Source organism: Ruegeria sp. AA6, from assembly GCF_056542865.1.
The window spans coordinates 109458-164616 of record NZ_JBQGAN010000006.1 but is presented as its reverse complement, the minus strand read 5'-3'; the positions used below and the strand labels follow the sequence as shown (position 1 = coordinate 164616).

Sequence of the window (55159 nt, the reverse complement as noted above, 5' to 3'; positions counted from 1 at the left end):
GATCGGCGGCCACGAAACGGTAGAAGATGTCTTGGTCCGAGGGCAGCCCTTCAACCAGACGCTTCACCGCAAAGTCGCTGTTTGGGATTGCATCCATCGGTGTCAGTTGGCGGGCGTCAGTAAAGCTTTCGGTGGTCGACACTTCCATCAGAATGCGTGCCGGTCGGTCTGTGCGGGTCCAGATCATCCCCGAGGTCGTATCCACGTCTCCCGACTGCACGCCGTGTGTAAAGACTGGGCGCGAGGACGCGCGGCTGATGGCGGGCATCGAAAGCGATGCGGCAAAGGCGGTGCTGCCAGCCAGAAAGGCACGGCGGTTGGGGCGAAGGATTCGGGTCATCTGGGCTCTCCTGTCTGGTGGTCCATGACGACCACGCGATTGGTGAGCGGCAGTGAGCCGCCTGTTTGTAAAACAAGCGGCTCAGATTCTTGAAAGTATCACGATGATATTGTGACACCTTGTCGATAAAACTCTCAGACCGTCACGCCCTCTTCTGGCGCGCTGAGCGAGATGACGGCGACCACCGCCGCGCCGTTCAGCCAGTAGTATATCGCATCTAGGCCCGAGAACCCAAACAGGCTGGGCGCGGCCAGAAACACCACGCCGACCAACAGATCAACGGCCAGATGGAACTTATAAGGCAGAACCCGCCACAGTCCTAAATGGTGATCCGTCAGGACGGTCAGCGCGAAAGCAGCTGCTCCGGTCGCTACCGACAGCCACAGGGCTATCGGGTTGGATTGGCCCAGACCCAGAACAAACGGCAGCCCCATCAGTGCGAAGGCGACCGGGTAATCCAGATACGCGTGAACAGAACGGGTAACGAAACGAAGCGACATGGAGATTTCCTTTCCTTGCTTGGTATGAACTCAAGCTAGGTCAGGTGTCTTGAACGCAGAATTCCGCATCGTTCGTGATCTTTTGCAGATCGTTCAGATTTGAGGTGAATCAGTGCATAGATCTATACGCCGCAGGGGAAAGCCCAATCTGTTTTCTGAACGCGCGGGAAAACGCAGCCTCGGAGGCGTAGCCAACCTCGGCTGCGGCGTCCGCGACGTTCCAGCGGTTCTCGGTCAACCCGTGACAGGCGATCTGCATCCGCCAGTCGGTCAGATATTGCATGGGGGTGGTGCTCATTTTCTCAGCAAAAAGCTGTGCGAAGGCGGTGCGCGACATCCCAGCCTCACGCGCCAGCAATTCGACGCTCCAGTCCTGTGCAGGGGCTTGGTGAAAGGCGGTCAGTGCGCGGGAAATGCGGGGATCGGCGAACCCGGCCAATGCGGTATCGCTGTGGCTTTGATGTTCCAGATGGGCGCGGATGGCCTGCGCAAAAAGCACTTCGGACAGTTTCAACGCGATCAAGTCGCCTCCGATCCGAGCGCCGCTGATTTCAGAACCGATCATGCGCAGTGTGGCCTCAATCCAGGCCCCGGCTTCTTCTCCGTAGTTTTCGATCAGGATGTAGGGAGGCAGTCGGTCAATCAGCATATGCCCGCTCCCTTGCCGTCCCGGAGGGCCGGTGAACGAGAAATGACCACAGATCAGCTGCGTGTCGCGGCTTTTGTCCTCGCCGCCATAGATCAGCACCCCATCGCCTTGATACCCAGCTTCGTCCAGCACTTGCTCAAGCGGTAAGGCGTCCAACGGTTTGACCTCATTACACAGCAGCGCATGGGCCGCGCCATGTGGGATCAGGATCAGGTCGCCCTGCTTCAGACGCAGCGTTTCGCCCGTGTTAGAGACACAAACCTTTAGTTCTCCACGCTGAACGAAGTGGAACCGGGCCACGTTCTGATAGGCGGGCACCTGAATTCCAAAAGGTGGCGTGAAGGAGGTGCGGAAATAAAACGTCCCGCGCAGGGACAGGCGGGTGAGGATATCGCTGAGTAGGTCCAACATGGGGTTAACCTAACCCCGGCTGCCCATTCGTCCAGCCACCCGGACGATCTGCACAAAGTCTTGAACGATGAGCAAAGAAAAACCCCCGCTTTTGGCGGGGGCTCGGAATTCGCGGCTTGCGCAGATCAGGCGCGGACCAATGCCTCATACTCGGCGGCGATCTCGCGGGTCAGGTCTCCGACCTCGAAAGTGTAGTCACCGATCTGACCAACCGGAGTGACCTCGGCCGCGGTACCTGTCAGCCAGCATTGTTCGAAATCGGCCATTTCTTCGGGTTTGATGCGGCGTTCGTGGACAGTGATACCCTTGTCTTTCAGCATCTGGATCACGGTCTGACGGGTGATGCCGTTCAGGAAGCAATCGGCCAGCGGGGTATGCACCTCACCATCCTTGACGAAGAAGACATTTGCGCCGGTGGCTTCGGCTACATAACCGCGCCAATCCATGAACAGCGCGTCCGAGCAGCCCTTGGCCTCGGCCTTATGCTTTGAGATGGTGCAGATCATGTACAGACCCGCCGCCTTGGCATGAACCGGGATGGTTTCCGGGCTAGGGCGTTTCCATTCCGCGATGTCCAGCTTGGCACCCTGCATCTTGGCGTCACCGTAATAGGCGCCCCAGGGCCAGACCGCGACGGCCATCCGCACCGGGTTCTTGGCCGACGCCACGCCCATGTCTTCGCCGGAACCGCGCCAGACCAGCGCACGCACATAGGCGTCCTGCAGGCCACTGGCTTTGAGCGCCTCTTCTTTGGCCGCTTCGATTTCATCCACCGAATAGGGCATCGGCATGTCCAGCGCCTCGGCCGAGGCGATCAGACGTTCGGAATGTTCGCGGCTTTTGAAGATCTTGCCGTTATACGCGCGTTCGCCCTCAAAAACCGAGGACGCATAGTGCATCGCATGGGTCAGGATATGCACATTGGCGTCGCGCCACGGGACCAGTTTGCCATCCAACCAGATGGTGCCATCACGATCATCATACCCCGCCATGCGAAACCTCCAGCATTGGGTTGAATTTTCTGATTGTTGCGCCATTTAAGTCCGATGCGGACATAAAGTTGCGCAGAAACTGCGGTTCGATACCTGTCCACTCTTGGAATGTCAATAACGCTGACATAAAGTCGGTCCTGAGTAACGAATGAGGCATACTATGTCGGATACGCGTCCCGCCCAAGTCTTTGGCGGCGAAAGCCTTTTGTTTCTGACCGACGAACAGCTTCGGCAGGGGATCGAAGCGATGTTTTTCGCCTATCGCGGTTTCACAGCTGATCCCGATCGCATTCTGGCGCAGTTGGCTTATGGCCGGGCACACCACCGGGCGGTGCATTTCATCAACCGGGCTCCGGGGACGACGGTGAACAATCTTTTGGCGATCCTCGGGGTAACGAAACAGTCTTTGAACCGGGTGCTACGGACGCTGATCGAGGATGGGTTGGTCGAAAGCCGCGTCGGCACTGTCGATAAACGCGAACGGCATCTGTTTCTAACTGAAAAAGGCAAGGCGCTTGAGGCGAAATTGTCTGAGGCCCAACGCGTAAGGATGCGTGCTGCCTATAAAGATGCAGGTCCCGAAGCGGTGTCGGGATTTCGTAAAGTGCTTGAAGCGATGATGGATGCTGATATGCGTCATGCTTACACGAAACTGCGGGATACAACCTCATGAGCGATATGGACGCACATCTGCTGATCGTTGACGACGATGAGCGTATTCGTGATCTGCTCAAGAAGTTCCTGATGCGGAGCGGGTTTCTGGTCACAGCGGCCCGAGATGCGGCCCACGCACGGCGGGTGTTGTCGGGTCTGGATTTCGACATGATCGTGCTGGACGTTATGATGCCGGGCGAAGATGGTGTGAGCCTGACCAGAACGCTGCGCGAAACCCATACGACTCCGATCTTGCTGCTTACTGCACGTGGTGAGACCGAGCATCGGATTGCAGGGCTTGAGGCTGGGGCGGACGATTACCTCGCCAAGCCGTTCGAGCCGAAAGAGTTGTTGCTGCGGATCAACGCAATCTTGCGACGAATGCCGGAAACCCCAGCGCTGGATACGGCGACCAAAATTTTGAACCTCGGGCCGATCAGGTATGACGTGGAACGCGGTGAGATGTGGCAGGGCGAGGACCCTGTGCGCCTGACCGCAACCGAGAGCCAGTTGATGAAAATCTTCTCGGCCCAACCGGGAGAACCGATCAGCCGGGCCAAGCTGGTTGAAGATCTGGGTCGCGACAAGGGTCAGGCGCAGGAACGTGCGGTGGACGTGCAGATCACGCGTTTGCGTCGTAAGATTGAACAGGATCCGAAGCAGCCCCGGTACCTTCAGACCGTGCGGGGGGCCGGGTATATGCTGGCGCCGGATTGAATTTAGCCGCTGCGCGGCGGTTTTGTGCCTTCGGCGAAGGTATTTTTAGCCAGATGAACAGGGGATCGTAATGAAGACTGCCCTTTTGACTCATGCAGATTGTTTGGGCCATGTGACACCGGATGGGCATCCCGAGCGGGTGGCGCGGCTGGAGCATATTCTGCATGCACTGGAGGGGCTGGATTTAAAACGGGTGACGGCCCCTTTGGCGGCGGATGATGATCTGTTGCGGGTGCATCCCGAAGGCTACATCCGGGACATTCGTCAGACGCGCCCGATGGAGGGTTTCGCGCAGATTGACGGGGATACGTTTATGTCACCTGGCTCGGTTGATGCGGCCTATCGCGCGGCGGGGGCCGTGGTGCGGGCGGTGGATATGGTGCTGGGCGGTGAGGCTGGAAACGCGTTTTGTGCCATTCGACCCCCGGGACATCATGCGGAAACAGAAACTGCGATGGGATTTTGCCTGTTCGGCAATGCGGCGCTGGCAGCGAAGCATGCACTGGATCATCATGGTTTGAACCGCGTTGCGGTGGTTGATTTCGATGTCCACCACGGAAACGGCACGCAGGATTTGCTGTGGGATGAAAAACGCGCGCTGGTAATCACCAGTCAGCAGATGCCTCTGTGGCCCGGATCGGGGCGGCCGGATGAGACCGGGGCCTATGAGACGGTCCTGAATATCCCGCTGTCGCCTGGAACCGGTGGGGCCGAGATGCGCGCGGCTTATGAATCTCAAGCCTTTCCGCGCCTGCGCGCCTTCAAACCGGAGTTGATCATCATATCGGCCGGGTTTGATGCGCATCAGGACGATCCGCTGGCCAATCTGAACTGGTCTACCAGCGATTTCGCGTGGATCACCGCCGAGTTGTGCAAGATTGCCGATGAGCTGTGTGAAGGACGTATCGTCTCGACTCTGGAAGGCGGGTATGATCTGAACGCACTGGCCGAGGCCACCCGCGCCCATGTGGAAGAATTGATGAAGGCAGCCCGATGAGTGATACCCCCGTTGATCAGATGACATTTGAACAGGCGATGAAAGAGCTTGAGGCCGTGGTCGGCCAGTTGGAGCGCGGCGACGTGGCGCTGGATCAATCCATCGCGCTATACGAACGCGGGGCTGCACTTAAAAAACGCTGCGAGGATGAGTTGAAGCGGGCCGAGGAAAAGGTGGCCGCGATCACTCTGGACGCCAATGGTCAGCCGACCGGGACGACACCTGTCGAAGGTCAGTAAATGTTTCGCGAAAAGCTAGCGCAGGATGCGGCGCGGATTCAGGATCAGTTCGATCTGGTTCTGGGCGCGCTGGACGATCTGGATGTGACCCGGGCAATGACCTATGCCACCGAGGGCGGTAAACGGCTGCGTGGGTTTCTGGTGCTGGAGAGCGCTCGCCTGCATGGTGTGGACGCGGGACGCGCGATTTGGCCTGCGGTGGGGATCGAAGCGCTGCACGCCTATTCTCTGGTACATGACGATCTGCCCTGCATGGATGACGATGACCTGCGGCGCGGGCGTCCGACCGTACATGTGAAATGGGATCAGGGCACCGCCGTTCTGGCCGGGGATGCTTTGCAAACGCTGGCTTTTGAGCTTTGCGCCCGGCCTGAGGTCGGCAATGCCGAGGTCCGCGCAGAGCTGGCCCTGACACTGGCCCAAGCGAGCGGCGCGAAAGGCATGGTGCTGGGGCAGGCATTGGATATCGCGGCAGAAACGGCGAAGACGCCTCTGACTTTGGAAGAAATCACCCAGTTGCAGGCGGGCAAAACCGGGGCTCTGATCGAATGGTCCGCCTGTGCGGGGGCTCGGTTGGCGCAGGCCGACCCGGACCCCTTGCGCCAATATGCCCAAGCCCTTGGACTTGCTTTTCAGATCGCAGATGACATCCTTGACGTAGAAGGCGATGCCGAAAAAGCCGGAAAACGTCTGCAAAAAGATGCGGATGCGGGCAAGGCCACCTTTGTGTCGCTGTTGGGTCTTGGTGCGGCCAAAACCCGCGCGGCAGAGCTTGTGGATGAGGCCTGCGCCGCGCTGGATGGGTATGGCGCATCGGCTGAAACCTTGAAGGACGCCGCCCGCTTCGTTATTGCCCGGGACAGCTAAGCCAGGAACGCCAAATGTCTGACCGCCCAAATACGCCTCTGCTGGATCTTGTGAGCCGCCCTGCGGACCTCAAGCAGTTTTCGGACGCGCAGTTGGTCCAAGTGGCGCAGGAATTGCGGGCCGAGACGATCTCGGCTGTGTCTGTCACCGGCGGGCATTTGGGCGCGGGTCTGGGCGTGGTCGAGCTGACCACCGCGTTGCATGCCGTATTCGATACGCCGCGCGACAAGATCATCTGGGATGTCGGCCATCAGTGCTATCCGCATAAAATTCTGACTGAACGGCGCGACCGTATTCGGACCCTTCGGATGAAGGACGGCCTGAGCGGGTTCACCAAACGCAGTGAAAGCCCCTATGACCCGTTCGGCGCGGCGCATTCCAGCACTTCGATCAGCGCTGCGCTGGGCTTTGCCGTGGCCCGCGATCTGGGCGGTGTCACGCCCGAAGGGCTGGGTGATGCAATTGCGGTGATCGGCGATGGCTCTATGTCTGCGGGCATGGCCTTTGAGGCAATGAATAACGCGGGCCATCTGAAGAAACGCCTGATTGTGATCCTCAATGACAATGAGATGAGTATCGCACCACCGGTCGGTGCGCTGTCTAGCTATCTGTCACGGATTTACACCGAAGCTCCGTTCCACGATCTGAAAGCGGCCGCCAAAGGTGCGGTTTCTCTGTTGCCCGAGCCGTTCCGCGAAGGCGCGAAGCGCGCCAAAGAAATGCTGAAAGGCATGGCTATCGGCGGCACGCTGTTCGAAGAGCTGGGCTTTTCCTATATCGGCCCTCTGGACGGCCACGATATGGATCAGTTGCTGCCGGTGCTGCGCACGGTCAAGGCCCGCGCGACCGGTCCGATCCTGATCCATGTGCTGACCAAAAAAGGCAAGGGCTATGCCCCCGCCGAGCAGGCTCGCGACAAGGGCCACGCCACTGCGAAGTTCGATGTAGTGACGGGTGAGCAGAAAAAGGCACCGTCCAACGCGCCGTCCTACACCTCGGTTTTTGGCAGTACGCTGGTGGATGAGGCCGGACGGGATGACAAGATTGTTGCTGTCACCGCCGCCATGCCGGACGGCACCGGGTTGAACCTGTTTGCGGAACGCTACCCGTCGCGCTGTTTCGACGTGGCAATTGCGGAACAGCACGGCGTGACCTTCGCGGCAGCACTGGCAGCTGGAGGAATGAAGCCCTTCTGCGCGATGTATTCCACCTTTTTGCAGCGCGGTTACGATCAGGTGGTGCATGATGTGGCCATTCAGCGCCTGCCGGTGCGCTTTGCCATCGACCGCGCGGGGCTGGTGGGCGCGGATGGCGCGACCCATGCAGGGTCTTTCGACATCGCTTACCTGTCCAACCTGCCCGGCATGACCGTTATGGCCGCCGCAGATGAGGCTGAACTGATGCACATGGTCGCCACTGCCGCCGCCCACAACGAAGGCCCCATCGCCTTCCGTTATCCGCGTGGCGAAGGCGTGGGTGTCGATCTGCCCGAACGCGGCGAAGTCTTGGAAATCGGCAAGGGCCGCATCATCCAAAAAGGCGCACGGGTGGCGTTGCTGTCCTTCGGTACCCGTTTGGCTGAGGTTCAAAAGGCCGCCGAAGCCCTTTCGGCCCGTGGAATTACACCGACAATCGCCGATGCCCGCTTTGCCAAACCGCTGGATCGCGATCTGATCCTTGATCTGGCGGCCAACCACGAGGCCCTGATCACTATCGAAGAAGGTGCTGTTGGCGGCTTCGGCAGTCACGTCGCCCATCTTTTGGCGGATGAGGGCGTGTTCGATCACGGACTGAAATACCGTTCGATGGTGCTGCCGGATATCTTCATTGATCAGGCCAGCCCTGCAGATATGTATGCCATCGCAGGCATGAACGCCGAACATATCGAAGCCAAGGTTCTGTCGGTTCTGGGTGTCACCACCATCGGTGAAAAACGCGCCTAGTGCATTGATTGGAAAAGCGGGCACGCTGCGCATTGTTGACCAGGGTCCATCATGGTTGGACTGTGTCTCCGCTACATGTCGCCGACAGAATTGATCGGGCTGAAAATCGCCTTTTATCACAATGATGTCGGCGACCCTTTCGCGCCCCAACAGTCTTGGATAAGACAGGATAACGCCGCCAGATCCCGGCCTGCGTTGAACAATCGGGAGCGCATTCATGAAGTTTCACCGTTCGGTTCTTGCTGCAATCATCTGCGCGCTGCCTGTATTGGGTCACGCCGAAAGCGAGGCTAAGCCCGGCCTGACGGTCGAGTTGAATGCGGTTCAGGATGTCGAAGGTGCCTGCCGGCTGACCTTTCTGATTGAAAACGAAACCGAAACGTCGATTGACGCCGCCAGCTATCAAGTAGTGATTTTCGATGCGTCGGGCGTTTTTGAGCGTCTGACACTTTTCGGGTTTCGGGAATTGCCCGCCGGGCGACCAAGGGTGCGCCAATTCGATGTCAGGGACATCGCCTGTGAAAACCTCGGGCGTGTTCTCATCAATGGCGTAAGCAGCTGTATTGTCGATGGCGCGGAAAGCAATATATGCGATCAGACGCCGACCCTGCGCAGCCGAACAGAAGTGGAGCTTTTGGGATGAGTTTTCTTGATGCCCTCCGTGAAATCCTTGCCCTTGGCGGGCCGGTTGTGGCCATCCTGATTGCCATGTCCGTGATGACGCTGGCAGTGACACTGTACAAGCTTTGGCAGTTTGCGGCTTCGGGTGTCGGGCGGCACCGGGTGCTGTCTCAGGCGTTGGAGGCCTGGGACGCAGGCAACAAACAAGAGGCTCGCGCCCGGCTGGCAAAAAGCCAAAGCTATCTTGCGCCACTGGTCGGGGTGGCAATGGATGCGCCGGATGCGCCCGGTCTGGATCAGCGTTTGGACGCCGAGGCCGGGTTGGCGCTGGCCGGTCTCGAACGCGGCTTTCGACTTTTGGACACGGTGGCGCAACTGGCGCCCTTGTTGGGTCTGTTCGGCACGGTTTTGGGCATGATCGAAGCGTTCCGCAGCCTGCAATCCGCCGGGTCTTCGGTTGATCCGTCGCTGCTGGCAGGCGGTATTTGGGTCGCGTTGGTGACAACGGCAGTGGGTCTTGCGGTGGCGATGCCGACCTCGATGGTACTCTCGTGGTTCGAAAGCCGCACGGCACGGGAACGGGTTTTCGCGGATAAGGCGCTGCGTACGGTTCTGGTGCCGGGGCAGGCGATCCCGCTGGCTGAAGACGCGCAAACCATGGCGGCCACGCCCGGACATGCGTAACCGGGCACCCTTTGTCAGGCGGCCACTGGCGATGACACCGCTCATCGACGTGATCTTTCTGCTGTTATTGTTTTTCATGCTGACCTCGACCTTTTCGAAATATGGAGAGATCGAGCTGAGCAACGCCACGGCCGGAGGTGCGCCCTCGGGCGCATCGCAGGATCGTGCCTTTGTTCAGTTGGGGGCCGACCGGCTGGTTCTGAACGGCGCGCCGGTTACGTTGGAGGAACTGGCAGAGCAGGTGACAACAGGGCAGGTTCTGGTCACCCTTGATGTTGATACGACAGCGCAGCGGTTGGTGGATCTGCTGGTGCTGCTGCGTGGGCGCGAGAGTCTTAGCGTGCTGGTGCTGGAATGATCCGCGGCTTCCGCCCTCGCCGCAAACGCGACTCGACCATTGCATTGATCAATGTCGTGTTCCTGATGCTGATCTTCTTTCTGATCGCGGGCACGGTGGCCACGCCGCTGGACCCTGATCTGAGTCTGGTCAACACATCCGAACTGGACGGGCGCGAACCGCCCGACGCCTTGGTGCTGCATAAGGACGGAACGCTCAGCTTTCGTGGGGTGCCGGTGGACCCTGATGCCTACATGGCCGGACGTGATCCCGGGCCAGTACGTATCGTACCCGATCGCGAAGTACCGGGCGCGCGGTTGATCGAAGTGACCGGACAGTTGCGCCGTTTGGGCGCGCGGTCTGTGTTTGTTGTGACCGAAAAGGCGCTGGAATGATCCGGGGCTCGGTCGTCATCGCGGCAATGGCAGTGCTGCTTTCGCTGCTGTTGCACCTGATGGGGTTAACCTTGACCGCGCCGCGACTGGCGGAACAGCCCAGCCAGACCGGTACGGCCGACTCGGTCGAGCTGAGCAACAGTTTCGAAGATCTGGTTGAAGCCGTTGCCGAGCCGGTCGAACCCGAACCCGAGGAAGCACCGGAACCGCCGGTCGAGGAGCCACTCGAGCCTGCGCCTGAACCGGCTGAAATTCCCACCAGCGAGGTTCATGTGGCCTCGGACGATCCCAAGCGGACTTTCGCGCCTGATACCGGGACATCCGAGGTCCTGCAGCCGGTTGCGCCCGAGCCAGTGGAAACCGAAGCGCCCGAAACCGAAGATTCTACTGATGGCGAAGCGAATGCCAGCGACGAGGTGGATGAAACCCCGCCCACTGAGGCGGCCGAGGTTGTTGAAGCACCCGAAGGCAATCCTGATGCGTCTGAACCGGCCGAGGAAATCCCTGCCGCACCCGAGCCGACCGAAACCCAAGAGCTTGCCGCGTTACCCGAAGAGACGGTGGAGTCTGTCGTCCCAGTTGTTCCAACCGAAAGCGATTTGGTTGAGGCTGACATCCCCGCCGAAAGTGAACCGGTTCAGGAAAATGAAGACAGCAGTGAGGGGACTGAACTGGCTGTAGCCTCTTCGATCCGACCGCAACTACCGGACCGGAGCTCAACGCCTGAACCTCAAGGTATTCTGAACGGAGCACGGGATTTCAGTGCCCTAGAGTTCCCAACCCGCGAGATCGAGTCGCCCCTCACCACTTATAGACGCAGGGGTGTTGATGCCTTTACCTCGGGCGAGAGTGGCGCGCGTTCGGGCGGGCGAAATCCCGGAAACTCGGACCGGACAAACTATGCCGGGCGGGTGCTTGTCCATCTGAACCGCGCGCCGATCGTCTACACGGCGGCGCGGGGGTTCGCGAAGGTGTTCTTTGAAATCAATCCGGATGGTTCGCTGGCATGGGTTGATGTGGTGGACAGCAATGGCACCCCCGATGTTGAACGTGCCGCAAAGGCGCAGGTCCGGGCAGCCGACCCCTTTCCCAAACCGCCCGGAGGTGTCAGTCGCAAGCTGTCATTTGTCTATTCCAGCAACTGACCGGATCTGACGGGCATCTGTCCCGAAAATGGGGCTTATTTCTTTTCAAAGAATAGAATGACCTCACCCAGACGCACCCCATAGCGTGAGACATAGGCGCGGTTCAGCAGGCGATCATCACTCAGCAACCACATCCAGTCATCGAAATTCACCCGCATGGTGCCGTCCTTCACCGGCAGGTCGATCTTGTATTTCCAGTTGAATGTATCGCCACGCTCGACCCCGCTGGCGGTGCCCAGCACGCCCGGTGCTGTGCCGACCCATGTGTCCTCGCCAGTTTTGATCAGGGTCCAAATACGCTGTTCGGTGGCGCCGTCGTCATAGACGAAATCCTCGACCAGGGTCAGGGTTTTTCCATCCCATGTGCCGTCGATTTCCACCGTAAATCGACGGGGCACATTGCCTAGAACGTCCTGAAACTGACCATAGGCGACAGTCTCGCCTTCAAAGAATTCCTCAAGGTTCAGTTGTCGCTCAGACAGAAAGCTTTTTGGTACACGGGGCTTGGCCGAACAAGCCGCCAAAGCGGCAAGCCCAAGGACGGCAGAGGCCGAGACCAGAAACCGGCGGGTCATCATTGCAACGTCCTCGTTTCCGCCGTTGCATCATAGCCGTTAGAGCCGCTGACATGCGCCGCTTTGGTGTCCGGCGCCGGGCGCATGGTGGCAACCAATTCCGCGACCTTGATGCCGAACTTGCGCATCTCGGACCGGTTCATGATCACGCCGTTTTCGGTCAGATACATCCAGTCGGTGACGTCCAGCGTATGGCCGCCTGCATCTTCGGGCAGGATGATCCGGTAGGTCAGCTTGACGGTCGAGCCTGAGATGGTGCCGTGACCTTCGCCGACAATATCATCTGCCTTGGCGGTGAATGTGTTGCCGGTGCCCAAAGTCAGATACCATTTGCGGGTCATTTTCTTGCCATTGGAATAGGTGAAATATTCGGCCAGCGTGCCGGTATTGCCGTTCCATTCGCCCACCATTCGGGCGACAAAGCTGTTCGACATCTTGCCGTTAGGACCATAGATCAACCCCTCCGACAGGATCTCTCCGCTCAGGGCCTCTTTCATTTTGAATTCCGGCCCCGTGCCCGTGTAGTCGGACGGCGATTGCGACCGAAAGCTTAGAAACCGATTCTTGACGGCGAACAGGGCGAGGATGGCGAGCAGTAAAACAGCAAGTGTTTTCATTTGGCTGTAACCTCCGTGGGTAGCGTCAGGACCAAGCTGAACGCGCCGAGTTTCAGGATGCAGGGCAGTACGGCATAGGCGAAGGTGAGTGTCCGCAGAGCCTCGGTCGAATTTGCTTGCCCGGGTGTGAAGCCGCTGCGTTCCAGCAGGGGCAGAGTGAAAAAAGCCGCAAGCGCAAGGCCCAACTTGCCTGCGAATGACCAAATGCCGAACGCGGCGGATGCGTTCAGCCCCGCACGCGTCAGCACGACCGAAAACATGGCGGGCAGCACAACCATATCCGCGCCCAGCGCCGCGCCCGAGGCCAGGCAGATCAGAGCAAATCCGGTCAGGTCCCCGGCGGACAACATGGCGGCGCCGACAAAGCTTGTGATCGACAAGGGCATTGCGATCATCAGAGTCTGTTTCGGGCCAATCCGATTGCTGAGTTTGGCCCAGAACGGCACGGTCGCCCCAGCACTTAGGAAGAACAGAATAAGCAATGGCCCGGCTTTTCCGGGCAGCTGCAGTCGGTCCTCGACAAAGAACAGGAACAGGGTCGATGTAATCGCTACCGGCAGGCTGTTCACCAGCGCCAACAGCAGCAGGCGCAGAGCTCCGGCCTGACCCAGCCCTGCAAAGGACAGCCCGTCGCCGGTGATCGGTGTGCGCCGCCACATCGGCAAGGTCACAAGCAGGGTGAGAACGGCCAGCAAGCCCAGAAACAGGCCGAACGCCGGATAGCCCTGAGCGCTTGCCCCGAAGGCTACGAACAGCGCCGGAGCGCTGGCGGCAAGAACGACACCAGTCAACTGACCGCCTTCGCGCCATGCGGCCAGCGTCATCAGCTCTTTAGGCTCGGGACGTTTTGCCAGCGTCGCGCTGCGGCCATAGAGCAGGATGGTTCCGAGGCTATAGGCCGAGAACAAGAGTATCAGAACAGACACTAATACGGTGATACTGGCACCTTCGGGCAGGCCAAACAGCAAGGGGAAGCCGACCGCCAGACCTATTGCAGCCGCCGCAGCAAACACCATCTGCGCGCGCGGCCACCTGTCGATTGCCCAGCCAATCAGCGGATCTTGCACCAGATCGACCAGTCGGATCACCAGCAAGATGGTGCCGATCACTCCAAGACCTATGCCCAGATTGACGGCGGCAAAGCGCGGCAGGTGGATATACAGCGGGATACCGGCCGCAGCGAGCATCAGCGCATAAAGACTGACCCGAGGATACAGCATCACTGCCCCTTCAGTCGCCGGGTGAAACTGGCGGACCGGGTGTCATTTCCCAGAAAAATGGACATGAAGGCACGTTTGGCACCGGGATAGGACAGGGTGCAGGTCTTTTGCCCGTTGCGCCAGAACCCAACCTTGTTGGGACCTTCCGAGATCGCGACATAGCTGTCGCCCTTGCTGACGGCTTGAAAACACTGCTCTAGTTGGGCTTGCGTTGGGGCCGGATTGCCTTGTCGGGCCATCTCATCCAGCGTGGACTCGACCAGCGCCTTTTGCTTCAGGGTCTTGCGATAGGTCAGTTGCAGACCGACATCCTCGCTCCAATTGAACGCGGCGCCACGGGGCGTGTAGAGCTGGGCGTCATAGATCGGCACGCCCACGAACCGGAATGTTGCGGTTCCCTTGAGTTGCGCGTCAGTCAGCGTTTGCGAAACTGGTGACGCCGCCAGTCCTCCGGGTGCCAGCATCGCAAGGCAGACCAATACCGCGCGGCCGGTATCAGGCAGGGATGGCCGGGTCTTTTTCAAGCATGCCATTGTCAGCTCCGAGTGTTTGCGGGGTGCCGTTCAGGTGCTCGACAACATGCATCGCGCTGGCAATCCCGTCTTCGTGAAAGCCGTGCCGATTGTAGGCCCCGGCAAACCAGGTTCGGTTCTGTCCCTGCATCTCGCGGATTTGTCCTTGGGCCTTCAGAGCGGCCTTGTCGAACACCGGATGGGCAAACTCGACCTGATCATAAATCTTATCCGCGGGAATTTCTGACGACGCGTTCAGCGTCACGAACAACGGATCGCTGTCCGGTATGTTTTGCAGCCGGTTCATCCAGTAAGTGACGCCGACATTCCCGGCCTGCGAGCGATAGGTCCAACTCGACCAGCAGGCCCGCCTACGTGGCATCTGGCGCGGGTCACTATGCAGGATGGCGGTGTTGGGTTGATACTTAATCGACCCTAACGCGGCCTTTTCCGCATCAGTTGCGAACTCGCCCAATATGGCCAGCGATTGATCGGAATGAGTGGCGAGGATGATTTCATCAAACAGATCGGTCTGCCCCTGACTGTGGACAGTCACGCCGGTCTCATTGCGCTGAATGTGGTCGACGGGCGATGCAAGACGGATTTCGCTGCCTCTTGCGCGAAGGGCGGCGTCGATGCGGCGGACATACTCGATACTGCCGCCTTTGACCGTATACCACTGATGCTGATTGGCGCGGCCACTGGCCAGAAGGGCGTGATTGCGGAAGAATTGCACCAGCGAGCGGGCCGGAAATTGATCCACGAACTCCACCGGGGTCGACCAGATCGCGCCGCACATGGGCATCAAGTAGTTGTGACGGAACCAGTGGCCCAGACGCAGTTGATCGACCAGTTCTCCGATGGTGGTGTCATCGTCTTGGGCGGCTTCAGGGGCTTCTTTTCCGAACCGCAGGATGTCGGCGATCATCTTGTAATATGCAGGGCGGGCGAGGTTGCGTTTCTGCGCTGTCAGCGTGCGCAGGTTGTTCAGCCCGTATTCGATGCGGCCGTTGTCGATGGTAGCGCCAAAGCTCATCTCGGATTTGATGACCGGCACGTTCAGTTCGTCAAACAGCCGCGTCAGGTAGGGATAAGTGGCATAGTTGAACACGATGAAGCCGGTGTCGACGGGCTGATCCCCGTTTTTGCCCGCCAGCACAGTGCGGGCGTGGCCACCCAGCCTCGGCTCGGCCTCAAATACTGTCACGTCGTTGTTTTCGGAAAGATAGTAAGCGGCCGACAGACCAGAGATACCTGCACCTACTACTGCGATTTTCTTGCGTACGCCTCGGGTTTCGTCGAACATGCCATCCTCTTTGTGCGACATTTTACAATAGGATACGCATGGTATGCGCGGGTGGATCAATCAGATTAGATGTTTTTCTTGGGCGCACTATGTTGTGAGGCTTGGTGATGTGATCCAGCACCTTTCCCCGCTCGTAAAACCTGCACCACAACAGAAAAGAACTGAAATGGCCGGGGCATGAGCAGCTTTGACGGAAAAACCTATTGGATTGTCGGCGCCAGCGAAGGGCTGGGCCGGGCGCTGGCCGAGGCACTTAGCCGTGAGGGCGCGCATCTGATCCTGTCTGCACGCAATGCCGACCGTCTGGCCGAGATCTGCGCCGCCCTGCCAAATGCGCAAGCCGTTCCCTGCGATGTGACCGATCTGGATTCGGTGCGCCGTGCCGCGGTTGAGGCCGGAGAGGTCGATGGGCTGGTCTACAACGCCGGAGCCTATGAACCGATGCGCACGGGCGATTGGGATACCGAAGCTGTTCTGACGATGACCGATGTGAATTATACCGGTGCGCTGCGGGTTCTGGGAGAGACGGTGCCCAAATTTGTGCCGGAAGGCCGTGGGGATATAACTCTGATCGGGTCCCTGTCCGGGTATCGTGGTTTGCCAGCGGCGGTGGGCTATTCGGCCAGCAAGGCAGCGCTGATCTCCTTGGCGGAAACGATGCGGTTTGATCTGAAGGGCACCGGGGTGACGGTGCGGATCGTCAATCCGGGCTTCATCAAGACCCGTTTGACCGAGAAGAACGATTTCAAGATGCCGATGTTGATGACGCCCGAGGATGCGGCGGATCGGGTGGTCAAGGCAATGTCATGCCGCCGCTTCCGTACCGATTTTCCGGCACCATTTTCCTGGGTGATCCGGTTGTTGGATTACTTGCCGGATTGGCTGGTTTATCGCAGAAAATAGACTCTAACCAAACTGTCCCTGACAGAACCAGCCCGCCGACATGGTGCCTCCGTGCCCGTAGAACAGCCACAGCCGTTCCCCCTGTTCCGTCACCACCACCCAGTAATCGCGCACGCCGCTGCGCCAGTTGGGATCGTCCAGCCACCATTCCGGAGCGATGCGTTCCGGGCCGGTGGCCTGCGCCAGCTGCCAGTCGCGCCCGCGCCAGCGAAAGGCGCTGGGCACATCCGGGGTTTCCGGGGCCATGACCGGTTCGGGCTGCCACATCTGCAAGGGGCGGGGGCGCGGAGGTGCAGGCCAGTCGCGCGCCGGTTCCGACCAAGCCGCCGCCAGCACCTGCGCGGTTTTCTCGGGGATATGCGAAGCTGCCGGGTGCCGCCGGGTGATCACCTCAAGCCCGACGCGGGCACCCAGTTTGCCGATCAGGTCGTCGATGGCGGTGTTGCCTTCGATCCGGTTGCGCACGGCACGGCTGGCCTCGGCATGGCCGGTCATGGTGCGGGCGTGGATGGGCTCGGTCTGGATCGCCTCAAGCCGCAGCATGTCGATGCCATAGCCTGCGTCGATCTTGTCAACTTTCATCTCTAACAAAGGGCGAATGCGGTGTTTGTCATGAGTTGGCCGGGCCAGACCAACCTCAATGACCTCAGCCGCCTGATCCGCACGGTGGGCTTCCAGCCGTAATGTGCGAACACCTCGGCCTTTCTCTTCCAGTTTGGTGCAGAGCGTCGGCAGCACCCGGTCGATGGCGGCCATCACGTCCTCAACCAACCCGATCGGGTTGGGCAGGGTCATGCGCACCGCAAAGTGATGCGGCGGACGGGCGGGCGAGACCGGCTCGGGCGCGCTGCCCATCGCCTGATCCAGCCGCAGCACCAGCCCACGTCCGAACCGCCGCGCCAACGACGCACGCGGTTGCCCCAACAGGTCGCCGATCCGGCGCAGGCCCAGACGGTTCAGCTGCGCGACCACCTGATCCTCGAGCCGCAGTGCTGCGATGGGCAGGGGGCTGAGCGCGCCATAGGATTGCCCCGGCGCGGCAATCCGCGCGCCACCGCCCAGCGCCATCACCTGCGGCGCGGCCCCGCCCTTGGTCCAGTGCCGCCGTTTGGTGGCACGGGCGCGGGTGGCGCGCGCCTCTTGGCTGATGGCGTCACCGTTGCGGTCGGATGTGGCCTCTTGCCCCGCATAACGGGCCAACGCCCAGGCCGCGCCCAGCGTGTCGGCAATGCCCATCTGCACGCTGAGGCCCATATCGGCGCAGTCAGTCTCAAGCACGCTCAGCAACGCCTCTTCCCCACCGAACAGATGCGCGCAGCCCGACAAGTCGACGATCAGTCCGTCGGGGGCTTCTTCGGCCACCCACGGGCTGAACTTGCCGGCCCAGCGGCGCAAAGCGGTCAGGAATGCAGCTTCGGCCGGGGTGTTGCGCGGGCGAGTCACAAGGCTGGCGCACATGGCATGGGCATCACGCACCGGTTGACCGACGTGCAGACCAGCGGCCTGCGCCTGATCATTCAGCGAGGTAACAACCTGCATGTTCGACTGTTCAGCCACCACGGCCAAAGGCCCATCCTGCAGGCCCCGCGCAGCGCGGACCAGCCGTTCAGCCCCCAGACGGGGGAACCAGAGTGAAAGTATTCGGCTTTTGGGCATCGGCAGACATCAAAATGTTCCCATTTTGTTCTTATTATAGAATCATGCCCTGAGTCCACGCTTACCCGCAGGACAGACGTTGAATAATTCCTCTGCCATTCACAAAGACATTCAGCCGGTCGATGCGGTAATCCTGCGTGGCAATGTCATCCGGGCCAAGAACACGTGACCGTTCGGGCAGGCTAGCCTGAATGGTCGAGACTGGCTGACCGATGGATTCGGCGAAAGGCTCGCCCAGACAAAAGGCCAATTCGACCGGTGCGTCGTCGGATGCATTTCGGACGTTTTCAGGCGCTGGTGCGGTCTCGGCACAGGCGGCCAGCAGGATCAAAAATGGAATAAAACGGCGCATTGGCGCTCCTCTTTCCGGCAATGTCGTTTCTGCAATATCAAATCATTAGCCAATCTGTCATCAAAGCACAGTTGAAAACGTCCTGCGATTGCCGCAGGGTCGGGTCAAAGAAGACAGGGAGACAACGATATGCGTACCCGTGCCGCCGTCGCCATTCAGGCGGGCAAACCTTTGGAAGTGATGGATGTGAACCTCGAAGGCCCCAAAGCGGGTGAGGTTCTGGTGGAAATCAAAGCCACCGGTATTTGCCACACCGATGAATTTACCCTGTCGGGTGCGGACCCTGAAGGCTTGTTTCCGGCCATTTTGGGCCATGAAGGCGCAGGCGTCGTGGTCGAGGTCGGGCCGGGCGTGACCAGCCTGAAGCCGGGTGATCACGTGATCCCGCTCTACACCCCGGAATGTCGTGAGTGTGAATACTGTCTGCACCCAAAAACCAACCTGTGTCAGGCAATCCGCACCACGCAGGGCCAGGGCCTGATGCCCGACGGAACCTCGCGCTTTTCGACGCTGGATGGTGATCCGATCCTGCACTACATGGGCTGCTCGACCTTCTCGAACCACACGGTTCTGCCCGAGATCGCGCTCGCCAAGGTGCGGGAAGACGCGCCGTTCGACAAGATCTGCTACATCGGTTGTGGTGTGACCACCGGCATCGGCGCGGTTATCAATACTGCAAAGGTCGAGATCGGCAGTCGCGCCATCGTTTTCGGACTGGGCGGCATTGGTCTTAACGTGATCCAGGGCCTGCGTCTGGCCGGGGCCGACCAGATTGTTGGCGTTGACTTGAACCCGTCCAAGGTGGAAATGGCCACGAAATTCGGCATGACCGAATTCGTGAACCCCAAAGAGGTCGAGGGCGATCTGGTTCCTTATCTGGTCAATCTGACCAAGGGCGGCGCGGATTACACATTCGACGCCACCGGCAATGTCGGCGTGATGCGCGATGCACTGGAATCGGCGCATAAGGGCTGGGGTGAGTCGATCATCATCGGCGTGGCGCCCGCAGGGGCCGAAATCTCGACCCGTCCGTTCCAACTGGTCACCGGCCGTTCGTGGCGCGGGACAGCCTTCGGCGGTGCGCGTGGCCGGACCGACGTGCCGAAGATTGTCGACTGGTACATGGAAGGGAAGATCGAGATTGACCCGATGATCACCCACACCATGGGTCTGGACGACATCAACCACGGCTTCGACTTGATGCATAAGGGCGAAAGCATCCGCTCGGTTGTGGTCTACTAATGCAGGTTGCATTCGTCGCTCAAGACAGCGGCGAATTGCTTCAAAACCTAGAAACGTGGGGGGCTTGTGCGCCCCCGCGTTTAGATCGGCGAGGTCGACAGAAAGAACTCGAAAGATTCTGTCTTCGCCTCTTGCTTCTGCATCAATGCCGGAATGGTTTGCTCGATTTTCCTATTAAAGTGCTGGAAAGCGAGAACCCGGATTTTGTTCTGAATTGCGACGGCTCCTCGACTGGAATCGAGGTCGTCGAGGCGAGCGATCCTCGTGAGCAAGCAGAATGGACAGCGCATGAAAAAATGAATTTAGGCACCGATGGGCCAATCTTTCGACAAATATACTTGATGGATCCGGACAGAATGGCAAAGTTCCGAGCACTAGTTGAAAAGACGATCCTTTTAAAAGCAAAGAAATGTAGTTCTGGCGTAGACGAGTTATTGATTTACGCGAACACAGATTGGGACGACTTTGAAGACCTGGAGTGGAAGATATCCGCTCTTGCTGACTGTAAACAAGTCGGACGCAGGTTTTCCAAAATTTGGATGCTAAGTGGCGGAGATGTATTTACCATTTCTTCATGAACCCGGTCGTGACGCCCCGGTATCCGATCGTGGCGACCGCACGCGCAGAACCGGTGTATTGACCGACGACGTGTTCGCCCGGCTCTCGCGCCAGACCACGAAGACACCGGATGCAATGATGATGCTAGCTCCGACGGCGACCCAGACGTCGGGCGTTTCGCCAAAGAAGATCATGCCGAACAGGGTCGCCCAGATAATCTGGCTGTATTGGCTGGGGGCCACGACTCCGGCGGGCGCGGCGCGGTAGGCGAGGATGATCAGGTGTTGTGCGATCACCGAGAATACGCCGACCAGCGCCATCATTGCCAGATGCAGCAGCGATGGTGGTTGATAGACGGCAGGTTGCAGCAGACTCATCACGACGATGGCCAACAGCATCGGGTAGAGGATCAGCACGGCCGAACGTTCCTCATTCCCGATTTTACGGACCAAAACAGACCCTAACGCACTGCAAAACGCCGCTGTCAGCGCGGCCAGGTGGCCAAGGGTGATGTCCGTTGCGCCTGGGCGCAGGACGATCAGAACGCCGATCAGGCCGACGCCGACGGCAGCCCAGCGCTGGGCGCGCACGACCTCTCCCAATAACGGGATCGACAGGACCGTGACGAACAATGGGAAAGCAAACAAAAGAGAATAGACTTCGGCCAAGGGCAGTGCCGAGAAGGCGTAGAAGGCACAGACCATCGACGTGACCAACAAGGCCGATCGCAACAGCACCAGCCAGGGGTGGTGCGGCAGAAAGTTTCCGGTCGTCCGGTCGGTCAGGATGGTCACCGCCATCGGGACAAAGGAAAACAGCGTGGCAAAAAAGATGATCTGCATCACCGAATAGGTCCCGCCCAGCACCTTGATCAGCGCGTCATGGCTGGCAAAGACGGCAAAGCCCGCAAACGCAAAGCCAAGGCCCCTAAGGGTGGTGTTCTGAGTGCTCATCTCTGTGGCCTCGGGTTATGTCGGTGTGGTGGCACTGTGCCGTCGCAGCGCAAAGGGGCTGTCTTGCCTCTGAGTAAACCCATTTATGCGATCCGCATAGCCCTTATTTTACCGCTAACATTGCAAAGCCGCCATGTCGTAGGATCAACGCAGGATCGGTGGTGCGTCCTTAGGTTGGCGGGCCGATTGCACACCGGCCTTCATCCCTACGCCGATCCGCCGAGCCAGCGCGACCCAAGGGGTGGCGGTCTCTGGGGGCAAGGTTTGGGTGGCGACCTCTTCAAACAGGTCCAGCCAGTGGCTGAACATCTCGGGCTTCACATCGGGTCGTTCGATATGAACCCGCTGAGGATTGCCGTCATAGCTGCGCTCGTACAGGATGGCGTTGCGCCAGAAGGCGGCGATCTTTTCCTCATGCGCGGGCCAGTCGTTGACATGATTGGCAAAGACCGGGCCTAACACTGTGTCCTCGCGGACTCGGGCATAGAAGGCGCGGACCTGAGCGTTGATCTGGTCAGGTGTCGCCGGAAAGCGCGGAGGCAGGATAGGTCTGGTCATGAAGGCACCGAATTCGACTCTGTTCCGGGCCAATATCCGGTTGCGCGGTCAAGCGACAGGCGTGGTTTTGTCGCGCGGCTCGGGCGTAAGTAGATGCCGCAGCAGAGCGACCGGGTGCGCCCGCAGGCTGAGGCGAGTGGCGACGTAATCCTCGACCACCTGCTCGCCCAAGGTCATCTGAGGCAGGTACGCTTCGGGTTCATCCAGCGCCTCGCCCTCCAGATCCTGCGAAAACAGCGGTAAGGGTTTCGCAGTGGCAATCGCCTTGGCCTGCCACAGCGCCTCGCGCCTTGTCAGGTCGCAGGCGGCAAAGGCATCGGCCTCGGCCAGTCGTTCGATCACCGAGGGGCCAAGCCCCGCGCGGCGCCAGACATCGTCGACCTGATGGTAGCCATTGCCACGCGCGGCGGTCAGCCAGCTGGCGTCTTCCTCGCTGAGCCCCTTGATCTGGCGGAAGCCCAGCCGCAGCGCCAGCCCGCCCTGGCCGTCAGGCTCCATCACGTTGTCCCAGAAACTGGCATTGATGCAGACCGGGCGCACCTGAACCCCGTGTTCACGTGCATCGCGCACGATCTGGGCGGGCGCATAGAACCCCATCGGCTGCGAGTTCAGCAGGGCGCAGGCGAAAATCCCCGGATGGTGGCATTTGATCCAGGCCGAAGCATAGACCAGCAGCGCAAAGCTGGCTGCGTGGCTTTCGGGGAAGCCGTAGGACCCAAACCCTTCGATCTGCGAAAAACATCGCTCGGCAAAGTCGTCCTCATACCCGTTACGCTTCATGCCGCGCAGGAACAGAGCGCGGAATTCGCTTACATTGCCATGTTTCTTGAAGGTCGCCAGTGAGCGGCGCAACCGGTCGGCCTGTTCCGGGGTGAACCCCGCGCCGACAATAGCGATTTGCATCGCCTGTTCCTGAAACAGCGGCACGCCCAGCGTTTTGCCCAGCACCTCGCCCAATTCGTCCGAGGGAAAGCTGACCTCCTCCTCTCCGTTCCGGCGGCGGATATAGGGGTGGACCATATCGCCCTGAATCGGGCCGGGGCGGATGATGGCGACCTCGATCACCAGATCATAGAAATTGCGCGGCCGCATCCGGGGCAGGAAGTTCATCTGGGCGCGTGATTCCACCTGAAACACGCCGATACTGTCGGCCTTGCACAGCATGTCATAGACTGCGGGGTCCTCGGGCGGCAGGGTGGCGAGCGTATAGCCGGTCTGGTGATGCTGGGTGATCAGATCGAACGCCTTGCGGATACAGGTGAGCATCCCAAGGCTGAGGACGTCGACCTTAAGGATACCCAGCGAGTCGATGTCGTCCTTGTCCCAACAGATGACCGTGCGGTCCTCCATCGTGGCGTTTTCGATGGGGACCAGTTCGTCCAAGCGCCCCTCGGTGATGATGAAACCGCCGACATGCTGTGAGAGGTGGCGGGGGAAGCCGTTGATCTCATAAACCAGCATTAGGGTCTGTTTCAGGCGACGATCATTGGGGTCGAGGCCAATCTCGCGCATTCGCTCGGCCTCAAGTCCCGCAGCCGAGAAAAAGCCCCAGAGCTGCGAGGACAGGGCTGAAATGGTGTCCTCGGTAAGGCCCATGGCGCGGCCAACTTCGCGGATGGCGCGCTTGCCGCGATAGTGGATGACGGTGGCGCACAGCCCTGCGCGGTGGCGGCCATATCGGTCATAGATATGCTGGATCACCTCTTCGCGGCGTTCATGTTCGAAATCGACGTCTATGTCCGGCGGCTCGTCGCGCGCCTCGGAGACGAAGCGTTCGAAGACCATCGTGCCCATCTCGGGGCTGACCTCGGTGATGCCGAGGCAGAAGCAGACCACCGAATTGGCCGCTGATCCGCGTCCCTGACAGAGAATGTCACGGGAGCGGGCGAAATGAACGATGTCGCGGACGGTCAGGAAATAGGGCTCATACTTCAGCTTGCCTATCAGGGTGAGCTCATGCGCCAGCATTTTCTTGGCCTTCTCGGATGCGCCCGCTGGATAGCGCCATGTTAGCCCCTCATGGGCAAGACGGTGCAGGCGTTCGGTCGGGGTTTCCTGTTCGCTGCCCTCGCTTGGGTATTCATAGCGCAGCTCGTCAAGCGAGAAGGTGAGTTCTTCGCTGAGCGCGTGAGCGCGGGTAACAGCGCCCTCATGGTCTTTGAATATCCGCAACATCTCAACCTTGGACCGTAGACGTTGTTCGCCATTGGCCAGCGCCTCTCGGCCCAGATCATCCACCTTGCGGCGCAGGCGGATGGCGGTCAGTACATCCGCCAGCTTGCGACGGGCGCCGTGATGCATCATCGGTGTGGCGCTGGCGAGGGTGGGGATACCGAGTTGCTGAGATTCAGTCTCTAATAAGACAAAATATGCACTATCTGCGCCATCGTACCGAGGGTGCATCAACAGATGCATCCGCCCGGCAAAGCGGCGCGTCAGTTGTTGCGCCTGTGTCCGCCATGCGCCCGCGCCGCCCGGGATCCGGTCCGCCTGTGGCCAGAGCAGCAGGTGGAGACCGTCGGAGAATTCAAGCAGGTCGGACAGGTGCAGGATGCAGTCGCCTTTTTCGGCCCGCAGGCGACCTGCAGAGAGGATGCGGCACAGGTTGGCCCAGCCCTGCCGGTTCAGGGGCAGGGCGGTGACGGTGGGCGCGTCGGTAAAGATCAGCCGCGCTGCCGGGATCAGGCGGGGTACCGCGTGGATCGGGTACGAGGGCGGTTTCGGAATGTGATCGGGGCAGGGCGGGCCGATGGTGGTGTGCCGCGCCTCCCACTCCAACCGTTCGCGGACCTTGCGGGCGATCTCGCGCGACTGGGTATGGGCGCGGACAATCCCGGCGACCGAGTTGTCATCGGCAATGGCGATGGCGGGCAGGCCCAGGGTGACGGCACGCTCCATATACTCCTCGGGGTGGGATGCCCCGGTGAGAAAGGTGAAATTCGACGTGATCGACAGCTCGGCATACATGACGATTCCCTATTATATTCACGTTTTGTTCTTTTTCGAGTCCTTTGCGCAGGAACCGGGTCGCTTGCGGCTTCTCGGGTGGGCAAGGTCAGCAAAAAAGGAGGCAAGATATGTTCAAGGTAACCGCACTACCCACCGACGACGTACGCGCGCTTCAGGCCGGAGGGCCGGACGCCTATGGTGCCGCGCCCGAGCTCGCCATTTCAACCGGTGCAGGCAATCCCTGCCGTCATTGCTTGCAAAACATTCCCGAGGGCGAAGAGATGCTGATTTTGGCACATCGGCCTTTTTTAGAGACACATTCTTACGCCGAAACCGGTCCGATCTTTCTATGTGCCGCGCCCTGCGAACGGCATGAGGGCACACAGATGCCGGAGATTTTGACCACGTCCCCTGATTATCTGATCAAGGGCTACGGGCAGGATGACCGTATCGTCTATGGCACAGGGGTCGTCACACCCACGGATCGGATGCGCACAGCAATAGCAGAAATCTTCGCTCGCCCGGACGTGGCCTATATCCACGTCCGCTCGGCCCGGAACAATTGTTATCAGGCGCGGATCGACCGAGCCTAGAGCTTGACGCGGTGCATCCCCCGGCGCGGCTGGTCCTGATCCTCGGCGGGTTCCTCGGTGCGGGACGACGTCAGGGCAAGGAAGACATCCTCAAGATCCGCTTCCTCGGTGCGGACGTCGCGGATGCGAATACCTGCGGAACGCACAGATTCCAGCACCTGCTCGGCGCTGGTCTGGGTGCTGCGGTAATGCAGCACGAGGTTGCCATCGTCACGCAGGGTGGCCTCGACGCCGTCAGTCGCGGGCAATTCCGAAACCGGGTTATCCGGCACGATCACCATCGTCCGGCTGTCCATGCGGCCCAGCAGATTGGCGGTGCTGTCTTGCGCGATCTTTTCGCCGTGGTTGATGATGGCGATCTCATCACACATCTCTTGCGCTTCTTCCAGATAGTGTGTGGTCAGGATGATGGTCATGCCCTGTTCGTTCAGCTTGCGCACATTGGTCCAGAGCATCTGGCGCAGCTCGATATCCACGCCAGCGGTGGGTTCGTCCAGCACCAGAATTTTCGGATGATGCACCAGCGCTTTGGCCAGCAGCAACCGCCGCCGCATCCCGCCCGACAGCGTGCGGGCATAAGCTTCGGCCTTGTCGCGGAGCCCGACCAGTTCCAGAATCTCATCGCTGCGGCGTTGTGCCTTGGGGACGCCGTAGAGGCCAGCCTGTACTTCCAGGGCGCCACGTGGGGAAAAGAACGGATCCAGGTTCAGTTCTTGTGGCATCACACCGATGGCGGCGCGGGATCGGCGTGGGTTTTGATCCTGATCGAAGCCCCAGATCGACACACTTCCCGCAGATTTCACCACCAGCCCCGCCAGGATGTTGATCAGCGTCGATTTCCCGGCGCCGTTCGGCCCCAACAAACCAAAGACCGAGCCACGCGGGACAGTCAGATCAATGCCTTTCAGTGCTTGCTTTTCCGGCTGGCCTTTGCCGCCGCGATAGGTCTTGCGCAGCCCTTCGATCTTGATTGCCGCATCGATCATGTGGCTCTTGCCCTCGGTTTACTCATCGCTCATAAACGCACCTAATACATGCCCGCGAGGCCGACAACCGAAGAAGGATCGCCAGCCGTGACCATCGAAGCGCCGGAAACCAAGATCGTCGAGACCACCCGTGTCGCCTGTGATGGCGGCGAAGGTGCATTGGGCCATCCGCGTGTCTGGTTGCAGATCCCCGAGGATACCGGCTGGGTCGAGTGCCCCTATTGTGACTGCAAATATGTTCTGAAGGGCACAGAACAGGGTTGATTGCCCGTCCGACCGAGTTTCGCCCAAATCTCGCCGCGGTTTCTATGGTAAAGCGTTAGTGCAACCATCGTAGGTGAGTGTGATGACGGATGTAACTGCAACGGATACAACTCAACCGGTCTTCGGTTGGATTGGGTTCTGCTCGGCAGCCGCCGCGTTATTCGCTGCGCTGTTTGTGTTTTGGGCAGGGCCGTTTGCACCGCAGCAAACCACCGGGGTATCACTGGGTGAACTGGCGGCTGAAATTGGTAAATCCACCCTCCGTGCCGCCGCAGGGCTGGAACAGCCTGAACCCGTCGTTCAAACCCGCGATCTCGATGATTTTCTGCGGATCGGCGTTGCCATGCTGGGCGGGCTGGCGATTGTGATCTCGGTGATTGGTATTCTGCGCCATGAACGGATGCGCCCTGCTATCGCAGGTATCGCCATGGGCACCGGCGCAATCCTGTTCCAGTTCTTCGCGTTCGCCTTTTTTGCATTCCTTGGCGTGCTGGTGATCATGGCGCTTCTGAACAGTTTTTCGGATTTCTTTTCTGATCTTTTTGGTGGTCTCTTTGGCGGCTAACTCTCGTTCTTGACTGGCCACCCGCGCGGCCCTGTGGCAGAACCAAACCTGACCGACAGGGAGAGCGCGCATGAGCAATTTCGGAAAAGGATGTCACCTGCATCTGATCGATGGATCGGCCTTTATTTTCAGGGCCTATCACGCGCTGCCCCCGCTGACGCGAAAGTCTGACGGGTTGCCGATTGGCGCTGTGTCGGGCTTTTGCAACATGCTGCAGAAATATGTCGAAGGAAACGCCGGGCCTGACGCGCCGACCCATGTGGCGGTGATCTTCGACAAGGGATCGCACACGTTCCGCAACGACCTTTATGATCTTTACAAGGCCAACCGCGAGGCGATGCCCGAGGACCTGCGCCCGCAGATGCCGCTAACGCGTGAGGCGACGAAAGCCTTCAACATCGCGTGCAAAGAGCTTGAGGGCTATGAGGCCGACGACATCATTGCCACTCTGGCGGTTCAGGCGCGTGAGGCGGGGGGTCGCGTGACCATCGTCAGTTCCGACAAAGACTTGATGCAGTTGGTCGGCGGTGGCGTGGAAATGCTGGACGCGATGAAGAACAAGCGCATCGACCGAGATGGCGTAATCGAGAAATTCGGTGTTGGCCCTGAGCGTGTTGTCGATGTGCAGGCTCTCGCCGGGGATTCAGTGGATAATGTGCCGGGGGCTCCGGGTATTGGCGTCAAGACGGCCGCCCTGCTGATCAACGAATATGGCGATCTGGAAACGCTGTTGGACCGCGCGGAAGAGATCAAACAGCCCAAGCGCCGCCAGACCCTGATCGACAAGCGCGATCAGATCGAGCTGTCGAAAAAACTGGTGCAATTGGACGAAAACACTCCACTGGATTTTACGCTGGACGATCTGGAGGTCAAAGACCCGGACGCCGAGACCCTGCTGGGATTTCTGGCCGAGATGGAGTTCCGTACCCTCACCAAGCGCATCGCCGACAAGCTGGGGGCCGAGGCCCCGGTGATCGCTGATGCGCCTGCGCCGGTTGCGGAGGCGGAAGAGGCTGAGGCCCTGCCCTTCGATGCGTCGAAATATGAATGTGTGCGGGATGCGGGCGCGCTGCAGAAATGGATTGATCAAGCCTATGAACGTGGTTGGGTCGCGGTTGATACTGAAACCACCGGCCTGAACGAAATGATCGCTGATCTGGTCGGTATCTCGCTGTGTGTTGAGGCTGGTGAGGCCTGTTACATCCCGCTGACTCACCGCGATGGGGCGGCGGACGATCTGTTCGGCTCAGACGCGCTGGCCGAAGGGCAGATGCCGTTGGATCAGGCTCTAACCCTGCTGAAACCGATGCTTGAGGACCCGACGATCCTGAAGATCGGGCAGAACATGAAATACGACGCCAAGATTTTCGCGCGGTATGGCGTGGACGTGGCCCCGATCGACGACACGATGCTGATGTCCTACGCGATGCACGGTGGTGAGCATGGGCACGGGATGGACACCCTGTCAGAGCGCTATCTGAGCCACACGCCGATCCCGATCAAACCGCTGCTGGGTTCGGGCAAGTCGGCGATCACCTTCGACAAGGTGCCGATTGACGAGGCCACCGCTTACGCTGCCGAGGATGCGGATATTACCCTGCGCCTGTGGAAGCTGTTCAAGCCGCAACTGCATCAAGTGCAGGTGACCACCGTTTATGAAACACTTGAACGCCCGCTGGTGCCGGTTCTGGCCGAGATGGAAATGCACGGCATCAAAGTCGACCGCGATGTCCTAAGCCGGATGTCGAACGCATTTGCGCAGAAAATGGCCGGGTTAGAGGCTGAAATCCACGAACTGGCCGGTGAGAATTTTAATGTCGGCTCGCCTGCGCAATTGGGCGAAATCCTGTTCGACAAGATGGGGCTTGAGGGCGGCAAGAAGGGCAAGACCGGTAAATACTCGACCGGGGCCGATATTCTGGAAGACCTCGCCACCGAGCACGAATTGCCGCGCCGGGTGCTGGACTGGCGGCAACTCAGCAAGTTGAAATCGACCTACACGGACGCGCTGCAGACCCATATCAATCCGGATACAGGCCGGGTGCATACATCCTATTCGATCACCGGGGCCAATACAGGCCGTCTGGCCTCGACCGATCCGAACCTGCAGAATATCCCGGTGCGGACCGAAGAAGGACGGCGCATCCGCGAGGCGTTCATTGCTGAGCCGGGCAATGTGATGGTCAGCCTCGACTACAGCCAGATCGAACTGAGAATTCTGGCGCATATTGCCGATATTCCCGCTCTGAAACAGGCGTTTGCGGACGGGCTGGACATTCACGCCATGACCGCGTCCGAGATGTTCGACGTGCCGTTGGATGAGATGACGCCGGACATTCGGCGTCAGGCAAAGGCGATCAACTTTGGTGTGATCTACGGCATTTCGGGTTTTGGTCTGGCGCGCAACCTGCGCATTCCAAGGGCTGAGGCGCAGGGGTTCATTGACCGCTATTTCGAACGGTTCCCTGGTATTAGAGCCTATATGGACGACACAGTCGCTTTCGCAAAAGAGCATGGCTATGTGCAGACCCTGTTCGGGCGCAAAATTCACACGCCTGAGATCAATGCCAAAGGGCCGCATGCCGGGTTCTCGCGCCGGGCTGCGATCAACGCGCCAATTCAGGGCACGGCAGCGGATGTGATCCGACGCGCGATGGTGCGGATGCCGGATGCGATCAACGGGCTTCCCGCCAAGATGCTGTTGCAGGTGCATGACGAATTGCTGTTCGAAGTGGCCGAAGACTCGGTGGAACAGGTGATCGGTGTGGCGCGCGACGTGATGGAGGGGGCTTCGGACCCGGCGGTGAAGCTGGACGTGAAGCTGAGCGTGGATGCTGGGCAGGGCGCGAACTGGGCTGAAGCGCACTAGATAGGCGCGCTGCTCATCAGGCCCGGCGGGCCCTCTTCGCAGCGGGTCAGTCCTGCGGCCTGACCAGTCGGTTCACGAACCGTTGCACGGAAGGGCCAAGCAGCAGGATCACGGTAAAGGCGATGGGCCAGCAAAAGGCCCAAGAGGCCATCCAGTCGCCAAGTGTACTGGGCACGAATCCGATGGCTTTCACGGTCGCAATGCCTGTCACGATACAGGACATGAGCCCTGACATGATCAGGCTGAATATGGCGCGTGCATAGCGTGCTGGGATCATCGTGGGCATCCTATTGGTCGCGATTCCCCAGATGTGCTTTATTTTAAGGAATAATGCCAGAGTCAGACCTGCATCCACCCCAGGCTGTCAGCTGTTCTGGTCGTCGAGGGCGTGTATTCGGCGCTAACCCAGCCAGTGTAGTTTGTGGCGTCGATGGCCGTAAACAGGCGATCGAAATCCGTCGGCCCGCGCCCGGGTTCGGACCTGTCGGGTGCGGCTCCGATCTGGGCGTGAACGATCCGGGGGTGGAAGCAGTCCCAGACCTTCTGCGCGTCACCGTGAATCATATGAGAGTGAAAGCTGTCATATTGCAGGCCGACATTGGGGCGGTTCACGCGGTCCAGTACTTCAGCCGCCAATTCGTAGTTGTTCAGAAAATACCCGGGCTGCGACACGGGATTGAGGGGTTCAATCGTGAACTGTTGCTGTGGCGCGAAATCAGCAGCCCATTTCAGGTTGCGCACGAAACAGTTCTGCGCATCCGGCCCCGAGGCATAGCCTGACATGATGTGGATGAGTCTCGGCCGTAGAATGTCAGCATAGCGCAGGACGCGACGGATATCCGATTGGAACCGTGCTTCGCCCCCTGGAACCGCGGCGTAGCCGGGCTCACCCCCGGTGTAATTCGGCGGCGGTGCGTTGATCAGCACCAGATCCAGCCCGTTTGCCAGCAGAGCGCGGCGGGTTTCCTTGGCGGCCAGCTCATAGGGGAACAGTATTTCGACCGCCTTGAACCCAGCCTCGGCTGCGGCCTGAAACCGCTCAAGATAAGGCAGCTCAGCAAACAGCAGAGAGATATTGGCGGCGAATTTCGGCATGGCAGTCTCGGGCAGTAGTTGGCCGAACCTTACCCGTGTGGCGATTTTGGGGGAAGAGGATCAAAAACGACAGATTGTCGAAAATCGACCAGATCGCGCCGGATGAATCAGAGACCCTGTGACCTATTGCGGCGAATCATTTTTATACCGCCGAGCCAACAGAAGGTTTGATCACGATGGCGATGAGCCCAGACCCCGTGCGCGGGAATGCTCTTTCGATGTCTGCAGGCCGGAATTCCGCCTTGTCCGGTAACGGGCTGGCGGTGGCGTCGATGCTGACATGGGCGGCCGGGTTTCCGGCGGCTGAAGTGCTGTTGCAAACATGGCCACCCGTTGCCCTGTTTGCTGCACGATTGGCGCTGGCTGTGGCAGTCATGATGCCGATCTGGCTGTTGATCGACGGACCGCGCCGGGTGGTCAATGCCCGCTGGATGCGCGCGATGGTGGTTGGCGGGTTCGGGATCGGGCTGGGCATGGTGCTTTTGATCGTGGCGCAGAAAGTGACCGATCCGGTCACGGTGGCGATCATTGCTTCTTGTGCGCCGCTAATGGCGACCCTGTTGGAACTGGCTTCGGGTACGCGGCGGTTGCGCTGGAATTTCGCGCTGGGGGTTCTGGTGTCGATTGTCGGCGGACTGATTGCGACCAGCGCGGTGGCGCCCGCACAATTGGGTTTGGGCGCCGCACTGGCCATTGTTTCGACCAGCCTGTTTTGCTGGGCCAGTATGGCAACCGCACGGGACTTTCCCGAGCTGAGCCAGACAGGCCGGGCCACGATCACCTTTGTCGGAGGTTTGGTCATGGCCACGGTCCTGTTGTCGGGGTCTGCGATGTTGGGCATGGATGTCATGCCTGCGACGGCCTTTGACATGCAGCAGGCCGGGATGCTGGTGATTTACGCGCTGATTTCGATGGGGCTGAGCCAGGTGTTTTTCATCGCCTCGGTTGGAAGGCTGGGTGTCGCCTTGTCCTCGTTCCACATCAACATCGCACCGTTCTACGTCATGGTGATCATGATGATCTTGGGTGAAGAGTGGAACAGCACCCGTGCGCTGGGCGCCGGGATCGTGGCGTTGGCCGTGGTGCTGGCGCAGGATCGCCGGGCCTAATCAGGCAGATCGTCCGACCGGATCAGCGGAAAGAATTGCCCGCCGGACCAGACGCCAAACCAGCCATCCTTGTGTACGGCGATGTCCACAAGCCGGTAAAAACTCTTACGATCGATCAGCGCCTCAAGGTTTGCGCGAACATATATATAGGGTGAGGGCTCTTCTGTTTCCGAGTCGATGACAATGCGGATCGGGTGGTCCGGCCCAGCCACTGCGATATCCCCGACATGAGTGGTAAATGTCAGGTTTTGCACAGCGCCTTCGCCCATAGCGTCGAAGTCGACAGCAACAAAAGGGGCATCCTCGACGGTGATTCCAACCTTTTCGACCGGGGTCACCAGAAAATACTTGCCGTCTTCTTTCTTAAGAATTGAGGAAAAAAGCTTCACAAGCTCGAACCGGTTGATGGGCGAGCCTAAATAACTCCATGTGCCATCTTTTGCGATCTTGATGTCCAGATCGCCGCAAAACGGAGGATTCCACAGGTGAACGGGCGGCACCCCTTTGGTTTTGGTGGCTTTGACTGATGCAGCAATGCCATCAGGTGAAGGTGTCACAGGTTTTTGTCCGCTCATTGCTTTTGCCATTTCCTCTCAGCGCGATACACTTCAATCATAATAGTCCACGGAAGGGAAAGTCATGACCGAACCTGCCGACCTCGTGTCCGAGATCGAAGCGCTGGAAACCAAGCTGCAAGAGGCCAAGTCCTCGATCACCCGCCGCTTCATCGGGCAGGAGAGGGTGGTGGACCTGACCCTGACGGCGCTGCTGTGCGGGGGGCATGCCCTGCTGATCGGTTTGCCAGGTCTGGGAAAAACCCGACTGGTCGAGACGCTGTCGACGGTGATGGGCCTGCATGGCAACCGCATTCAGTTCACGCCTGACCTGATGCCCGCCGATATTTTGGGGTCCGAAGTTTTGGACACCGCCGATGACGGTTCGCGGCATTTTCGCTTCATTTCCGGCCCGATCTTCTGTCAACTGCTCATGGCGGATGAGATCAACCGCGCCAGCCCGCGGACGCAATCCGCGTTGCTGCAGGCGATGCAGGAGCGCACAGTGACGGTGGCCGGTGAGGATCGGTCCTTGGGAGAGCCGTTCCACGTTCTTGCGACGCAGAACCCGATTGAGCAAGAGGGCACCTATCCGCTGCCCGAAGCGCAGTTGGACCGGTTCCTGGTGCAGATCGACGTTGAATACCCGGACCGCGAGACCGAGCGCGATATTCTGCTGGCGACCACCGGTATTGAAGAGGACGATTCGCATCAGATTTTCACCAAAGAAGAACTGCTGGCTGCGCAGGTGCTGCTGCGCCGGATGCCGGTGGGGGATTCGGTGGTCGAACTGATCCTCGATCTGGTCCGCGCGTTCCGACCCGAAGAAGCGGGCGCGTCTGAACGTGTTGCCGAAACCGTGGCATGGGGCCCCGGCCCCCGCGCGGCGCAGGCGCTGATGATGACGGTGCGGGCGCGGGCGATGCTGCAAGGACGGTTGGCGCCCAATGCCGAGGATGTGCTGGACATGGCGCGCCCGGTGCTGAGCCACCGGATGGCGCTGAACTTCGCGGCGCGGGCGCGGGGTGACAGTCTGGCTGATCTGATCGAAACCACCGCCGCCGGCCTGATCCGCACCGAGGCTGCGGCGTGAATGCCGCGCTGACCCTTCGCGAAAGATCCGAGGTCGAGGCGTCCCGGCTGCCGCCCCTGTTGGCGCGGGCTGAACATCTGGCCGGAACCGTTTTGCTTGGGGATCACGGGCGCAGGCGCTCGGGGCTGGGGGATGATTTCTGGCAATACCGCCCGGCACAGATCGGCGACAGCCGCCGGATGATCGACCACCGGCGCTCGGCGCGCGGGGATCAGCAATTCGTGCGTGAGCGCGAGTGGCAGATCGCGCAATCGGTGATGCTGTGGGTGGATCAGGGCGCGTCGATGCGGTTTGCCTCGGACAAGAACCATCCGACCAAAGCCGACCGTGCGCGCTTGCTTGGGTTGGCGACGGCCATTCTGCTGGTGCGCGGGGGCGAGCGCGTCGGTCTGACCGGCACCACTCTGCCGCCCCGGCGTGGCAATGCACAGATCGTTCGGCTGGCACAGGCATGGTCCGAGGATGCTGAACCTGACTACGCGCCGCCAGAACACCGGGCGATGATCCCGCATGCCCGCGCCGTGTTCATTTCCGATTTCCTTGGACCGATGGATGAGGTCGAACTGGCCCTGACCAAAGCCGCCGATCGTGGCGTTCGGGGCGTGATATTGCAGGTGCTTGATCCAAGCGAAGAAACCTTCCCCTATCGCGGTCGCACCATATTCGAGAGTGTCGGCGGCACGGCTCGGCATGAGACACTCAAGGCCGGAGACCTGCGTGATCGATATCTGGAACGGTTGGCACAGCGTAAGGACGCCCTGACGCAGCTATGCCGCGCCACCGGCTGGCAACTGGGCCTGCACCACACCGGTGACAGCGCGCAAGCGGCTCTATTATGGCTCTATCGGGCCTTGGACGGGGGCACACGATGACGGTTCTGGCAGGCATCGGCTTTACCGCCCCATGGGTGCTGCTGGGTCTGCTGACCCTGCCGATCCTGTGGCTGATCCTGCGCGCGGTGCCACCTGCGCCGATACGCAGGCTGTTTCCGGCGGTAACGCTGCTGCTGGGGCTGAAGGATGACGAAAGCGTCTCGGATCGCACTCCTTGGTGGCTGCTGTTGCTTCGGATGCTGGCAGCGGCAGCGATTATCATTGGTCTGGCCGGGCCGGTTCTGAACCCATCGCGGGATGAGACCGGATCGGGGCCGTTGCTACTGGTTCTGGATGCCACATGGGCGGGGGCGACGCAGTGGTCCTCGACTCTGGATCAGATTGATGTGCAATTGACCGAAGCCGGACGTGCGGGACGCACTGTAGCCATCCTTAGTCTCACAGAGCCCGAAGCGCCTGTGTTCCAAGCCGCCGAGGCATGGCGTGGACGCCTGCCGGGTCTGATGCCAACACCGTGGCAGCCAACAGAGACGCAGATTGATCAGGCATTGACCGCCTTGAACCAGTTGGACGGAGGCTTTGATACCCATTGGTTCAGTGATCGTTTGGCCTATGACGGGCAGGACGAGGTTCTTTCAGCGCTTCAGAATCGTGGCACGGTGACTGTGTATCAGTCCGCGGCGCCGGTGCTTGCTATTCTGCCCGCTGCCTACCAGGACGGGGTGATCCAGCTGACTGTTCAGCGGGCTGAGCCGGGTCCGGCTGAAAGTCTGACCGTTCTGGCACAGGGTCGCGACCCAGCCGGTGCGATGCGGATTCTGCAATCGGCCGAGATGGAAATCCCCAGTGGCGAAACGCAGGCGCAGCTGGATCTGGCGCTGCCATCCGAACTGCGTGCCCGGATCACACGGTTCGAGATTCAGGGCCAGCGATCCGCCGGGGCGGTGACGTTGACGGATGACAGTCTGCGACGTCGCGAGGTCGCGCTGATAGCTGGCACGCTGAACCGCGAAGGATTGGAGCTTTTGTCTCCGCTCCACTACCTGACCCAAGTGTTGAGCCCCACGGCAGATTTCGTCGAAGGCGGGTTGTTGGAGGTGTTGCCCGCAAACCCGGATGTGATTGTTCTGGCCGACGTGGCGAAACTGTCCGAGGGCGAACAGGCCGCGCTGGTTGAATGGGTGGAACAGGGTGGGTTGCTGCTGCGCTTTGCAGGCCCGCGCATGGCCGCCAGCGATCTGGGTCGCGATGCCGAGGATACGCTGCTGCCCGTACGACTGCGCAGCGGGGGCCGCTCGGTTGGTGGCGCGATGAGCTGGGGTGAAGCCAAGGGGTTGGCGCCTTTTACTGAAAACTCACCCTTCTATGGATTGCGGGTGCCCAGCGATGTCACGGTGACCACGCAGGTTATGGCGCAACCAGACCCTAATCTTGCGGATCGGGTGATCGCGTCGTTGTCGGATGGAACACCGCTGGTCACGCGCAAGGCATTGGGGCTAGGACAAGTCGTGCTGTTCCACGTCACGGCGGATGCCGAATGGTCGTCCCTGCCGCTTTCGGGTCTGTTTGTTGAGATGCTGGATCGTCTGGCCGTGGCCTCGGCTGCGAAATCCCGCGATGATGCGCAATTACAGGGCACCACGTGGGAACCGATCCAGGTAATGGACGGCTTTGGCGTCTTGTCGGATGCAGGCAATCTGGCTGGCGTGGACGGGGTCGATCTGATCTCGGGTGCGATTGGTCCTGATCTGCAGCCAGGCCTCTATGAAAGCGGCAAGCAGAAGCTGGCCTTGAATGTTTTGACCGAAGAGGCAGTGCTGAACCCCGTCACTTGGCCCTCGGACGTGCCGATCAAGGGGCAGGAAATCACCAATGAAACGCCCATTGGGGGCCTCCTGCTGAGCCTTGCCTTGTTACTGCTTACAATCGACGTGATTGCCTCACTGGCATTGTCCGGCCGTCTTGGGCTGGCCAAGGCCGCCGCCGTCGCGCTGGGGGCTGTGTTGCTGGTCCCCGATGCTCAGGCGCAGACGACGCCCGAGGACACTGAGTTTGCCCTGAACGCAACGCAGGAACTGGTGCTTGCCCATGTGTTGACCGGAAACGCGCAGGTCGACGATGTGGCCGGCGCGGGCATGCGCGGGCTGGCGCAAACGCTGTTTTATCGCACCTCGGTCGAGCCTGCCGACCCCTTCGGGGTGGATCTGGAGCGCGATGAACTGGCGTTCTTCCCTCTGCTCTACTGGCCGATTACGCCTGACCAGCCGCAACCGTCGGCCGAGGCTTATGCCAAGCTGAATGCTTACTTGCGGTCCGGTGGCATGATCCTGTTCGATACGCGCGATGCGGATATTGCGCGTTTCGGCTCTTCCAGCCCCAACGGACGCAAGCTTCAGCAATTGGCGGCCCCCCTGAATATCCCTGCGTTAGAGCCGGTGCCGCGCGACCACGTGCTGACGCGCGCTTTTTACCTGCTGCAGGATTTTCCGGGTCGTTATTCAGGCACTGAAGTCTGGGTCGAAGCTGCCCCGCTGGACGCTGAACAGATCGAGGGCATGCCGTTTCGCAACCTCAACGACAATGTGACACCGGTCGTCATTGGCGGCAATGACTGGGCTTCGGCCTGGGCAGTGGATCGCAGTGGGCAGGCGTTATTGCCGGTGGGGCGTGGCTACGCGGGTGAACGACAGCGTGAGTTGGCCAATCGCTTTGGCGTCAATCTGGTGATGCATGTGCTGACCGGGAACTACAAATCTGATCAGGTCCATGTGCCTGCGCTTTTGGACAGGTTGGGACAATGACCGGAACCGTCATCTTTGATCCACTGATCCCGTGGCCGGTTCTGGTCATCGTTGCCGCAATTGCTTTGGCCGGGGTCATCCTTGCCTTATGGCGCGGCCTGTCAGGCTGGGCCTTGCGCGGGCTTGCGGCCTTGGTCGTGCTCGCAGCTTTGGCGGGGCCGGTCTATCAGGTCGAAGACCGCGCGCCTCTAACCGATATCGTTCTGATGATTGAGGATGAAAGCGCCAGTCAAAGGCTCTCAGACCGCGCCGATCAATCCGCGCAGGCGGCCGAGGAACTGGCCGCCGAGATTGAATCTCGTGACAACACCGAACTGCGCCGCATCAAGGTGGGCGACGGAGACGGCGATGAGGGTACGCAGGTCATGGCCGCCCTGAACGCCGCGCTGGCCGAAGAACCGCGCGCCCGGATCGCCGGTATTCTGGTGGTGTCGGACGGCATCGTGCATGACGTCGATCAGGCCCCTGATCTGCCCGCGCCCATGCACCTGCTGCAAACCGGGCGTGAGAGCGATTGGGATCGCCGCCTGATTGTCCGCAACGCCCCTGCCTTTGCCATCATCGGCGAACCCGTGACCCTGACATTACGGGTTGAAGACAGCGGTGCCGCGCCCGTTGGAGCCGCGACTGCGCCGCTTGAGATTTCTGTGGACGGGGCCGCGCCCGAGCAATTCAGCATCCCCATCGGCGTCGATGTCGAATTGCCCATCACGCTGCCGCATGGCGGGCGCAATGTCATTCAGTTCACCGTGCCACAGGCCGAAGGCGAACTGACTGACCGGAACAACACCGCACTGATTCAGATGAACGGGGTACGCGACCGGCTGCGCGTTCTGCTGGTCTCGGGCGAACCGCATCCGGGCGGGCGGACGTGGCGCAACCTGCTGAAATCCGACAGCTCGGTCGATTTGGTGCATTTCACCATCCTGCGGCCGCCTGAAAAACAAGATGGCGTGCCGGTGGATGAGCTTTCTCTGATCGCCTTCCCAACACGTGAGCTGTTTCTGGAGAAGATCAACGATTTCGACCTGATCATCTTTGATCGCTACAAGCGCCGCGGGATCCTACCGGCGATCTATCTGGACAATGTGACCAACTACATAAATGACGGCGGCGCGGTGCTAATCGCGGCGGGGCCGGATTTTGCCAGTGCGGATAGTATCTTTCGCTCGCCACTGGCTCCGATCCTGCCCGCGCAGCCAACCGCGCGCGTGATCGAGGAACGTTTTGTGCCAATGGTTACTGATTTGGGACACCGCCACCCGGTCACAACCAATCTGGGTGATTCCGAGGATTGGGGCGCATGGCTGCGCCAGATTGATGTGAACCATCGGACGGGTGAGTTGTTGATGACCGGCGTGGATGAGCGCCCCCTGCTGGTGCTGGATCGGGTTGGTGAGGGGCGCGTGGCGCTGCTGGCCTCGGACCATGCATGGTTGTGGAGCCGCGGGTTCGAAGGCGGTGGGCCGCAATTGGAACTGCTGCGCCGCCTGGCCCACTGGATGATGAAAGAGCCTGAACTGGAAGAAGAAGCCCTGTGGGCCGAGGCCAACGGTCAGATCATGCGCATCATTCGCCAGACGCTCGAGGATGAGGTCGGACCGGTGACCATCACCCGCCCCAACGGAGAAACGCTTGAGATCACGCTGGAGGAGGTGTCTCCGGGTCGGTTCGAAGCGATGTATTTTGGGCCAGAAATCGGCCTCTATCGCTTGCAGGAAGGCGAGCAGATGGCCGTGATCGGCCTTGGTCCCGCCGCACCAAAGGAATTTGAGCGTACGATCGCCACGTCCGAGGTTCTGGACCCCGTGTTGGCGCAACTGCGCGGCGGTGCAATCCGGTTGGAAGAGGGGTTGCCCTCGATCCGCAATGTCCGCGCCGGGCGCCCGGCCGCCGGACGAGGCTGGATTGGTCTGACCCCGCGCGAAGCCTATGAAACGCGCGATGTCACGCAGGCCGGGTTACTGCCGCCCTGGCTGGTGCTGGTGTTGGCGGGCGGCTTCCTGCTGGGTGGCTGGCTGCGTGAGGGGCGGCGCTGATTACTCGAACTCAACGCTGACCGACGGATGGCCGGGCAGGCCGCTATACGTGGCGGTTGCCCCGCCTTTGCCCTTTGCCGGCGGCACGAGCGGGCCGAAAGACCCGACCGAAATCAGGTCTCCGGGCTGAAACTCGATCCCTTTCGACATGAGCCACAGGGCAGCATTGGCCGGATGTCCCAGAACCGCCGTGCCCGGGGCTTGCGCCAGTACTTCACCGTCCGCGGCGCTGAGCGTGACAGTCATCTCAGCCAGTGCCTTTGTGATCGCCTCGGTGTCTGAGACAGGAATTTCAGAGCCTAAAACGCCTAGTTTCGGGGCGACTCCGATGGCGGTCAGCGTCACGGGTGTGATCGGTTCCCCTTCGGCCAAGGTCAGGTCCGGCAGTTCAATAAAGGGGCGAATGACCGCTATATTTGCGATGACCTCCGAAGGTGTAGTTGCCTGATTGATCCCTACGTCACCGACAACAAGCACCAGATCTGCCTCAAAGACGGGTCGGGCACCCCATGTGGAGGGGACCGTCGCCCCGTTTTCCAACATCATATCTCGGAAGAGAACGCCCTGGACCGGTTCGGATGCTCCGAACCGTTCTTGCGCGGGGGCGCTTGTCAGACCTGCCTTGTAGCCAATCACAGGGCCCATATGCGGCTCTAACGCTGCAATTATCTTAGCCTGAGTGCAGAGAGCGTCCTCCATGCTGCCGTCGGCTGACAAAGCGGGTGTGGGGGTATTACTCAGGTAGTCCTGCACGTATTGGTCAATCTGTGCATCCGAAGCGCATTCTGCCGCTGTCTGAGTACCAAGCGCGACAGCGCAGAGAATTGAAACGCATTTAAAAATTCGCATATCTAACCTCCGGTTTTGAAAACTGTGACACGTACGCCAGAGGTACGGCAACGGCTTAAACACTTCTTCACGCTCTGTCCGGATGCTGAATGCAAATCGTCCGGGGTCACCAAGAATGAGTCTAGCAACCAAACTGGCACAGGAACGGCGCGCACGGCTGGCGGCCGAGCGTCTGTTGGAGATGAAGCAGACCGAGTTGTCGGCGGCCAATCGCAAACTGGGCCTGCACGCGATGGCGCTGACCAAACGCATCGGCGAAACCCAGGCCGAGGTTGAGACGGTTCGGGATGAGAATGAAAAAGTCAAATCCGACCTGACGCTGGCCAATGCCAAGATCGAAGTCGCCGAACGTCGCCTCTGGCATTCGATGCAGACCATCCAGGATGGTTTTGCGTTTTTCGATGACCAAAGTCGCCTGATCGGTGCCAATGCGGCTTATCTCAGCCTGTTTGAAGGGCTTGATGAGGTCGAACCCGGCATCAGCTATGCGCGTATACTTGAGATTCTGATTGATGAGGGGTTGATCGACATAGGCGCCGAGACAGCGAAGGACTGGCAGGCCAGAATGCTGGAGCGCTGGGTGCAGCCGCAACCAGACGCGGTGGTGATCAAGCTGTGGAACGGAGAATATTTCAAGATGATTGACCAGCGTGGCAATGGCGGCGACGTGGTCAGTCTGGGCCTGAACATCACCGCGTCGGTCCGGCATGAGACCGAACTGAATGCCGCCCGGGAGCGGGCTGAGGCCGCGAACCGCGCCAAATCTGCTTTTTTTGGCCAATATGAGCCATGAGATCAGGACCCCGATGAACGGCATTGTCGGAATGACCGAGTTGATGTCGGAAACTCCGTTGGATGAGGAGCAGCGGTTGTATCTAAACACCATCCGCAACTCGGGCGAGGCGCTGTTGGTGATTATCAATGACGTGCTGGACTATTCGAAGATTGAGGCCGACAAGCTGATCCTGCACCCCGAACAGTTCGATTTCGAACGCTGCATTCTTGAGGTCGCGATGCTGTTGCAGCCCAGTGTGCGCGACAAAGGTCTGTCCTTGCTGGTCGATTACGACCTGTTCTTGCCGACCCTGTTTGTGGGTGATCCGGGCCGCGTTCGCCAGGTGTTGACCAATCTGGTGGGTAATGCGGTCAAGTTCACGTCCGAAGGGCATGTTCTGATCCGTGTGACAGGGGTTCCCAACACGCATGCAAACACATGCGATATCCACGTGGCGATCGAGGATACCGGGATAGGCATCGAAGAGGACAAGATTGGGCATATCTTTGGCGAGTTCAATCAGGTCGAAAACGAGAAAAACCGCGAGTTCGAAGGCACCGGGCTGGGGCTGGCGATCACAAAACGGCTGGTCACACTAATGGGTGGGTCAGTCTGGGTCGAAAGTGAGCCCGGGCAGGGGTCGTGTTTCGGATTTCGGGTTTCCTTGCCAACGGCGGAAGGCCCGCAGCCGGCTCCGCCCGATCTGGCGGGTCGCCTGAGGCACGCGATAGTCGTCGAGGATTTGGCGGCGAACCGCGCCATCCTATCAAAACAACTGGGGCGGTTAGGGGCAAAGGTCACGGTCTGCACATCGGGTGGAGAGGCGCTGGCCGCTGTTGATGACAGCGTCGATCTGTTGCTTTGCGACCACGACCTGCCAGATATGGATGGGTTGGAGCTGGCCGAAACATTGAAAGATCGGGGCTGGAGCGATTTGCCGGTGGTCGTGATGTCAGCAAATCCCGGCGTTATCCATGCCAACCCGGCCCGACACCTGATCGAAGGGGTTTTACAAAAACCCATCCCCCGGGCTGAGCTCTATTCGCGTCTGACCATGCTGGGCCGTTTGCCAGCCGCACCCCAGACTATACCTGTCATGGTGGAAACAGAGCAGATGCAACCGGACGGTGGCCACCGGAAAATGCGAATTCTGGCAGCCGAGGATAACCGAACCAATCAGCTGATTCTGCAAAAGATGGTCAAGGATCTGAACATTGACCTGCAATTTGTAGGCAATGGCGTTGAAGCGGTGGAACAGTATCAGGCCTTCGAACCGGATCTCATCTTCATGGATATCTCGATGCCCAAAATGGATGGCAAACAGGCCACGGCTGAAATCCGGCGGCGCGAGATTGAAACGGGGCGGCATGTGCCGATTGTCGCTTTGACCGCGCATGCCATGGCTGGCGATGATCAGGGCATTCTGTCTGCCGGTTTGGATCATTACCTGACCAAGCCGCTGCAGAAACGGAGAATCCATAAGATGATTCTGGATTGTCAGCCTGATGAGGTGTTGCCAGTCATTGCTGAAAACCCAGAGGCTGAATAGGTTAAGTCCATGACACATCGTGGATTTCACCCTCGCGCACTTGGCGAGATTGCCATTCGATGCGCCGATATGGCCGCAATGGTCGCGTTCTATGAAAACGTGATTGGGCTAAAGCGCCTGACTGGAGACCATAACAGCGCCATCACATTCTTCCGTATTGCCGAGGGGTTCGGAGGGCACACACAAGTGCTGGCCCTGTTCCATTACACGGCGGCCCCGCGACCCGGCTTGCATCCAACCGGCGACGATACGCCTGTGACCGGGGCGGGTTCATCGCTGCATCACATTGCGCTCTCATTGCCATTCGACGAACAAGACGCGGTTATGCGCTGGTACGACAAAATCGGCCAACCTTACCGCGTCGAACAGTTCGGTTGGATCGGATGGCGTGGCATCTTCACCGAAGACCCCGAGGGCAACACAGTCGAGCTGGTTGCCTTTGACCCGTCGATGTTGAATCAGGCCTGATAGGGGCGCACAAAGACGGGTTTGTTTTCATCTGACAGATCGGGTCGGTATTCATAGCCCCCGCTGTCGAAATCCAGCAGACCCTTGGGATCGCTCAGACGGTGTTGGATGATATAGCGGGCCATAGCGCCACGGGCCTTCTTAGCAAAAAAGCTGACGATCTTGGGCGTGCCCGCCTTGTCCTCCATGAAAACCGGAGTGATCACACGCAGTTTCAGTGCCTTCAGGTCGACCGCGCCGAAATATTCCTGGCTGGCGCAGTTGATCAGAAGGTCCGATCCGACCTCGGCCGCTTGTGCGTTCAGCGCCTTGCTCAGTTGGTCGCGCCAGTATTCATACAGGTTCTTGCCACGGCGGGTTTTCAGCTTGCTGCCCATCTCAAGTCGGTAAGGCTGAATGGCATCCAACGGGCGCAGCACACCATAAAGGCCCGAAAGGATACGCAGGTGTTCCTGCGCCCAGGCCATTTCATGCGCATCCAGCGATGCGGCCTCAAGCCCTTGATAGGTGTCGCCCGCAAAGGCCAGCGCGGCGGGGCGGGTCACGTCGGCTTCCGGGGTATCGGAAAAGGCGCGATAACGGTCGCGGTTCAGGCGCGCCAGTTCATCGCTCAGGTCCATCAATTTTTTTAGATCACCCAGCGTCAGGTTGCGGGCGGTTTTCGACAGGCGGATCGCGTCGTCCTGAAAGTCGGGTTGCGTGACGTCGATGTCCCGTTCTGCCCAATCCAGCCGTTTGGCCGGGGAAACCACTACCAGCATATCCGCCCTCGTTTCTTGCCTGATGCAGGGTATCTAGCCCGCCTGACGCAGCACGTCCAGAAAGGCGGCGCCAAACCTTTCGTGACGTCGGTCGCCCAGTACCTGCTCAATCGCGCGGGGGTCGTCGGTGCGCAGTTGCGCGACCTTAGCCAGTTGCGAGGCCGAGCAGGTCAGCGGCTTATCGATCCCGTCAGGACCACGCGCCAGATCATTCTGCACGGACAGCAATTGGTCGTAGATATCGCCCTGATCCCGACCCGCCAGTTTGCGGCGGGCTGGGTGGAGGGCTTTAGCCTCTCCGGCGATGACCTCAAGGAAAGTGTCACCATAGCGTTCCAGCTTTTTTGCACCCACGCCGCCAATTCGGGCCATATCGTCCAGATTCAAGGGGCGTTTCTCAGCCATTTCGATCAGGGTACGGTCTGGGAAGATGACATAGGCCGGTACCCGCGCGGATTCCGCCAGCGCGCGACGTTTGGCCTTGAGGGCGCTTAGCAACGGCGCGTCTTCCTCGGACACCATCATTTTGACGGCGGGGCGGCGCGTGGCCTTACGAATCGTGTCCTTGCGCAGATTGATCTGTTCCTCACCCTTCAGGATCGGTTTGGCGGCTTCGGTCATGCGCAGCGCGCCGTGGCGTTCGGGGTCCGGGCGCACCAGATCGTGCCCCATCATCTGCCGGAAGATTGCCTGCCATTGCGGGCGCGACCAGTCTTTGCCAATGGCCCAAGTAGACAGAGAGTCATGACGCCGGGCACGGATCTTGTCTGTTTCATTGCCTAAAAGGATATCAATCAGATGACCCGCGCCGAACCATTCCTCGGTGCGCAGGATCGCCGACAGGGCCATGCGGACAGGGGTGGTGCCGTCGAAGACCTCGGGCGGGGTATCGCACAGGTCGCACTTTCCGCAAGGTTCCGCCTGTTCGCCAAAATATCCCAGCAAGGTTTGGCGGCGGCAAACCAGCGCCTCGGCCAGACCCAACAAGGCGTTCAGGCGGGCATGATCGGCCATACGCCGTTCGGGCGGGGCCAGCCCTTCATCGATTTGAGAGCGGCGGAGGCGAATGTCATCCGGGCCAAACAGGGTCAGGGTTTCGGCGGGGCCACCATCGCGACCGGCACGACCGATTTCCTGATAGTAGGCCTCGATGGACTTGGGCAGGTCCGCATGGGCGACCCAGCGGATATCGGGTTTGTCGATGCCCATGCCAAAGGCCACGGTGGCAACGACGATCAGACCATCCTCACGCGCAAAGCGGGTTTCGACGATGCGGCGATCCTCGGGGTCCATGCCGCCGTGATAGTGGCAGGCGCTGTGGCCTTCTTCGCGCAGGGCTTGGGCCAGCACCTCGGTCTTGTTTCGGGTGCCGCAATAGACGATGCCGGATTGCCCTTTCCGCGCGGCTGCGAAATCAAGGATTTGCTTACGCGGCCCATCCTTGGCGGCAAAGGCAAGGTGAATGTTGGGCCGGTCGAACCCGCGCAGGAATTTACGGGGGGCAGTGCCGTCGAACAGTTTCTCGACGATCTCATCCTGCGTTTCCGCATCAGCTGTTGCGGTGAAGGCCGCCAGTGGTACATCCAGCGCGCGCCGCAGCTCTCCGATCCGCAGATAATCGGGGCGGAAATCGTGGCCCCATTGGCTGACGCAGTGGGCCTCGTCGACCGCAATCAGGCTGACATTTATTCGACGCAACATGCCCAAGGCCGACCCGGCGGCCAGACGTTCGGGGGCCATGTACAGCAGTTTCAGCCGCCCGGCCTCCAACGCTTCCCACACGGCATCGGTTTCTTCTTGGGTGTTGCCCGAGGTCAGCGCCCCGGCTTCAACACCTGCCTCTTGCAAGCCGCGCACCTGATCGCGCATGAGGGCGATCAGGGGGGAAATCACCACCGTCACCCCATCGCGCAGCAGGGCAGGCAGCTGATAACACAGAGATTTGCCGCCGCCCGTTGGCATGATGGCCAGCACGTTTTCACCCAGCGTGACGGCATCGACGATCTCCTCCTGACCGGGGCGGAAGTCGTCGAATCCAAAGACATCTCGCAGCAAAGGCGCGGCGTCGAACATGTGCGGGGTTGCCCTGTTTTAAGGTTTATCTGCTCTTAAGACAGGACAATCACACACTAAGATTCGGTGAACAAGAGGTCAGTAAAAGTAGGGTGCGTTGTTGATCAGGATGATCCGCAGCGCATAGACCCCGATCAGCACGACCAGAGGCGTCAGGTCCAGCCCACCCATGTTGGGCAGAACACGGCGGATCGGGCCATAAATAGGCTCTAATATACGGTTCAAACCGTACCAGATTTGCGCCACCAACTGTTGATGCAGGTTGAGCACCTGAAAATTGATCAGCCAGCTCATGATCACATGGGCCAGAATGATGAACCAGACAATGTCCAGGATCAGCAGCAGAATTTGGATCAGCGACAGCATGGGGCCTCCGGTAAATACGCGAAACGAGAGGTAAGCGCCCCCGCGACAAAGAGCAAGCCCGCGCCAACAGAACGCTTGCGAATTGGGGCAAAGCCCCGTCTTATGAAGCCAACAAAAACAGGGGCGGTTATGGCAGAGATTTCCAAGCGCAAGCGCATTTGGGGCTGGTGGTTTTTCGACTGGGCCACGCAGCCCTATCACACCCTTTTGGTGACCTTTGTCTTTGGCCCCTATTTTGCCGGGGTTGCGGCGGGCTATTTTTCGGGCACGGGATTGGATGCCGAGGCAGCGGCAGCGCGGGCGCAGACGGTTTGGGCCAATTGCCTGACCATCACCGGGTTGATCATCGCGTTTGGCGCGCCGTTGTTGGGGGCGATGGCGGATGTGTCCGGGCGGCGGATTCCGTGGATATTTGCGTTTTCGGTGATGTACGCGGTGGGGTCGGCTGCACTGTGGTTTATGTTGCCTGACGGTTCAAACATGTGGCTGATGCTGTCGGCCTTTGGTTTGGGGTTTGTGGGTGCGGAATATGCGCTGATCTTCATCAACTCTCAGCTGCCGGAACTGGGCGACGACAATGAAGTTGGAGAGATTTCGGGCTCGGGCTTTGCGTTTGGCTATTTTGGCGGGTTGATCTCGCTCGCAATCATGCTGACCCTGTTTGTCGAACAGCCCAACGGCAAGACGCTGATCGGGATGGACCCGATATTCGGGCTGGATGCGGCGCAGCAACAGGGCACACGTTTCGTTGGCCCTTTCACCGCCCTGTGGTTCATCCTGTTCATGGTGCCCTATTTCCTGTGGGTCCGTGACGGCCCGGACAGCAACAAAACGGGCAGTCTGGGTGAGGCGCTGCGTCTGCTGGGCAAGTTGGTCTCGGACCTGCGTCACCGGGGCAGTCTGGCCTGTTATCTGGGCTCGTCCATGTTTTATCGCGATGCCCTGAACGGGCTCTACAGCTTTGGCGGCGTCTATGCCCGGCTGGTGTTGGAGTGGGATCTGATCAAGATCGGCGTGTTCGGGATTGTCAGCGTTTTGGCCTCGGCCATCTTTGCCTGGATCGGGGGCAAGCTGGACAAGAAATACGGGCCTAAACCGGTGATTTTGGTCACCATCTGGGTTTTGATCTTTGTCTGTCTGACCGTGGTGTCGATGGATCGCACGCAGGTTTACGGTATCTCACTACCCGAAGGATCAAGCCTGCCGGATTTGGTGTTCTTCGGCTGCGGCATCCTGATCGGCGGCATGGGCGGTATCCTGCAATCGGCCAGCCGGTCCTTGATGGTGCGCCACACCGATCCCAAGACCCCGGTCGAAAGCTTTGGTCTTTATGGTCTGTCAGGCCGCGCCACTGCCTTTGCCGCACCGCTTTTGATTGGAATTGCCACAACCGTGACGGGCAGCGCACGGCTGGGGGTGTCACCAATCATTCTGTTGTTTATTCTGGGTCTGTTCCTAATGCGCTGGGTGAAACCGGAAGGGGATCAGAGCAGATGATTATACTACGTTTTTTGACAATAATCGCCGCGATCACATGGGCAGGCACGGCAGGGGCGCAACCTCTGGCCAAGCAATTGTTCGGGGCGCAAAAGCAAAGCTCACAGCAAAAACCGGCCGCGTTCGGCAGTTATTCGCGCGGATGCGCTGCCGGGTCGGTGCAACTGCCCGAAACAGGCCCGACATGGCAGGCCATGCGCCTGTCGCGCAATCGCAACTGGGGGCATCCGGTTGCGATTGATTATGTGCAGGACCTCAGCCGGTTTGCCGCCAAGCAACCGGGGTGGAATGGTCTCTATATCGGGGATATCAGCCAACCGCGGGGCGGGCCGATGACCTCGGGCCATCGGTCGCATCAACTGGGTTTGGATATCGATATCTGGATGCTGCCGGGGGACAATATGCGCCTCAGCCGCAAGGCGCGTGAAAACCTTTCGTCGATTTCCCTGCGCCGCTCGAACGGAGCCTTCGTGAACAGCAACTGGACCAAGCAGCACCATGCGGTTCTGCGCGAGGCAGCCAAGGACAAGCGGGTCGCACGGATTTTTGTCTTTCCAGGCGCCAAGGTTGAAATGTGCAAAAACGAGAAAGGTAACCGCGCCTATCTGCGCAAGATCCGCCCGTGGTGGGGGCATCACTATCATTTCCATGTCCGCCTGAACTGCCCCAGAGGCTCGCGCGGATGCGTCAATCAGGATGCGCCGCCTAAGGGCGATGGCTGTGCCGAGGCGCAGCAATGGGTGAACAACATCCTCAACCCACCGCCACCGGACCCAAACGCGCCAGCACCCAAGAAACGCCGTGAATATGTGTTGGCCGACTTGCCCCAGCAATGCGCAGCCGTTTTGCAATCCAACTGATCGCTGGTCTGTTTCTGGCTGGATCGGTCTGGGCGGTTGAGGTCAAGACCGCCACCCATCTGACCAGTTTCGACTGGCGGCATAGCGAGCGCTGGTTCGGCGGGTTCTCGGCCATCCACATCTCAGATAACGGGCGTTATATGATGACGCTCAGCGACCGGGCGCAATTGGTGGCTGCGTGGATAGACCGTGACGGCGATCAGATCACCGATATCCGAATTCTGGGTCACTGGCCGGTATTATCCAGCACTGGTCGGATATTGCCGGGCTATGTCGGAGATTCCGAAGGGATCGCGATTGCACCGGATGGCGGGCTCTATATCTCGTTTGAAGGGGTCCATCGCGTGGCTTACTACGCGGCACCCGGAACAAAAGGCCGGGTGCTTCCACGTCCCAAGGCATTCGATACACTGGACGGGAATGGGTCGTTCGAAGGGCTTGCGATCGACGACAGAGGGCGTCTCTATACGCTGCCCGAAAAAAACCGTACCGTGCAGGGCGACATCCCCGTCTACCGCTGGGATGGAAAAACATGGTCAACGCCTTTTGTTTTGCCACCGCGAGGTAGATTCCTGCCTGTGGCCGCTGATTTCGGTCCGGACGGACGGTTCTATATGCTGGAGCGCAGTGTTTCTTTAACAGGATTTCGCGCGCGTCTGCGTCGGTGGGATGTCTCGAGTGACGTTCCGAAAGCCGAAGAGACCCTTTTCGAAACCGGCACCGGCGCGCATGACAACCTCGAAGGTCTGTCGGTTTGGCGTGATGATCAGGGGCGGATGCGGGCGACTATGATCTCGGACGACAACTTTCTGGCCCTGCAGCGCACCGAACTTGTCGAATACCTGCTGCCCGATTGACAGAGGCCCGGCAAGGGTCTAAACGCACGGCTTGCCTTGGGATGAGCCCGAGGCCAAGTCGCCGCTACCTTGTCAAAACGGGCATCTGAAAATGCAACGCGCTTACATTCCCGGCATTCTTGCCATGGCCGCCATTGTTGTGGCCTCAAACATCCTTGTTCAGTTCCTGATCTTTGACGGGTTGCTGACCTGGGGTGCCTTCACTTATCCGCTGGCTTTTCTGGTCACCGACATTATGAACCGCGTCTATGGCGTGGCCACCGCCCGCAAGGTCGTGTTTGCCGGGTTCATCACTGGTATCATCTGCTCGTTGATCGGCAGCCAGATCATGCTGCAGGGCGACGGGTTCACCTATGCCGCCGTACCGCTGCGCATCGCCGTGGCCTCGGGCACCGCCTTCCTGATCGCACAGCTGACTGACGTCACTGTGTTCAACTCGCTGCGTGGCGGCCGCTGGTGGCGCGCGCCGCTGGTCTCGACGCTGGTTGGTTCGGCGCTGGACACCGCGCTGTTTTTCACCATCGCCTTCTCGGCCTCGGTTACGTTCTTCGGTGCCAACGCCGACGCCGCGATCAACTGGGCGTGGGAGCCTGTCCCGTTCATGCTGTCCGGCCCGATGGCCCCGCTTTGGGTGACGCTGGCCTTTGCTGACTGGCTGGTGAAACTGTCGCTGGCGTTGATCGCCTTGATCCCGTTCAAAGTGATCGTTGCGCGGTTGACCGCTCAGCCCGCGTAAAAAAGTGCTTTGAGAATGGCGCATCTTGTGTCAGGCTCAAAGTTAACCGCAACAGATAGAAAAGGAGGTGATCCAGTGTCGAGAAAGAGATTGGAGAGAGGTGTCGGAACAACCGGGGGGATCGCCTGCTAGGGCAGCCCTTGGCGGAGCACTCGCTCCGGCTGGTCGATTGATCTAACCGACCCAACCTCCTGTACTTTCGAAGGGCCGTCCCGCCGGGGCGGCCCTTTTTGTTTCTGCCCGCGCCGGATAAGGTCCACCCCATGTTGCGCATCACCGACGATATCGCCCTGCAAGATTGGGAAATGACCGAGAGCTTTGTCCGTTCGTCCGGTCCCGGCGGGCAGAATGTGAACAAGGTCTCGACCGCTGTTGAACTGCGGTTCGAGGCCGCGCGCTCTCCGTCTTTGCCCGACCCGGTCAAGTCGCGCTTGAAACGGCTGGCAGGGCGGCGTTGGACCAAGGATGGCGCGATCATCATCCAATGCGAGGAAACCCGGTCGCAGGCCCGCAACCGTGAAATCGCCCGTGCCCGTCTGGCCGATCTGATCACCCGTGCGCTGGTCAAACCTAAGCGACGAATTGCAACCAAACCCACCTATGGTTCGGTCAAACGTCGGCTGGCCGCAAAAAAAGCCAGGTCTGATGTGAAAGCACTGCGCGGTAAGGTTTCGGAAGATTGATCTGGAAACTTCGTGGGTCCTTGCTAGTTTGGTCTCATAGGTGGAGAGCAATATCATGAGGTTAGAGGGAAAAACCGCAATCGTGACCGGCAGCGCGTCCGGTTTCGGTGCTGGGATCGCGCAGAAGTTCCTGACCGAAGGCGCCCGTGTCATGATCGCCGATATTAACGGGGACGCGGCCGAGGTTCAGGCGAACCAGTTGGGGCCCAATGCCTTTGCCTATCAGGTTGATCTGGCAAACGGGCCTTCGGTGCAGGCCATGGCGGACTTTGCGATGGATCGGTTCAGCCATCTGGACATTCTGGTCAACAACGCCGGCGTAACGCACCTGCCGACACCGCTAGAGGACGTGACCGAGGAGGATTTCGACCGCGTCTTCAACGTAAACATGAAATCCGTCTACCTGACCGCACGCGCTTTGGTGCCCGCGATGAAAGCACGCGGCGCCGGGGCCATTCTGAACGTGGCTTCGACCGCTGGTCTTTCGCCACGCCCGAACCTGAATTGGTACAACGCCTCCAAAGGCTGGATGATCACGGCGACCAAGACGATGGCAGTGGAATTGGCCCCTAGCGGCGTGCGCGTGAATGCGATCTGTCCGGTGGCTGGCGAAACGCCACTGCTTAAATCCTTCATGGGCGAGGATACACCCGAGATGCGGGCAAAATTCCTGTCAACAATCCCTCTGGGCCGGTTTTCGACACCGGAAGACATGGCCAATGCCGCCTGTTTCCTGTGCTCGGACGAGGCCAGCATGATCACCGGCACTGCATTGGAGGTCGACGGTGGCCGCTGTATCTGACCCGCACTTCATCTTTTCAAAAATACTGTCGCCGAAGGCAGTGCGCCTGTGCGCTTACAGACAGCCCCCAAGACCGTTATGACCCCCGGACTCAGAAACCTGATCACCGATGTCCCCGGCCTTTTGGTTGGAAACGCGCAGGACGACACGCTGAAATCCGGCTCAACCGTTCTGACGTCGGATCAGGCTTTTGTCGCTTCGGTCCACGTGATGGGTGGTGCACCGGGCACGCGTGAAACTGATTTGCTGGCACCAGACAAATCCGTGGCACGGGTAGACGCGATTGCGTTGTCCGGCGGATCGGCGTTCGGGTTGGATGCCTGTTCCGGGGTGTCGGATGCGTTGCGCGACCGAGGCCGCGGGTATCCGGTGGGCGATACCGTGGTGCCGATCGTACCTGGGGCTATCCTTTTTGACCTGTTGAATGGTGGCGACAAGGCTTGGGTCGAAAACCCCTATCGCGCTTTGGGCCGGGCGGCATTTGAGGGGGCCGCTCAGGAATTCGCACTCGGGTCCGCAGGGGCGGGCACTGGTGCACTGGCGGCGCGGCACAAGGGCGGTTTGGGCTCGGCTTCTCTGGTGCTGGATTCTGGCGTTGCCGTCGGCGCCTTGGTTGCGGCCAATCCGATGGGCAGCGTGACCACGCCAAGCGATCGTCATTTCTGGTCCGCCCCATTTGAACTCGGTGCAGAATTCGGTGGGTTAGGGCCTGATTCCAACACAGGGCTGGGTCTGCCCGCGGTCAGCCTCAAGGCTCAGGTCATGCGACCTGCAGAGCCCGACCAAGGCAATACAACCATTGCCATTGTCGCCACCGATGCAGCGCTGTCGAAACCGCAATGCCAACGCTTGGCCGTGGCGGCCCATGATGGCATCGCGCGGGCTATAATGCCCGCGCATACTCCGGGTGACGGAGATTTGGTTTTCGGAGTCAGCACAGGTGCGCGTACCGTCGACACCGAAGCAGAACTTGGACTGATCGGGCACGCGGCCTCGATCTGTCTGGCGCGGGCGATTGCGCGGGCGATCTACCTGGCGACTCCGTCTGAGGGCGATCTTTTGCCCTGCTGGTCAGAGTTGCATGACATAAGTTAAGGACGGCCACACTGTCGCAGTGGCACAGTACCCGCGCGCGGCAATCTGCGCGTTGACTCTTTTTTGCGCCGACGGTCCATTCGGTGCAGCCAATTTGTATCGGAGCAAAAGCTATGAATCGCATCCTCGCTACCGCAATCGTCGGCCTGCTGGCCCTTCCCGTTTACGCCGAAGGCGACGCTGAGGCCGGTAAAAAGGCCTTCAATAAGTGCAAATCCTGCCACCTGATCGCGGATCCCGCGGGCGAAGTGATTGTCAAAGGCGGTAAAACAGGCCCCAACCTTTACGGTATTGCAGGTCGCACCGCAGGCACCGTCGAAGGGTTCAAGTACGGTGACAGCATCGTCGCAGCCGGTGAAAACGGCCTGGTCTGGGATGAAACCACTTTTGTCGAATATGCGCAGGACCCCAAGGCGTTCCTGAAGGACTATCTGGGTGAAACCTCGGCCAAGTCCAAGATGACGTTTAAGCTGAAGTCGGGTGCCGAGGATGTCTACGCCTATATCGTCAGCGTGTCTGGCGAATAACGCCTGCCTCAAGACAACCAAAAAAGTTACGAAAGGCCGCAGCCCCTGCGGCCTTTCGTGCGATTGATAAGCGAATGGATCAGCGCCACTTTGGATGTGCGCGACTCATCCTGCCTTTGCAGGGTTTCGCCAAGCCAAGCCGATCTGGTGGCAGCCAATTCCGTATTTCCAGCCGCTCTGGTGAATCGGCAGCAGGAGAAGACAGATGGGAATCATGATCCCGGCCTGGGTTGACGGTGAATTGACCCCCGTGGACAAGCTTGAGGCGCATGAAAAGGGCCTTCGGCATAAGGCGGTGTCGGTCTTCGTTGTCCGCGGCACCGAGATTCTGTTGCAGCGTCGGGCCATGGGCAAATACCACACGCCCGGTCTGTGGGCGAACACCTGCTGCACCCATCCCGATTGGGGTGAAACGCCTTCGGAATGCGCCGTGCGGCGTCTGCGCGAAGAGTTGGGGATTACTGGCCTTTATCCCGAATACCGCCACCGGCTGGAGTACCACGCCGATGTTGGAAACAACATGATCGAACATGAGGTGGTCGATATCTTTCTGGCGCATGTTCGCGGTCCACTGAAAATCGAACCTAACCCGGACGAAGTGATGGATATTCGCTGGATCGACTACCATGACCTTCTGGCTGAAGTGCAACGCCATCCGCAACGATTCACGCCTTGGCTGAAGATTTACCTACACAGCTATGCCGACACGATTTTTGGCCCTGACCTGATCATCTCGGCCACGTCCTGACCGCTACGGCTTGCAAGGGCCGCCCAAGCGGCCTAAATCAACGCGTCATGGCCAAGCAAAAGCAAAAGACAGACCCGAACTACAAAGTGATCGCCGAAAACCGGCGTGCCCGCTTCGATTACGCGATCGAAGAGGATATCGAGTGCGGCATCGTGCTGGAAGGGTCCGAGGTCAAATCCCTGCGCGCGGGCGGGTCGAACATCGCCGAAAGCTATGCCTCGGTCGATGATGGAGAGCTGTGGCTGATTAACAGCTATATCGCGCCCTATGAGCAGGCGAAGGTGTTCAAACACGAAGAACGCCGCCGCCGCAAATTGCTGGTGTCGCGTAAAGAGCTGTCAAACCTGTGGAATGCGACCCAGCGCAAAGGCATGACGCTGGTACCGCTGGTGCTGTATTTCAACCACAAGGGTCGGGCAAAGCTGAAAATCGGCATCGCCAAAGGTAAAAAGCTGCACGACAAACGCGAAACTCAGGCCAAACGCGACTGGTCACGTCAAAAGCAGCGGTTGATGAAAGATCACAGCTAAGGTCCGTTTTACCCGTCTCGCCCGGGTTCGTTCGGATTGCTTGAGTACAGCGCGATTTTGTTTCCCTGTGGGTCTCGCAAATAGCCGACGTAGAAACGGGGCCCGTAACTGTCCCGAAAGCCCGGCGGTCCTTCGTCGGAACCTCCGGCCTCAAGGGCCGCGGCGTGCAGGTCGCGAACCTGTTTTTGGCTGCGTGCCAGAAAAGCGATCATCGACCCGTTCCCGGCTGACGCTGGGCGGCCATCAAAGGTGTGCCTGACGTATATCTCAGGCTGATTAGGAGATTTGCC

General features: G+C 59.7%; 57 protein-coding genes and 1 pseudogene (2 of these 58 only partly in view). 35 read left to right on the top strand and 23 right to left on the bottom strand.

Annotation, left to right across the window (positions count from 1 at the left end; translation table 11 throughout):
- The 4 genes from ACR0LN_RS10590 to ACR0LN_RS10575 all read right to left on the bottom strand — a co-directional run.
- Window positions 1-340: the 5' end (the start) of an alkaline phosphatase D family protein gene (locus ACR0LN_RS10590; protein WP_480429629.1), read on the bottom strand. It extends 1229 nt beyond the left edge of the window; the window shows 340 of its 1569 coding nt (coding positions 1-340); its start codon is at window positions 338-340; the stop codon falls past the left edge of the window.
- A gap of 134 nt (window positions 341-474) precedes the next feature.
- Entirely contained in the window at window positions 475-840 is a 366-nt protein-coding gene (locus ACR0LN_RS10585) for a hypothetical protein (RefSeq protein WP_480429628.1), read from the bottom strand.
- Between the two features lie 109 nt (window positions 841-949).
- Window positions 950-1900, bottom strand: coding sequence for an AraC family transcriptional regulator (locus tag ACR0LN_RS10580; protein WP_480429626.1), 951 nt, complete (start codon window positions 1898-1900; stop codon window positions 950-952).
- A 125-nt stretch (window positions 1901-2025) separates the two neighbouring features.
- Window positions 2026-2892 (bottom strand): branched-chain amino acid aminotransferase, encoded by an 867-nt coding sequence (locus tag ACR0LN_RS10575; RefSeq protein ID WP_480429625.1) that lies wholly within the window; start codon window positions 2890-2892, stop codon window positions 2026-2028.
- A gap of 160 nt (window positions 2893-3052) precedes the next feature.
- On the opposite strand from ACR0LN_RS10575, the gene ACR0LN_RS10570 reads away from it, so the two are divergent.
- The 11 genes from ACR0LN_RS10570 to ACR0LN_RS10520 all read left to right on the top strand — a co-directional run bounded on the left by ACR0LN_RS10570 (window position 3053) and on the right by ACR0LN_RS10520 (window position 11491).
- Window positions 3053-3565 carry a MarR family winged helix-turn-helix transcriptional regulator gene (locus tag ACR0LN_RS10570; protein WP_352991913.1) on the top strand — a complete coding sequence of 171 codons (513 nt, stop codon included), beginning with the start codon at window positions 3053-3055 and terminating at the stop codon, window positions 3563-3565.
- The gene (locus tag ACR0LN_RS10565; protein WP_480429623.1) at window positions 3562-4263 is read left to right on the top strand and encodes a response regulator; all 702 of its coding nucleotides are present in this window, start codon (window positions 3562-3564) and stop codon (window positions 4261-4263) included. The genes ACR0LN_RS10570 and ACR0LN_RS10565 overlap by 4 nt, the downstream gene beginning before the upstream one ends.
- A 70-nt stretch (window positions 4264-4333) precedes the next feature.
- Window positions 4334-5260 carry a histone deacetylase family protein gene (locus ACR0LN_RS10560; protein WP_480429622.1) on the top strand — a complete coding sequence of 309 codons (927 nt, stop codon included), beginning with the start codon at window positions 4334-4336 and terminating at the stop codon, window positions 5258-5260.
- Window positions 5257-5499 (top strand): exodeoxyribonuclease VII small subunit, encoded by a 243-nt coding sequence (locus ACR0LN_RS10555; RefSeq protein ID WP_480429621.1) that lies wholly within the window; start codon window positions 5257-5259, stop codon window positions 5497-5499. Before ACR0LN_RS10560 ends, ACR0LN_RS10555 begins: the two co-directional genes overlap by 4 nt.
- Window positions 5500-6366: a polyprenyl synthetase family protein gene (locus tag ACR0LN_RS10550; protein WP_480429619.1), complete on the top strand. Its 867-nt coding sequence runs from the start codon at window positions 5500-5502 to the stop codon at window positions 6364-6366. It abuts the gene before it with no gap.
- Between the two features lie 14 nt (window positions 6367-6380).
- Complete coding sequence (dxs, locus tag ACR0LN_RS10545; RefSeq protein WP_480429617.1) at window positions 6381-8309, top strand: 1-deoxy-D-xylulose-5-phosphate synthase; 1929 nt, start codon at window positions 6381-6383, stop codon at window positions 8307-8309.
- A gap of 217 nt (window positions 8310-8526) precedes the next feature.
- Entirely contained in the window at window positions 8527-8952 is a 426-nt protein-coding gene (locus tag ACR0LN_RS10540; RefSeq protein ID WP_480429615.1) for a hypothetical protein, read from the top strand.
- Window positions 8949-9614: a MotA/TolQ/ExbB proton channel family protein gene (locus tag ACR0LN_RS10535; protein WP_480429614.1), complete on the top strand. Its 666-nt coding sequence runs from the start codon at window positions 8949-8951 to the stop codon at window positions 9612-9614. The genes ACR0LN_RS10540 and ACR0LN_RS10535 overlap by 4 nt, the downstream gene beginning before the upstream one ends.
- Before the next feature lie 31 nt (window positions 9615-9645).
- Window positions 9646-9972 carry a biopolymer transporter ExbD gene (locus tag ACR0LN_RS10530; protein ID WP_480429612.1) on the top strand — a complete coding sequence of 109 codons (327 nt, stop codon included), beginning with the start codon at window positions 9646-9648 and terminating at the stop codon, window positions 9970-9972.
- Window positions 9969-10346 carry an ExbD/TolR family protein gene (locus ACR0LN_RS10525; protein ID WP_480429611.1) on the top strand — a complete coding sequence of 126 codons (378 nt, stop codon included), beginning with the start codon at window positions 9969-9971 and terminating at the stop codon, window positions 10344-10346. The genes ACR0LN_RS10530 and ACR0LN_RS10525 overlap by 4 nt, the downstream gene beginning before the upstream one ends.
- Window positions 10343-11491 carry an energy transducer TonB family protein gene (locus ACR0LN_RS10520; RefSeq protein WP_480429610.1) on the top strand — a complete coding sequence of 383 codons (1149 nt, stop codon included), beginning with the start codon at window positions 10343-10345 and terminating at the stop codon, window positions 11489-11491. Before ACR0LN_RS10525 ends, ACR0LN_RS10520 begins: the two co-directional genes overlap by 4 nt.
- Window positions 11492-11526: 35 nt before the next feature.
- Here ACR0LN_RS10520 and ACR0LN_RS10515 read toward each other — a convergent pair whose 3' ends face one another.
- From ACR0LN_RS10515 to ACR0LN_RS10495, 5 genes are read right to left on the bottom strand one after another with little or no spacing between them, the layout of a single operon-like run.
- Window positions 11527-12069 (bottom strand): DUF3833 domain-containing protein, encoded by a 543-nt coding sequence (locus ACR0LN_RS10515; protein WP_480429609.1) that lies wholly within the window; start codon window positions 12067-12069, stop codon window positions 11527-11529.
- Entirely contained in the window at window positions 12066-12683 is a 618-nt protein-coding gene (locus tag ACR0LN_RS10510) for a DUF3833 domain-containing protein (protein WP_480429608.1), read from the bottom strand. The genes ACR0LN_RS10515 and ACR0LN_RS10510 overlap by 4 nt, the downstream gene beginning before the upstream one ends.
- Entirely contained in the window at window positions 12680-13903 is a 1224-nt protein-coding gene (locus tag ACR0LN_RS10505; RefSeq protein WP_480429606.1) for an MFS transporter, read from the bottom strand. Before ACR0LN_RS10505 ends, ACR0LN_RS10510 begins: the two co-directional genes overlap by 4 nt.
- Window positions 13903-14436, bottom strand: coding sequence for a hypothetical protein (locus ACR0LN_RS10500; RefSeq protein WP_480429605.1), 534 nt, complete (start codon window positions 14434-14436; stop codon window positions 13903-13905). The genes ACR0LN_RS10505 and ACR0LN_RS10500 overlap by 1 nt, the downstream gene beginning before the upstream one ends.
- Window positions 14399-15721, bottom strand: a complete 1323-nt coding sequence (locus ACR0LN_RS10495; protein WP_480429604.1) for an NAD(P)/FAD-dependent oxidoreductase — start codon at window positions 15719-15721, stop codon at window positions 14399-14401. Before ACR0LN_RS10495 ends, ACR0LN_RS10500 begins: the two co-directional genes overlap by 38 nt.
- A gap of 177 nt (window positions 15722-15898) precedes the next feature.
- Here ACR0LN_RS10495 and ACR0LN_RS10490 point away from each other — a divergent pair, with 177 nt between their 5' ends.
- Window positions 15899-16624, top strand: coding sequence for an SDR family NAD(P)-dependent oxidoreductase (locus ACR0LN_RS10490; RefSeq protein WP_480429602.1), 726 nt, complete (start codon window positions 15899-15901; stop codon window positions 16622-16624).
- A 3-nt stretch (window positions 16625-16627) separates the two neighbouring features.
- Here the strand turns inward: ACR0LN_RS10490 and ACR0LN_RS10485 are convergent, their stop codons facing one another.
- Both ACR0LN_RS10485 and ACR0LN_RS10480 read right to left on the bottom strand, forming a co-directional pair.
- Window positions 16628-18280, bottom strand: coding sequence for a DUF6504 family protein (locus tag ACR0LN_RS10485; RefSeq protein WP_480429601.1), 1653 nt, complete (start codon window positions 18278-18280; stop codon window positions 16628-16630).
- 61 nt (window positions 18281-18341) lie between these two features.
- On the bottom strand, window positions 18342-18632 hold the full coding sequence (locus ACR0LN_RS10480; protein WP_480429600.1) for an I78 family peptidase inhibitor: 291 nt from the start codon (window positions 18630-18632) through the stop codon (window positions 18342-18344).
- Between the two features lie 129 nt (window positions 18633-18761).
- Here ACR0LN_RS10480 and ACR0LN_RS10475 point away from each other — a divergent pair, with 129 nt between their 5' ends.
- Together ACR0LN_RS10475 and ACR0LN_RS10470 are read left to right on the top strand one after the other, a co-directional pair.
- Window positions 18762-19874, top strand: a complete 1113-nt coding sequence (locus ACR0LN_RS10475) for an S-(hydroxymethyl)glutathione dehydrogenase/class III alcohol dehydrogenase (RefSeq protein ID WP_480429599.1) — start codon at window positions 18762-18764, stop codon at window positions 19872-19874.
- On the top strand, window positions 19874-20452 hold the full coding sequence (locus tag ACR0LN_RS10470; RefSeq protein ID WP_480429598.1) for a hypothetical protein: 579 nt from the start codon (window positions 19874-19876) through the stop codon (window positions 20450-20452). Before ACR0LN_RS10475 ends, ACR0LN_RS10470 begins: the two co-directional genes overlap by 1 nt.
- Here the strand turns inward: ACR0LN_RS10470 and ACR0LN_RS10465 are convergent.
- From ACR0LN_RS10465 to ACR0LN_RS10455, 3 genes are all read right to left on the bottom strand, one after another.
- The gene (locus ACR0LN_RS10465; protein WP_480429597.1) at window positions 20447-21385 is read right to left on the bottom strand and encodes a DMT family transporter; all 939 of its coding nucleotides are present in this window, start codon (window positions 21383-21385) and stop codon (window positions 20447-20449) included. The two genes, ACR0LN_RS10470 and ACR0LN_RS10465, sit on opposite strands and share 6 nt — an antisense overlap.
- 144 nt (window positions 21386-21529) lie before the next feature.
- A complete protein-coding gene (locus ACR0LN_RS10460) occupies window positions 21530-21943 on the bottom strand; it encodes a group III truncated hemoglobin (RefSeq protein ID WP_480429596.1) in 414 nt (137 codons plus the stop codon).
- 48 nt (window positions 21944-21991) lie between these two features.
- Complete coding sequence (locus tag ACR0LN_RS10455; RefSeq protein ID WP_480429595.1) at window positions 21992-24910, bottom strand: error-prone DNA polymerase; 2919 nt, start codon at window positions 24908-24910, stop codon at window positions 21992-21994.
- Window positions 24911-25020: 110 nt separating this feature from the next.
- Here ACR0LN_RS10455 and ACR0LN_RS10450 point away from each other — a divergent pair, with 110 nt between their 5' ends.
- Complete coding sequence (locus ACR0LN_RS10450) at window positions 25021-25485, top strand: DUF1203 domain-containing protein (protein WP_480429593.1); 465 nt, start codon at window positions 25021-25023, stop codon at window positions 25483-25485.
- Here ACR0LN_RS10450 and ACR0LN_RS10445 read toward each other — a convergent pair.
- Window positions 25482-26471, bottom strand: a complete 990-nt coding sequence (locus tag ACR0LN_RS10445; protein ID WP_480429591.1) for an ABC transporter ATP-binding protein — start codon at window positions 26469-26471, stop codon at window positions 25482-25484. The genes ACR0LN_RS10450 and ACR0LN_RS10445 overlap by 4 nt on opposite strands.
- An 87-nt stretch (window positions 26472-26558) precedes the next feature.
- Here ACR0LN_RS10445 and ACR0LN_RS10440 point away from each other — a divergent pair, with 87 nt between their 5' ends.
- The 3 genes from ACR0LN_RS10440 (at window position 26559) to polA (ending at window position 30169) form a co-directional block, all read left to right on the top strand.
- Window positions 26559-26735, top strand: a complete 177-nt coding sequence (locus tag ACR0LN_RS10440; RefSeq protein WP_170533977.1) for a zinc-finger domain-containing protein — start codon at window positions 26559-26561, stop codon at window positions 26733-26735.
- Between the two features lie 82 nt (window positions 26736-26817).
- Window positions 26818-27300, top strand: coding sequence for a hypothetical protein (locus ACR0LN_RS10435; protein ID WP_480429590.1), 483 nt, complete (start codon window positions 26818-26820; stop codon window positions 27298-27300).
- Between the two features lie 70 nt (window positions 27301-27370).
- A complete protein-coding gene (polA, locus tag ACR0LN_RS10430; protein WP_480429589.1) occupies window positions 27371-30169 on the top strand; it encodes a DNA polymerase I in 2799 nt (932 codons plus the stop codon).
- 46 nt (window positions 30170-30215) lie between these two features.
- Here the strand turns inward: polA and ACR0LN_RS10425 are convergent, their stop codons facing one another.
- Together ACR0LN_RS10425 and ACR0LN_RS10420 are read right to left on the bottom strand one after the other, a co-directional pair.
- Window positions 30216-30446: a DUF2798 domain-containing protein gene (locus ACR0LN_RS10425; RefSeq protein ID WP_480429587.1), complete on the bottom strand. Its 231-nt coding sequence runs from the start codon at window positions 30444-30446 to the stop codon at window positions 30216-30218.
- A gap of 62 nt (window positions 30447-30508) precedes the next feature.
- On the bottom strand, window positions 30509-31264 hold the full coding sequence (locus ACR0LN_RS10420; protein WP_480429586.1) for a hydroxypyruvate isomerase family protein: 756 nt from the start codon (window positions 31262-31264) through the stop codon (window positions 30509-30511).
- Between the two features lie 176 nt (window positions 31265-31440).
- Between ACR0LN_RS10420 and ACR0LN_RS10415 the strand changes: the two genes are divergently transcribed.
- Window positions 31441-32373 (top strand): DMT family transporter, encoded by a 933-nt coding sequence (locus ACR0LN_RS10415; protein WP_480429584.1) that lies wholly within the window; start codon window positions 31441-31443, stop codon window positions 32371-32373.
- Here the strand turns inward: ACR0LN_RS10415 and ACR0LN_RS10410 are convergent.
- Window positions 32370-32948: a DUF1285 domain-containing protein gene (locus tag ACR0LN_RS10410; RefSeq protein WP_480429583.1), complete on the bottom strand. Its 579-nt coding sequence runs from the start codon at window positions 32946-32948 to the stop codon at window positions 32370-32372. The genes ACR0LN_RS10415 and ACR0LN_RS10410 overlap by 4 nt on opposite strands.
- A 64-nt stretch (window positions 32949-33012) precedes the next feature.
- On the opposite strand from ACR0LN_RS10410, the gene ACR0LN_RS10405 reads away from it, so the two are divergent.
- The 4 genes from ACR0LN_RS10405 to ACR0LN_RS10390 are packed head-to-tail and all read left to right on the top strand — an operon-like array spanning window position 33013 to window position 39693.
- On the top strand, window positions 33013-34020 hold the full coding sequence (locus ACR0LN_RS10405; RefSeq protein ID WP_480429581.1) for an AAA family ATPase: 1008 nt from the start codon (window positions 33013-33015) through the stop codon (window positions 34018-34020).
- Window positions 34017-34892 (top strand): DUF58 domain-containing protein, encoded by an 876-nt coding sequence (locus tag ACR0LN_RS10400; protein WP_480429579.1) that lies wholly within the window; start codon window positions 34017-34019, stop codon window positions 34890-34892. Before ACR0LN_RS10405 ends, ACR0LN_RS10400 begins: the two co-directional genes overlap by 4 nt.
- The gene (locus ACR0LN_RS10395; RefSeq protein ID WP_480429578.1) at window positions 34889-37654 is read left to right on the top strand and encodes a DUF4159 domain-containing protein; all 2766 of its coding nucleotides are present in this window, start codon (window positions 34889-34891) and stop codon (window positions 37652-37654) included. Before ACR0LN_RS10400 ends, ACR0LN_RS10395 begins: the two co-directional genes overlap by 4 nt.
- Window positions 37651-39693: a hypothetical protein gene (locus tag ACR0LN_RS10390; protein ID WP_480429576.1), complete on the top strand. Its 2043-nt coding sequence runs from the start codon at window positions 37651-37653 to the stop codon at window positions 39691-39693. Before ACR0LN_RS10395 ends, ACR0LN_RS10390 begins: the two co-directional genes overlap by 4 nt.
- Here ACR0LN_RS10390 and ACR0LN_RS10385 read toward each other — a convergent pair whose 3' ends face one another.
- Complete coding sequence (locus ACR0LN_RS10385; protein WP_480429575.1) at window positions 39694-40542, bottom strand: 2-keto-4-pentenoate hydratase; 849 nt, start codon at window positions 40540-40542, stop codon at window positions 39694-39696.
- Between the two features lie 115 nt (window positions 40543-40657).
- Here ACR0LN_RS10385 and ACR0LN_RS10380 point away from each other — a divergent pair.
- Together ACR0LN_RS10380 and ACR0LN_RS10375 are read left to right on the top strand one after the other, a co-directional pair.
- Window positions 40658-42866 (top strand): annotated as a pseudogene (locus ACR0LN_RS10380) (response regulator).
- A 9-nt stretch (window positions 42867-42875) separates the two neighbouring features.
- A complete protein-coding gene (locus ACR0LN_RS10375; RefSeq protein ID WP_480429573.1) occupies window positions 42876-43334 on the top strand; it encodes a VOC family protein in 459 nt (152 codons plus the stop codon).
- Here the strand turns inward: ACR0LN_RS10375 and yaaA are convergent.
- From yaaA to ACR0LN_RS10360, 3 genes are all read right to left on the bottom strand, one after another.
- Window positions 43325-44095, bottom strand: a complete 771-nt coding sequence (yaaA, locus tag ACR0LN_RS10370; protein ID WP_480429571.1) for a peroxide stress protein YaaA — start codon at window positions 44093-44095, stop codon at window positions 43325-43327. The two genes, ACR0LN_RS10375 and yaaA, sit on opposite strands and share 10 nt — an antisense overlap.
- A gap of 33 nt (window positions 44096-44128) precedes the next feature.
- Window positions 44129-46168: a DNA helicase RecQ gene (recQ, locus tag ACR0LN_RS10365; protein WP_480429569.1), complete on the bottom strand. Its 2040-nt coding sequence runs from the start codon at window positions 46166-46168 to the stop codon at window positions 44129-44131.
- 78 nt (window positions 46169-46246) lie between these two features.
- On the bottom strand, window positions 46247-46534 hold the full coding sequence (locus ACR0LN_RS10360; RefSeq protein WP_170382138.1) for a YggT family protein: 288 nt from the start codon (window positions 46532-46534) through the stop codon (window positions 46247-46249).
- Between ACR0LN_RS10360 and ACR0LN_RS10355 the strand changes: the two genes are divergently transcribed.
- The 10 genes from ACR0LN_RS10355 to smpB all read left to right on the top strand — a co-directional run bounded on the left by ACR0LN_RS10355 (window position 46424) and on the right by smpB (window position 54869).
- Window positions 46424-48031 carry an MFS transporter gene (locus ACR0LN_RS10355; RefSeq protein WP_480429568.1) on the top strand — a complete coding sequence of 536 codons (1608 nt, stop codon included), beginning with the start codon at window positions 46424-46426 and terminating at the stop codon, window positions 48029-48031. The two genes, ACR0LN_RS10360 and ACR0LN_RS10355, sit on opposite strands and share 111 nt — an antisense overlap.
- Window positions 48028-48891 carry a penicillin-insensitive murein endopeptidase gene (gene mepA, locus ACR0LN_RS10350; RefSeq protein WP_480429567.1) on the top strand — a complete coding sequence of 288 codons (864 nt, stop codon included), beginning with the start codon at window positions 48028-48030 and terminating at the stop codon, window positions 48889-48891. Before ACR0LN_RS10355 ends, mepA begins: the two co-directional genes overlap by 4 nt.
- Window positions 48864-49748 carry an esterase-like activity of phytase family protein gene (locus ACR0LN_RS10345; protein WP_480429566.1) on the top strand — a complete coding sequence of 295 codons (885 nt, stop codon included), beginning with the start codon at window positions 48864-48866 and terminating at the stop codon, window positions 49746-49748. Before mepA ends, ACR0LN_RS10345 begins: the two co-directional genes overlap by 28 nt.
- Before the next feature lie 91 nt (window positions 49749-49839).
- Entirely contained in the window at window positions 49840-50484 is a 645-nt protein-coding gene (locus tag ACR0LN_RS10340; protein WP_480429565.1) for a queuosine precursor transporter, read from the top strand.
- A gap of 263 nt (window positions 50485-50747) precedes the next feature.
- Entirely contained in the window at window positions 50748-51167 is a 420-nt protein-coding gene (gene arfB / locus ACR0LN_RS10335) for an alternative ribosome rescue aminoacyl-tRNA hydrolase ArfB (RefSeq protein WP_480429564.1), read from the top strand.
- A gap of 55 nt (window positions 51168-51222) precedes the next feature.
- Complete coding sequence (locus ACR0LN_RS10330; RefSeq protein WP_480429563.1) at window positions 51223-51969, top strand: SDR family oxidoreductase; 747 nt, start codon at window positions 51223-51225, stop codon at window positions 51967-51969.
- Between the two features lie 78 nt (window positions 51970-52047).
- On the top strand, window positions 52048-53064 hold the full coding sequence (locus ACR0LN_RS10325) for a P1 family peptidase (protein ID WP_480429688.1): 1017 nt from the start codon (window positions 52048-52050) through the stop codon (window positions 53062-53064).
- A 113-nt stretch (window positions 53065-53177) separates the two neighbouring features.
- Window positions 53178-53591, top strand: a complete 414-nt coding sequence (locus tag ACR0LN_RS10320; protein ID WP_480429562.1) for a c-type cytochrome — start codon at window positions 53178-53180, stop codon at window positions 53589-53591.
- Window positions 53592-53796: 205 nt separating this feature from the next.
- Window positions 53797-54339 (top strand): isopentenyl-diphosphate Delta-isomerase, encoded by a 543-nt coding sequence (gene idi / locus ACR0LN_RS10315; RefSeq protein WP_480429561.1) that lies wholly within the window; start codon window positions 53797-53799, stop codon window positions 54337-54339.
- Between the two features lie 47 nt (window positions 54340-54386).
- Window positions 54387-54869, top strand: coding sequence for an SsrA-binding protein SmpB (gene smpB / locus ACR0LN_RS10310; RefSeq protein ID WP_170382128.1), 483 nt, complete (start codon window positions 54387-54389; stop codon window positions 54867-54869).
- Window positions 54870-54877: 8 nt separating this feature from the next.
- On the opposite strand, the gene ACR0LN_RS10305 is transcribed toward smpB, so the two are convergent.
- A protein-coding gene (locus ACR0LN_RS10305; RefSeq protein WP_480429559.1) for a VOC family protein crosses the window boundary here: on the bottom strand, window positions 54878-55159 show its 3' portion. 135 nt of this gene lie beyond the right edge of the window; only the last 282 of its 417 coding nucleotides appear in the window; its start codon lies off the right edge, out of view — the gene reads right to left on this strand; the stop codon is at window positions 54878-54880.

Excerpts from the sequence above, each read along its gene's own strand:
- ACR0LN_RS10345 (WP_480429566.1), top strand. The coding sequence starts at position 48,864 with ATGCGCAGCCGTTTTGCAATCCAACTGATCGCTGGTCTGTTTCTGGCT.
- ACR0LN_RS10475 (WP_480429599.1), top strand. The coding sequence starts at position 18,762 with ATGCGTACCCGTGCCGCCGTCGCCATTCAGGCGGGCAAACCTTTGGAA.
- ACR0LN_RS10555 (WP_480429621.1), top strand. The coding sequence starts at position 5,257 with ATGAGTGATACCCCCGTTGATCAGATGACATTTGAACAGGCGATGAAA.
- ACR0LN_RS10480 (WP_480429600.1), bottom strand. The coding sequence starts at position 18,632 with ATGCGCCGTTTTATTCCATTTTTGATCCTGCTGGCCGCCTGTGCCGAG.
- ACR0LN_RS10435 (WP_480429590.1), top strand. The coding sequence starts at position 26,818 with ATGACGGATGTAACTGCAACGGATACAACTCAACCGGTCTTCGGTTGG.
- ACR0LN_RS10560 (WP_480429622.1), top strand. The coding sequence starts at position 4,334 with ATGAAGACTGCCCTTTTGACTCATGCAGATTGTTTGGGCCATGTGACA.
- ACR0LN_RS10395 (WP_480429578.1), top strand. The coding sequence starts at position 34,889 with ATGACGGTTCTGGCAGGCATCGGCTTTACCGCCCCATGGGTGCTGCTG.
- ACR0LN_RS10535 (WP_480429614.1), top strand. The coding sequence starts at position 8,949 with ATGAGTTTTCTTGATGCCCTCCGTGAAATCCTTGCCCTTGGCGGGCCG.
- smpB (WP_170382128.1), top strand. The coding sequence starts at position 54,387 with ATGGCCAAGCAAAAGCAAAAGACAGACCCGAACTACAAAGTGATCGCC.
- ACR0LN_RS10425 (WP_480429587.1), bottom strand. The coding sequence starts at position 30,446 with ATGATCCCAGCACGCTATGCACGCGCCATATTCAGCCTGATCATGTCA.
- ACR0LN_RS10505 (WP_480429606.1), bottom strand. The coding sequence starts at position 13,903 with ATGCTGTATCCTCGGGTCAGTCTTTATGCGCTGATGCTCGCTGCGGCC.
- ACR0LN_RS10410 (WP_480429583.1), bottom strand. The coding sequence starts at position 32,948 with ATGAGCGGACAAAAACCTGTGACACCTTCACCTGATGGCATTGCTGCA.
- ACR0LN_RS10470 (WP_480429598.1), top strand. The coding sequence starts at position 19,874 with ATGCAGGTTGCATTCGTCGCTCAAGACAGCGGCGAATTGCTTCAAAAC.
- ACR0LN_RS10530 (WP_480429612.1), top strand. The coding sequence starts at position 9,646 with ATGACACCGCTCATCGACGTGATCTTTCTGCTGTTATTGTTTTTCATG.
- idi (WP_480429561.1), top strand. The coding sequence starts at position 53,797 with ATGGGAATCATGATCCCGGCCTGGGTTGACGGTGAATTGACCCCCGTG.
- ACR0LN_RS10485 (WP_480429601.1), bottom strand. The coding sequence starts at position 18,280 with ATGCCCAAAAGCCGAATACTTTCACTCTGGTTCCCCCGTCTGGGGGCT.
- ACR0LN_RS10575 (WP_480429625.1), bottom strand. The coding sequence starts at position 2,892 with ATGGCGGGGTATGATGATCGTGATGGCACCATCTGGTTGGATGGCAAA.
- yaaA (WP_480429571.1), bottom strand. The coding sequence starts at position 44,095 with ATGCTGGTAGTGGTTTCCCCGGCCAAACGGCTGGATTGGGCAGAACGG.
- ACR0LN_RS10385 (WP_480429575.1), bottom strand. The coding sequence starts at position 40,542 with ATGCGAATTTTTAAATGCGTTTCAATTCTCTGCGCTGTCGCGCTTGGT.
- ACR0LN_RS10415 (WP_480429584.1), top strand. The coding sequence starts at position 31,441 with ATGGCGATGAGCCCAGACCCCGTGCGCGGGAATGCTCTTTCGATGTCT.
- ACR0LN_RS10450 (WP_480429593.1), top strand. The coding sequence starts at position 25,021 with ATGTTCAAGGTAACCGCACTACCCACCGACGACGTACGCGCGCTTCAG.
- ACR0LN_RS10550 (WP_480429619.1), top strand. The coding sequence starts at position 5,500 with ATGTTTCGCGAAAAGCTAGCGCAGGATGCGGCGCGGATTCAGGATCAG.
- ACR0LN_RS10460 (WP_480429596.1), bottom strand. The coding sequence starts at position 21,943 with ATGACCAGACCTATCCTGCCTCCGCGCTTTCCGGCGACACCTGACCAG.
- ACR0LN_RS10520 (WP_480429610.1), top strand. The coding sequence starts at position 10,343 with ATGATCCGGGGCTCGGTCGTCATCGCGGCAATGGCAGTGCTGCTTTCG.
- ACR0LN_RS10355 (WP_480429568.1), top strand. The coding sequence starts at position 46,424 with ATGCAGGTTGAGCACCTGAAAATTGATCAGCCAGCTCATGATCACATG.
- ACR0LN_RS10445 (WP_480429591.1), bottom strand. The coding sequence starts at position 26,471 with ATGATCGATGCGGCAATCAAGATCGAAGGGCTGCGCAAGACCTATCGC.
- ACR0LN_RS10455 (WP_480429595.1), bottom strand. The coding sequence starts at position 24,910 with ATGTATGCCGAGCTGTCGATCACGTCGAATTTCACCTTTCTCACCGGG.
- ACR0LN_RS10585 (WP_480429628.1), bottom strand. The coding sequence starts at position 840 with ATGTCGCTTCGTTTCGTTACCCGTTCTGTTCACGCGTATCTGGATTAC.
- ACR0LN_RS10420 (WP_480429586.1), bottom strand. The coding sequence starts at position 31,264 with ATGCCGAAATTCGCCGCCAATATCTCTCTGCTGTTTGCTGAGCTGCCT.
- mepA (WP_480429567.1), top strand. The coding sequence starts at position 48,028 with ATGATTATACTACGTTTTTTGACAATAATCGCCGCGATCACATGGGCA.
- ACR0LN_RS10330 (WP_480429563.1), top strand. The coding sequence starts at position 51,223 with ATGAGGTTAGAGGGAAAAACCGCAATCGTGACCGGCAGCGCGTCCGGT.
- polA (WP_480429589.1), top strand. The coding sequence starts at position 27,371 with ATGAGCAATTTCGGAAAAGGATGTCACCTGCATCTGATCGATGGATCG.
- ACR0LN_RS10515 (WP_480429609.1), bottom strand. The coding sequence starts at position 12,069 with ATGATGACCCGCCGGTTTCTGGTCTCGGCCTCTGCCGTCCTTGGGCTT.
- ACR0LN_RS10495 (WP_480429604.1), bottom strand. The coding sequence starts at position 15,721 with ATGTTCGACGAAACCCGAGGCGTACGCAAGAAAATCGCAGTAGTAGGT.
- ACR0LN_RS10320 (WP_480429562.1), top strand. The coding sequence starts at position 53,178 with ATGAATCGCATCCTCGCTACCGCAATCGTCGGCCTGCTGGCCCTTCCC.
- ACR0LN_RS10360 (WP_170382138.1), bottom strand. The coding sequence starts at position 46,534 with ATGCTGTCGCTGATCCAAATTCTGCTGCTGATCCTGGACATTGTCTGG.
- ACR0LN_RS10580 (WP_480429626.1), bottom strand. The coding sequence starts at position 1,900 with ATGTTGGACCTACTCAGCGATATCCTCACCCGCCTGTCCCTGCGCGGG.
- ACR0LN_RS10325 (WP_480429688.1), top strand. The coding sequence starts at position 52,048 with ATGACCCCCGGACTCAGAAACCTGATCACCGATGTCCCCGGCCTTTTG.
- ACR0LN_RS10525 (WP_480429611.1), top strand. The coding sequence starts at position 9,969 with ATGATCCGCGGCTTCCGCCCTCGCCGCAAACGCGACTCGACCATTGCA.
- recQ (WP_480429569.1), bottom strand. The coding sequence starts at position 46,168 with ATGTTCGACGCCGCGCCTTTGCTGCGAGATGTCTTTGGATTCGACGAC.
- ACR0LN_RS10500 (WP_480429605.1), bottom strand. The coding sequence starts at position 14,436 with ATGGCATGCTTGAAAAAGACCCGGCCATCCCTGCCTGATACCGGCCGC.
- ACR0LN_RS10565 (WP_480429623.1), top strand. The coding sequence starts at position 3,562 with ATGAGCGATATGGACGCACATCTGCTGATCGTTGACGACGATGAGCGT.
- ACR0LN_RS10570 (WP_352991913.1), top strand. The coding sequence starts at position 3,053 with ATGTCGGATACGCGTCCCGCCCAAGTCTTTGGCGGCGAAAGCCTTTTG.
- ACR0LN_RS10510 (WP_480429608.1), bottom strand. The coding sequence starts at position 12,683 with ATGAAAACACTTGCTGTTTTACTGCTCGCCATCCTCGCCCTGTTCGCC.
- ACR0LN_RS10375 (WP_480429573.1), top strand. The coding sequence starts at position 42,876 with ATGACACATCGTGGATTTCACCCTCGCGCACTTGGCGAGATTGCCATT.
- ACR0LN_RS10405 (WP_480429581.1), top strand. The coding sequence starts at position 33,013 with ATGACCGAACCTGCCGACCTCGTGTCCGAGATCGAAGCGCTGGAAACC.
- ACR0LN_RS10540 (WP_480429615.1), top strand. The coding sequence starts at position 8,527 with ATGAAGTTTCACCGTTCGGTTCTTGCTGCAATCATCTGCGCGCTGCCT.
- arfB (WP_480429564.1), top strand. The coding sequence starts at position 50,748 with ATGTTGCGCATCACCGACGATATCGCCCTGCAAGATTGGGAAATGACC.
- dxs (WP_480429617.1), top strand. The coding sequence starts at position 6,381 with ATGTCTGACCGCCCAAATACGCCTCTGCTGGATCTTGTGAGCCGCCCT.
- ACR0LN_RS10465 (WP_480429597.1), bottom strand. The coding sequence starts at position 21,385 with ATGAGCACTCAGAACACCACCCTTAGGGGCCTTGGCTTTGCGTTTGCG.
- ACR0LN_RS10390 (WP_480429576.1), top strand. The coding sequence starts at position 37,651 with ATGACCGGAACCGTCATCTTTGATCCACTGATCCCGTGGCCGGTTCTG.
- ACR0LN_RS10490 (WP_480429602.1), top strand. The coding sequence starts at position 15,899 with ATGAGCAGCTTTGACGGAAAAACCTATTGGATTGTCGGCGCCAGCGAA.
- ACR0LN_RS10340 (WP_480429565.1), top strand. The coding sequence starts at position 49,840 with ATGCAACGCGCTTACATTCCCGGCATTCTTGCCATGGCCGCCATTGTT.